The following is a 53,253-nucleotide window of genomic DNA, read 5'->3' as shown; positions in this document are numbered from 1 at the left end:
GCCCTGGAGTGGAACCAGCAGGCGGTGGCCAATCTTCACCGCTACCGCGCTCTGTTCGAGAATGCCATGGAAGGGATCTTCCAGATGTCGACCAGCTGCCGGTTCCTGGACGCCAATCCCTCCATGGCGCGGATTCTGGGCTACAGTACCGTCGAAAGCCTGATCAATGGTGTTCCGGATGCGCTGCGGGCCTGCTTCTCCCAGTCGAGTGTCCGCCACTGGGTGATCCGGCAGCTGGAGAAGGAGGGCGAAGTACACGGGGTTGAAGGCACCTTCGAGACCTGTCAGGGCGAGGAACGCTGGGCCAATATCTCCATCCGGACCATCTATACCGAGGACGGCGAGCCCAGCCACCTTGAGGGCACCTTCGTGGATGTGACCGAGCGGCGCCAGCGCCACGAGGTTGAGAAGGAGCGCGAGAACGAACGACTGGAGAAGGAGATCGCCCGCAACTCGGCCGCCGCCAAGAGCCAGTTCCTGGCGAACATGAGCCACGAGATCCGCACACCTCTGGCGGCGATCATCGGCTATGGTGAAACCCTCATGGAACCGGATCTCAGCGAGTCCGAGAAACGCGGCAGTGCCGAGACCGTGGTCCGTTCAGGGCGTCACCTTCTCGACCTGATCAACGACATTCTCGACCATTCCAAGATCGATGCGAACAAACTTGAGGTGGAGCGCCTGAACGTCAACCTCCCGGAACTGCTGGACGAGGTGCGTGCCTTCTTCACCCCCAGGGCCCGGGAGAAGGGGCTCGAGTTTTTCATCCAGTGCGAGTACCCGCTGCCGGAGATCATCCGCACGGATCCGACACGTTTCCGCCAGATCCTGATCAACCTGTGCGGTAATGCGCTCAAGTTCACCGATAAGGGCAGTATCCACATCGCGATCCGCTGCGACCGGGAGCAGGAAAAGCTGCATGCCAGGGTGGTGGATACTGGCATCGGTATGAAGCCGGAGCAGATGGAGCGCCTGTTCGACCCCTTCGCCCAGGGTGCCGCCGCCACCGCTCGCCAGTACGGGGGAACGGGGTTGGGCCTGAGCATCTCCCGGCATCTCGCCGAGTTGCTGGGCGGTGATATCAGGGTGGACAGTGTCTATGGCGAGGGCAGTGAGTTTGAGGTCACGATCGACAGCGGGCCACTGGACGGTGTCCACATGATCCGTGACGCCTCGGAGATGACCCAGCGCCGTCGCCAGCTGCCCATGCTGCATGCACCCCACCTGAGTGGCCGCATCCTGGTGGCGGAGGACAACGAGGTGAACCGCAAACTGGTGGATCTGCTCATCACCCGCACCGGGGCCGAGGTGGCCCATGTGGGCAATGGGGCCGAGGCGCTGGAGCGGGCGAGCAGCGAAGCATGGGATCTGATCCTGATGGACATCCAGATGCCGGTGATGAATGGCCGGGATGCCACCCGGGCCATCCGGGAAGCCGGTATCAACACACCGGTCGTTGCCCTGACGGCCAATGTCATGGCGGAGGATCTGCAGGACTATCAGGAAGCCGGCTGTGACGATTATCTGGCCAAGCCCATCGACAAGCGGCGTTTCTACGAGACACTGGCCCGTTACCTGCGGGTGCGCAGTGAGGCCAGGACAGAGGTGGTACAACAGTATCAGGGCACAGTGCTGGTAGCGGAAGACAACGAGGACAACCGCCGCCTGGTCGAGCGCCTTCTGGCGCGCTTCGGGGTGACGGTGCTGTCGGTGGATACGGGGTCCGCGGCGGTGTCCACCGCCATGAGCGAAACGGTCCACCTGGTGCTGATGGACAGCCACATGCCGGAGATGGACGGCCCGGAGGCGACCCGGATGTTGCGCCAGACCGGTTTCCGGCGGCCGATCATTGCCTTCACCGCGGGTGATGAGTCGGAAGTGGATGACCTCCAGAAAGCGGGCTGCGACGGCGTTCTGCACAAACCCATTGATTCCGGGCAGCTGCGGGTGCTGCTGCAGAAACACCTGGGGGGTGGGGAATCGGCGGAGGCTGAATCAGAGTCGGGAACGGATCCGGATATCCAGCACCTGGTGGATCAGTTCCTGGATGGACTGCCGGAGCGGCTCGACACCATGGAGCAGGCGATCCGGGATGAGCACTGGATGGATCTGCAGCGCCAGGTCCATCAGATCAAGGGAACGGCGGGCGCCATGGGGTACCCGCTGATTACGGAGAAGGCGGCCGAAGTGGAACGCGCCCTCAAGAACCAGGACGTGACCCATGCGGTCAACCTCTATCCGGAGCTGGCCGGCCTTATCCGGCAGGCTCTGGAGGGGCGGGACAGTCAACAGTAACAGGATGATGCCATGAACCATCTTCCGGACCATCGTACGAACCACGAAACCGTCAACATGATGTACGGGACCTACGCGGATGTGATCTTCATTCTCTTCCCGTTTGCCGTGATCGCCCTGACCCGGGCCTGGCATGGCCATCCGGAAGCCACGCTCACGGCGCCGGATCTTTCCATTGCCGCGGCCATTCTGGGAGGGCTGGCTCTGGGCAAGTTCGTGCTCGGGCTGATCACCGATCACAGTCTGAGCCATTTCCGTGAGCGCATCGTGTTCTTTCTGGCACTGACCCTGCTGCTGGTGCTCGGGCCGGCCATTCTGATGCTGCTCCTGATCACCACCAGTGAGGAGGTGCCGCGGATGGTTGTGTTTGTCCAGCCGATACTGCTGATCGTCGCCATCTCGCTCTATACCACCGCGATCAGTATCAGCAATCTCCTGACACGCCCGGACCCGGTCCTTTTCGGTAGTGAGGACCCGGATCAGGGTGACACCGAGGGAGAGCGCGAGCTGGAACTTCCCGCCAGGGACGGAGAAAGTCAGAGAATGTCACGCGATGAGGCGTGAGGGTGCACGCCTGCTATAGTTGAGAGGCTGGAGAACAATCGAGAGGATCCAATGACGAATCTCAACGTGCTTGTTGTTGAGGACGAACCCACCATGCGCCAGATGCTCACCGAGATGCTCTATGCCGTCGGTGTGAGCAGGGTGGTTGAAGCGGATGATGCGGCATCCGGGGTGGAGGCCTTCAATGGAGACAGTTTCCAGATCGTGATGCTGGACCTTGGCCTGCCGGATCGTGATGGCCATGAGGTGATGAAGGAGATCAAGGCGGCGAATCGGCAGCAGCATGTGGTGCTGGTTACGGCCGATGATTCCATCGACAGCATTCAGCGGGCGATCACCGCCGGCGCCAATGGTTATGTGGTCAAACCCTATTCCCGTGAAAAGATCCAGGATGTGGTCAACAACTACATGATGATCCACAACAGCGGCGCCTGAGCCGCTGTTGTGCGCCCTCCTTCCTCTCAGGCCACCTGTTTCTGGATCCAGGAGTTGTACCGGGCTGCAAGCGAGCGGATGTAGCGGCTTTCCGCCTCGCTCGGTGTACCCAGAACACCATGGAAGATCCAACCGCGCTCATACAGAGCCAGAACCGAGCGTTCATCCTCCAGGTTCACGCGCTGGTTGAGGCGCTTGCAGATGGCGTCCAGGAACGGCAGACGCCCGGGGCGGCGGATACGGTTGCTGTTGTGATTCGCTTTCTGGCTCATGGGACCCCTCCTGTCCGCGTTGCTCGGATTCAATACAACGAAAAAGCCCGGAGGCGGTCACCTCCGGGCTATCGGACAGGGCATCAGCCCAACCGACCGGAGGCGACCCCGCAGGGCTCCCTCCGGCCTTGCATACCGTTCAGGAGCCCGCGGTCGTCAGCGGGTGCTTTCGTGTCGTAATGGATGTCACCCCCACGGGGTTACCACCTGTTGTCATGGTATAAGTGCCTTCTGACTCCATACCCTCAGTGTATCCCTGAACCGGGCTTTTTCAAGAGCGGCTGCGGGTAGTCCCTACAGAGCCTCCGTAATCCGCTCATGGTTGATAGAATGGGCACCAGGCCAACCGCACGGGAATCCCAATGAGCCGTATTGTTGTCATCTATTCAGGAGGCATGGACTCCTACACGCTGCTGCACCGGGCGCTGGCGGAGGGCTGGCACGTGCATGCCCTGTCCTTTGACTACGGCCAGCGCCATGCCCGGGAACTCGACTGTGCCCGGGCCGTCACCCGGGAGCTCGGGATTGATCACGAAGTGGTCGACATCACCAGTATCCAGGGTCTGCTGGCCGGTTCCGCGCTGACCGATTCAGAACCCGTGCCGGAGGGGCATTACGAGGAAGCCACCATGAAGGCTACTGTGGTGCCCAACCGCAACATGATCCTGCTGTCGCTGGCCATCGGCCATGCGGTGAGTCGCGGCGCCGAGGCGGTCTGGTACGGGGCCCATGGCGGCGACCATGCCATCTACCCGGACTGTCGGCCGGAATTCATCGAGCAGATGGACCGTGTTGCCCGCGTAGCCAACTACGAAGCCGTGCGGGTCGAAGCACCCTTCATGCATCTCACCAAGGGTCAGATCCTGGGTGAGGGGCTCGCCATGGACCTGGACTACAGCCGTACCTGGACCTGTTACAACGGCCGGACCCGGGCCTGCGGCCGTTGCGGGGCCTGCACGGAACGGCTCGAGGCCTTCGCCGCCCACGGCGTCACAGATCCCCTGCCCTATGAGGATGCGCACTGATGTACCGGATCAAGGAAGCCTTCACCACCCTCCAGGGGGAGGGGCTTCAGGCAGGGCGGGTTGCCGTTTTCTGCCGCTTCAGCAAGTGCAACCTCTGGACTGGCCGGGAAAAGGACCGGGCCACGGCCGTGTGCCAGTTCTGCGATACGGATTTTGTGGGGACCGATGGGCCCAATGGGGGCGTATTCGAGACGCCTGAAGAGCTCGTGGACCATATCGCGTCTCTCTGGCCGGGCTCCGGAAGCATTGAGGAATCCCCCATGGTGGTGTGTACCGGCGGCGAACCCTTGTTGCAGCTGGATGGGGCCCTCCTGGAGGCATTCCACCAGCGCCATTTCTTCGTGGCGGTGGAGACCAACGGCACGCTGGATGCCCCGGATGGCATCGACTGGCTCTGCGTCAGCCCCAAGGCGGGTACCGGTATCCGTATCAGGCGCTGTGATGAACTGAAACTGGTGTATCCCCAGCAGGGCCAGGATCCAGCGGACTATGACGATATCGAGGCGCGGGCACGGTTGCTTTCACCCATGTCATCACCGGATGCGGGGGCGGAGCGGGATCTGGTCCGGGATGCAAGCACGCGTGAGGCCATCCGTTACTGCATGGCGCATCCGCGCTGGCGGCTGAGTGTTCAGATGCACAAGATGGTGGGTATAGAATGAGGGAAGGAAGCCGCCCTGGGGCGGCTTCCCCGTACCGGCTTACTCCTTGCCGGTAGCGCGGTCCAGCATGCGCTTGGCCCGCTCGTTGGCTTCCTCAGCCGACTGCTCGGCATTCTTGGCGCGCTCGAGCGCTTCCTGAGCCAGCTCGTAGGCTTCGTCAGCCCGCGCCTGTGCATCAGCCGCACTGCTGTCAGCACTCTCCGCCGTGCTCATGGCATCGTTTGCTGTGTCCATTGCATCGTCCGCCGTATTCATGGCGTCGTTGTTGGTGCTTGCGCAGCCGCCCAGTGCAACAGCGGTCAGGGTAATTCCTGCGAGCGTCAGCTTTTTCATGATAGTCCCCTTTTTCTTCGGGTTAATATTCGGCGGGACCCAGCGTGAGGAGTCCATGCCGCTTCAAGTGTAGCAAAGTGACGGTTTGTGAAAACCGTTTTCACGGCCTGATTTCAATCGGTGTACCAACGGTAACCCGGCGCCAGATCTCATCCATTGCCCGGTTGTTAACGGCAATGCAGCCATCCGTCCAGTCGAGCCCCTCGAAGGCGAAGTTCCACTTGTCCGCGTCATTGGGCAGTCCGTGGATCATGATGTTACCTCCGGGGTCCTGCCCCCATGCCCGGGCCTTGCGGCGATCCTCGGAGTTGGGGTAGGAGATGTGGATGGAGCGGTAGTAGTCACTCTCGGGATTGCGCCAGTCCAGGGTGTACTGGCCCTCCGGGGTACGGTTGTCGCCGGCGAAAAGTTTGTGCCCTTCCGGCTCCTGCCCCAGGGATACCCGGAAACTTTCAATGCGTTTGCCGTCACGGATCAGGTACAGCCTGCGCTCGCTCTTGATCACCAGCACCCGGTCTGCATGGGGTGTGCCGTCACTGATGGCGGTTGCCGGGAAAGACTGGATCAGAGGCAACAGGAACAGCAGAACAGTGGCGGCTGTTATGGATCGACGCATGGTTCTCCCCGTGGGTCTCAGCCTGCGCTGGAACGCTGGTGCTCGGGAATGCCGAGCAGGGCCGGGATCGGTATCAGGGTAATATCACCACCCCGGTAAAGCGTGTCAATCCAGAAACGGTTGGCCGCATGTATCGGCTGGTCGCAGGAGACATGGCCGTGCACCACGCGGGTCACGTGGCGTACCGGGGGAACCAGTGCCGGGGCACGCAGGGCCTGGTTGTAGTCGGACCGGTCCCAGACCAGTTCCTCCCACTGGCCTTCATCCATGGGGACTTCCTGCACGGTACGCCAGTCCGAGGGGGCGGTGGCGTGGATGATGCCCACGGAACCGTTCATGGTTTCCACTGTAAAGGCCAGGGACAGGTGCTGGTGCAGCAGAGTGCCCTGGTAGAGCTGTGCCCCGGAGGGCTGGCGGTGAAACCAGCGCCCCCCGTTGTGCTCGTGCAGCACCCGTGCGCCCGGGTCAGCCAGTGCATCCAGCAGCATCAGTTCGTGGTTGCCGAGTACGCTGAAGAACCAGCGTTCCTCCAGGCGCTCGACCAGGGCGGCACTGTTGTCGCCGCGATCAACAAGGTCCCCAACGGCGAACAGACGGTCGCGCCCGGGGTCGAACCCCTGCTGTTCCAGCCGGTAGTCAAGCCGATCCAGACGGCCGTGAAGATCACTGACCACGAAATCACGGCCACGCTGGTTGCGCCGGAAATAGCGATGCTGTGTCAGGTCGTGCATGATATATGGGTGTCCAGTCTGGTCCTGCAGGATACACCCCAAGCTAGCAGGGAACAGGTTTCAGGCGGAACCCGTTTCAGCCTCATCCCTGACGCGGTAGCCGGCGGCTTCCAGCTGGGTGCGTGTTTGCGCCAACTGGTGTTCCGGAACCAGGCCGTAGGCGCCAGCGCCGGAAGGCAGTGGGACAAAGCCGATGCCGCTGTTGCGCAGATTCTGCGCCACTTCCGGGAGCACCGGATCGCCGGTGCGGATATTGAGGCAGAGCCAGCCGGTGCTGGTGTCGGCGGCCGGCAGCGACAGTGACTCATCACAGATGAGTGACAGAAACCCGGCGGTACGCCCGATCCAGTAATAGGGGGTCCGGAAGACCCCGGCAGGGATCAGGTCGGTGCTTCTGAGCTGGTGGACGGCGAAACGCACGTCCAGAACCAGTACCTCATCGGTCATAGAGGGTTTCTCCGGGTTGCTGAAACAGGCAAATTGGTGCATTGACTCCGTACAGGACGCTCAAGCGCACTACCGGTTCCATTGAAACTGAAACAGCTGCGTTTTGCAGCCATCATCCTTAAAGCCGGGTAAAAAAACAGTCCGGGGAGGACCGATTGACCACCGACCTTCTTCTGTTCATTGGCCTGCTGCTCAGCCTGAGTATCCTGCTCAGTCCGCTGTCGAGCCGGATCGGCATGCCGGTGCTGCTGCTGTTTCTGGCCATCGGCATGCTTGCCGGAGAAGACGGACCGGGGGGGCTGCCGTTCAATGATTTCGGAACCGGTTTTCTGGTAGGCAACCTGGCCCTGGCTATCATACTGCTCGACGGTGGCCTGAGAACGCGGCGCGAGAGCTTCCGGGTAGGGCTGAAACCGGCGCTCAGCCTGGCCACCGTGGGGGTGGCGATCACCGCCGGACTGACAGGGTTGGCTGCATTCTGGCTGTTCGACCTGCCGCTGGCCGTGGCGCTGCTGATGGGGGCGATTGTATCCTCGACGGACGCGGCCGCCGTATTCTCCCTGCTCCAGGGGCGTGGTCTGCATCTGAATGACCGCGTCAGTGCCACCCTGGAGATCGAATCCGGCAGCAACGACCCCATGGCCATCTTCCTGACCCTGGTGCTGCTGTCGTTCATCCAGAGCAGCGGTCAGACACCGCTGCTCGAAAGCCTCTGGCTTCTCGTCCAGCAGTTCGGGCTGGGCGTGGCGGGTGGCCTGCTGGGAGGGCGGCTGCTGGCTGCTCTGATCAACCGGGTACAGCTGGTACCGGCCTTCTACCCGTTGCTGGTGGCTTCCGGTGGCCTGGTGGTGTTTGCCGGCATCAACAGTCTGGGCGGGAGCGGGTTCCTGGCGATCTATCTCAGTGGCGTGGTGCTGGGCAATCGGCGGATCCGTATGCTGCCGGCAGTGCTGCAGATGCACGACGGGCTCGCGTGGCTGGCCCAGATGGCACTGTTCCTGATTCTGGGGCTGCTGGTCACGCCGTCCGAACTGGTGGACCTGCTGATTCCAGGGCTGGTCGTTGCCGCGGTGCTGATCCTGCTGGCCAGGCCCATAGCCGTGCTGGCAACACTCTGGCCCTTCGGCTTCCATGCGCGGGAGAAAGTGTTCATCAGCTGGGTCGGGCTGCGTGGCGCGGTGCCTATTGTTCTGGCGCTGTTCCCGGTCATGGCCGGCATCGAGCATGCGCACCTGCTGTTCAACGTGGCGTTCTGCGTGGTGCTGGTGTCATTGCTGGTCCAGGGGACAACCCTGGCGCCCCTGGCCCATCGCCTGCGTCTCGAGGTGCCCTCGGGCCAGGAGCCGCGGCGCCGGCTGCCACTGGATCTGCCCGGCTCCGGCGACCATGAGCTGATGGTCTTTGAGCTGACCGGCGAGCGGTGGCGGGAACCGCTGCCGTTCAGTGAACTGAATCTGCCCCGCCATGTGATCTGCGCTGGCGTCTTCCGTGACTCAGAACTGTTTCACCCGGGCGCGGAAACGGAACTCGCGGAGGGGGATCTGGTGGCGGTTATGGCCTCACCGGGGCAGCTGGACGAAATGAGCAAACTCTTTGATACCCATCCACGGACCAGTCCACTGGAGGATCGCCAGTTCTTCGGCGAGTTCGTTCTCAACGGCGATGCCACGGTCGGGGACGTGGAACTCTTCTATGGCATCGACATCTCCGGCTATGATCCCGGCGACACACTGTCGGAGTGCTTCCGCCGGGCGCACGGGCATCCGGTGGTGGGTGACAAGCTGCGCATGGGGCCAATCAAACTGGTGGTCAAGGCGGTTTCCGGCGATGCGGTGACCCGGGTCGGCCTGAATCTGCACAGTCGCAGCACCAACGCGCAAATCACGGAGTCATGATGGACGCAGAACACTGGAAACAGGAACTGGGGCTGGCGCCCCATCCGGAAGGCGGCTGGTATCGGCGCTTCTTTGCCAGCCCGATCAATGTGCGCACCGAGCATGGCAGTCGCCCTACCATGACGGCCATCCACTACCTGCTGGAAAAAGGCCAGTACAGCGCCTGGCACCGGCTGCGCAGCCATGAGCTCTGGCACTGGCATGCGGGCGGTCCGGTGCTGGTCCACTGCGCCGATGACAGCGGCATCGCCACCCATAAACTCGGCAGCCAGTCGGAACTGACCCTGACCATTGAGCCCAATACCTGGTTCGCCGCCGAGCCCGCGCCAGAGACCAGCTATGTGCTGGTCAGCTGTACCGTGAGCCCGGGTTTTGACTTCGAGGATTTCGAGTGGGGTGAGCCGGAGACACTGATGGCAGCGTTTCCCGAGGATGAACGGCTGATACGAAGGCTGACGCGATGAGCAGTATTCCCGCACACCTGATTCTGGGGTTCCTGGGGGTGGGCAAGAGCACCGCCATCATGGATCTGATGCAGCGGCGCCCTGAAGGCGAGCGCTGGGCCGTTCTGGTCAATGAGTTCGGGGAAGTGGGTGTGGACGGCGCCCTGATGGAATCCGGAGGGGTCGCGGTGCGCGAGGTGCCTGGCGGCTGCATGTGCTGCGTGGCCGGTCTGCCCATGCAGGTGGCCCTGAACGAGCTGATCCGGCGCGAGAAACCGGACCGGCTTCTGATCGAGCCCACCGGCCTGGGGCACCCGAGCCAGGTGATCGAAACCCTGACCGGGAGCGGTTACCAGGGGGTGCTCCACCTGGCCTCCGTGCTCTGTCTTGTGGATCCGCGGCGCCTGGCCGAGGAGCGGGTGCTCAGCAATGTCCACTTCCAGGACCAGGCGGCGGTTGCCGATGTGCTGGTGGCCAACAAGACCGACCTTTGCAGCGACGCGGATCGGGCCCGTTTCCATGAATGGGCTGCCGGGTTTGAGCCGCCCAAGGCGCTGGTAACCGAGACAGACCATGGCCGCCTGGAACTGGATTGGCTCTCCCGGGCTCACAGCGACCGTAAGGCGGGGGATCCGCACGCCCACGAGCACCATCACGGCGCGGTGCCCGCCGAAGCGCCGCCGCTTTCCGCGCAGCCATGGCAGCAGTACCTTAACAGTGGCGATGATCACTACAGCTGCGGTTGGCGAATCAGCGCGGATTACTGTTTTGATCACCGGAAGCTTGCGGCCTTCTGCCACGGCGACGACTGGCGCCGCATCAAGGGTGTGATGCGCACGGATCAGGGCTGGGTGGCGCTCAACAGAGCTGGTGATGCTTTGAGCGAGGCGGGCGTTGATCCGGCTTGGGAAAACCGGCTGGAAATCATCATGGACGAGTCTCCGGACGCGGAGGACCTGAATCAGCGCCTGAGTGCGGCCCTAGTCGGCGGATGATAGCCTCAGAAGCAGCTCCACACGGCGATTGCGTGCACGGCCCTCGGCGGTCTCATTGCTGGCCCTGGGCTCGATGTGGGCCTTGCCCACGGCCGTCATGCGTTCCGGACTGATCCCCTCTTTCTGAAAGAAACGCACAACCTGCGCCGCCCGTGCCGACGACAGCTCCCAGTTGGAGGGGTAACGATCCGTTGTGATCGGTACATCGTCCGTGTGGCCCGTGACCACAATGGGATGGGAGGACTGCTCCAGTGTCGGTACCAGCTCCGCGAGTGTATCGAGCCCCTTGTGTGAGAGCTCGGCTTGGCCTGATTCAAACAGCAGACCGCTGCTGATGCGCAGGCGGAGCCCTTCGTCGCTGCGGCTGGTCTCGATGTCGTCGCCCAGGCTGCCCTCGGGCCAGTCCGCCGGATGGGGGGAGGGCCCTTGCACTTCGGGGGCTGGTTCCGTGGTATCAGCCGCGGTCTCGGGATCTCCGTCACCGGCAAAGGTAAGCATGACCACGAACATGACCACCAGCAGCGTCATGACGTCCAGATAGACCAGCAGCCAACTCTCCTCCTCCGTGCTGTCCCTGAGCGCTATGGCCTTATGGGGCGGCGTCCGGGGCGGTGTGGTGTCCTCGCTCATGCGTCCGGATCTCCGTCGTCATCATGTTTCCGGAGGCGGTCTTTCAGTTTCGAGAACAGGCCCTGGCGCGACGAACTCCCGTTTCCGTCGCGGATCTCGTTAATGTGGTCGGCCACAAAGGAGTTCAGGGTTTCGCGCATCAGGGTCGGGCGGCGCTTGCGGAACATCATGGAGACCCCCTGCATGACCATGTGCATCACGATCATGCGCTGTTCGGTGCGCCGTTCAAGCTTCACCGCAATCGGCTTGAGCACCAGGTTGGCCAGCAGGATGCCGTAGAAGGTGGTCATCAGCGCCACGGCCAGGCTCTGGCCGATCAGCTCCATATCGCCACTTCCCAGCTGGAACATCATGTTGATCAGCCCCACCAGTGTGCCGATCATCCCGAAGGCGGGGGCGAACCCCGCCATGACACGGAACAGCTGCGCTTCCGCATGCTCCTTGGCCTGGAGCCGTGCGATCCGCCACTGCATCAGGTCGAGGACGTCCTCTTCCGGGGTCAGGTCCACCGCCAGCTGGATGCCGGTCCGCAGGAAGGGGTTGTTCACGTTCTGGAGCTCCTTTTCCACGGCCGGCATCTGACCGGTCTGGAAGAGCCGCGTGATGCGCATCAGTTCCTCGATGTCGTCCTCCGTATACAGGCGCTCGTTGCGCAGAACCGTGCCGATGAGCCGGAAGATGCTCAGCACTTCGCGGATGGGGTAGCTGATGAAGGTTGCGGCCAGCGTGCCGCCAATCACGATGCCCAGCCCCGGCAGGTTGATGAACAGGGAGGGGTCGGAGACGGCATTCAGGAAAATGGTGGCGAAAAGACCGAGCCCGCCGAGAATGCCAATGAGAGTGGAGGGGTTCATGAATGGTCCCTGTTGGATTCCGTGTGCATGTCGTTAACGGCCACCTGACCCATAACCAAAGCGCCGGCTGATGATCCGGTTCCTGCCCGTGGTCTTGGCATGGTAGAGGCGTTCATCGGCACGCTGGAGCAGCGTCTGGATGGCATCGGAGGGGCGTATCTCCGCCACCCCGAAGCTGCAGGTTACCTCGAGCGGGCGCCCGTCGGCGGTCACCGGTTGCTCGACGATCTGCTGGCGGATGCGCTGGGCGGTGGTGATGGCCTCGGATTCGGCGGTGCCGGGCAGGACCACCAGGAATTCCTCGCCGCCCCAACGGATGACCGAATCCATTTTCCGGCAGCCCGAAGTGAGCCGCGTGGCGATGGTCTGGATCACCTGATCCCCGACACCGTGGCCCAGGGTGTCGTTGATGGTCTTGAAATGGTCAATGTCGGCCAGGATAACGCTGAACGGGGTGTCGTTGCGCTGGAAGCGCGCGAACTCCCGGGCCAGCCGGTCCGTGCCCTCCCGCCGGTTGGCGAGGTTGGTCAGGGCATCATGGGTGGCGGCGTGTTCGAAGATCTCGGCCATCTGGCGCAGGCGCTCGGCATGCTGGCGCCGGGCCCGGTCCAGCAGGTAGCTGAACACCATCACAAAGGCGAGCGACGTGGCGAGTACGATCCGGAAGGGCAGCGGGTACTCGGCCACACTGAAAAGAAGTTGCCCGAGGGGAGTCAGCGCCACCACCAGGGTCAGCCAGCCCGCCACGCAGCTGATTATTCCGAATCGCGGGCTGGAGATGTAGAACACCACGGGCGGGTAAACATGGAGCCACATGACGCCGCTCCCCTGCTCCACGCCGGAGAGGGCCACAAAGACCAGCACGGCCGTGATGATGACGATGAAGCCCCAGCGCAGCTGGGCCAGGTTCTGCGTTAGCAGATGCAGCAGGAGGTTGGCGATCAGAACCCCGCCGAGGGTGGCCATGACCGTACCGAACCAGCGTGGATCAGCGGTCAGGTAGGCATTGCGCCAGGAGAAGAAAAACAGGGCCAGGGCCGCCGCCAGAGACAGTATTCGTACCAGGTGCACGATGTCGGAACGGGTCTCGGTGGATTCCGAGGCGGGATCCGGTGCTGTTGGGGGCGTGGCTTCGGCCATTACGGGTATCTTTCGCGCGAGCTGCTGACTGCCATGGAAGTGTAGTGCACACGACGGCGTTTGCACTGGGTCGTGTGCGCCGTGGAGCGCGTTACGACCATGGTGGGGGTTGCACTGGCGGGCCCAGGCAAGGCTCAATGGCATCAGTAATCCATCCCGTCAGAGGAGGTGTGCATGGACATCCAAGTCAAGGACATTAACGAGGGCCAGCCCGTTCCGGAGCACTTTGCGTTCGGCGTGTATGACCCGGACAACCACATGGCCCTGGGGCGCAATCTCAACCCCGAAGTCACCTGGTCGGGGGTACCCGAGGGCACACGCAGTTTCGTGGTCATGATCAAGGACCCGGATGTGCCCAGTGAGGCCGGCGATGTGAACCAGGAAGGCAAGACCGTTTCGAAGAAGATTCCGCGCGTGGACTTCTACCACTGGCTGCTCGTGGATGTACCGCCGACGGTGGCCCGCATCGAGGAAGGCAAGGAGTCCAACGGGGTGGTGCCCAAGGGCAAATCCCCTTCGAAGGATGCCCTGGGTAAGCGTGGCATCAATGATTACACGGACTTCCTCGCTGGCGACCCGGAGCTTGCTGGTACCTATGCCGGCTATGACGGACCCTGCCCGCCCTGGAACGACGAGATCGTGCACCACTACATCTTCACCGTGTTCGCGCTTGATGTGGAGCACCTGGACCTGGGGGATGAGTTCCGCGGTCCCGATGTGGAGAAGGCGATGGAGGGGCATATTCTGGATCAGGCGTCGGTAACGGCCACCTATACCCTGAACCCGGATCTGCGCTGATGCGTGACTTCACCTTCAACACCACGCCCTCGATCGCCATGGCGAGCGGGGGCGCCGCCAGCCTTGCCGCGTACTGTCGTGAGCGTGGGGCCCGCTCGGTGTTCATCGTGACGGACCCCGGCATCATCAAGGCGGGGCTTCTGAATGAGGCGCAGGCCGGGCTTGTCGACGAAGGGCTGGCGGTGGACTGGTTCAGCGGGGTGGAAGCGGACCCGCCGGACACCACCGTGCGGGCGGCCGCTGAGCGCGCACGGGACTGCGGCGCGGACCTGGTGGTGGGCTTCGGTGGCGGCAGCTCGATGGACGTGGCCAAGGTCGTGGCCCTGCTGGCCTCGGATGGCTGTGATCAGTCGCTGGAGGAGCTCTATGGCGTGGGCATGGCAAGCGGTCGCCGACTGCCCCTGATCCAGGTGCCCACCACCGCGGGCACGGGGTCCGAAGTGACGCCCATTGCCATCATCACCACTGGTGAGACCACCAAGTCCGGCATTGTATCGCCCCTGCTGCTGCCGGACCTGGCGCTGCTGGACCCGGACCTGACGCTGGGGCTGCCGCCGCAGGTAACGGCCGCCACGGGCATCGACGCCATGGTGCACGCCATCGAGGCCTACACCAGCGCCCATCGAAGGAACCCGGTCTCGGATGCCCTGGCGCGGGAAGCGCTGGCGCAGCTTTCCAGCAACATCGTGGAAGCCGTGCACAACGGCGAAAACCGTGACGCCCGGGCAGGCATGCTGCTGGGCGCCATGCAGGCCGGCCAGGCATTCGCCAATGCGCCGGTGGCCGCTGTGCATGCACTGGCCTACCCGCTTGGGGGCCACTTCCACATTCCCCATGGTCTCAGCAACTCCCTGGTCCTGCCCCAGGTCCTGCGCTTCAACCAGCCCGTGGCGGGCGCTCTGTATGAGGAGCTGGCACCGCTGGTGCGCAATGGTGGCGATGGGGATCTGGTCAGCCGCATGACCGCGTTGATTGAGGCGGTCGAACTGCCGCGCACACTGCGGGAGATGAGCATCAGCGAGGATTTTCTGCCGACCCTGGCCGCCGATGCCATGAAGCAGCAGCGGCTGCTGGTGAACAACCCGCGTGATGTCACCGAGGCGGATGCCCTGGCGATCTACCGGGAGGCCTTCTGATGGCCGGAGACGAGCCGCTGCCACGCGGTGCCTTCGATGCCTTCCAGACGATCACCACCCGCTGGCACGACAATGACCTCTATGGGCATGTGAACAACGTGACCTACTACGCGTGGTTTGACACAGCGGTTAACCGGTTCCTCATCGAGGATGGTGGCCTGGACATCTACAACGGACCCGTGATCGCGTATGTGGTGAGTTCCGGGTGTGAGTATTACCGCTCGGTGGCCTACCCCGAGCCGGTGGAGGTGGGCCTGCGCGTGGAGCGGCTGGGCAACAGTTCCGTGACCTGGGGCATTGGTGTTTTCGGCGGCCACGATGGCCGCCCCCTGGCCCAGGGTCGGTTTGTGCATGTGTTCGTCAACCGCGCCACGGATGAACCCACGCCCATTCCGGGGCCGCTGAGGGAGGCCATCGAGCGCCTCGGTGCATGATGCGCCTCGGGGGCTTCCCTGACCCCCGGATTCCCCCCATTCCTGTGACCGGCGTGGAGCGGTATCCTTGCGGTTCAGGTTGACGCTATGACTGGCATGCTGGAGTGACCCATGTCCCCATCCGAATTGCAGCAGTACCTGCACAAGCATATCCCCATTTCCGAAGCCATGGGCGTGTCCGTAAACGCCGCCTCGCCGGAGTCGGTTAGGGTTGAAGCGCCCCTGGAGCCGAATATCAACCACCGCGCCACGGTCTTCGGGGGCAGCGCCTCGGCCGTGGCCATCCTGTCCGCCTGGTCACTGCTGCACCTGCGGGTGCGCGACGCGGGCCTGGAAGCGCAGCTGGTGATCCAGCGCAACGCCATGGACTATGAAAGGCCCATCCACGGTGCCTTCACTGCCGAGGCGCGGCTGGCGGACCCGGAGCGCTGGGAGCGTTTCCGTAAGACCCTGGAACGCCGGGGCCGGGCCCGCATCCGTGTGGAATCAATCCTGACGTTCGCCGGTGAGCCGGCGGGCCACCTCACGGGTGAGTTCGTGGCCCTGACCCAGGGTTAGCCGTTCATGCGCGCGAGCAGCTCGTTGATGGCGCGCGCGAACGGAACGGGCGAGTCCTCCTGCAGGAAGTGCCCGCCCTTTAGGGTGACGTGGGGCTGCCCCTGGGCGCCCGGAACACGCTCCTGCATGTAGCGGTCGCCACCTTTGGTAATAGGGTCACCATTGCTGAAGGTGGTAAGGAAGGGTTTGTCCCACTGGCTGAGAACCTCCCAGGCCCGGCGGTTGGCTTCCGTTGCCGGATCGTTGGGCGATGCCGGTACCAGGGCCGGGAACGCGCGGGCCCCCGCCTTGTAGTGGCGCGAGGGGAACGGCGCCTCGTAGGCCCGGCGTTCGTCGCGGCTGAGCCGTCGGAAGCTGCCCACATCCACGATGCGCGCGGGCGGGAACACCGGCGAATAGAGCGCGAAGGTCTTCCAGAGCTGGAACGCCCTGGGCATCGCCTGGTCACCGGTTGGCAGCATGCCGTTACCCACCACGATGGCGCGGAAGCGTTCCGGGTTCTCGGCCGCGTAACGCAGGCCAAGGAGCGAGCCCCAGTCCTGGCAGACCAGGGTGATTCGCTTGAGATCCAGCTGTTCGATCAGGTTACCCAGCCAATCCATGTGGGACTGGTAGCTGTAGTCCTCGATGCGGGCAGGCTTGTCGGATTTGCCGAAGCCGATCAGGTCCGGGGCGATGACCCGGTGGCCGGCAGCGGCGCAGACCGGGATCATGTGCCGGTACAGGTAGGACCAGCTCGGTTCGCCGTGGAGCATGAGCACCGGGTCCGCATCCGCCGGGCCCTCGTCGAGGTAGTGCATCCGCAGTCCGTCCACATCCCGGTAATGGGGTTCGAACGGGTAATCGAGCAGGCGCTCGAAGCGGGATTCCGGGGTGCGCAGTATGTCCTTGCTCATGAGTCCTCCTCGGCAGCGCGGTATTGGTTTTCGGAGAGAAAGTGCTCCAGGGAGAGCCCTTCGGTCCAACCTTCGATCTCCAGCATCGGACGTTCGTAGAACGCCTCGACATGCCCGAGGCAGAGGATGGCCATGGGGTGACCTTCCTCCGGAATGGACAGGAGTTCGGCCAGCGCCCGGGGATCGAACAATGATACCCAGCCCATGCCCAGGCCTTCCGCGCGGGCGGCCAGCCACAGGTTCTGGATGGCGCAGGAGGCGGACGCCAGATCCATCTCCGGCAGCGTGCGGCGACCGAAGATGTGCCTTTCGCGGCCATCCCGCAGGGTCACCACCAGCAGTTCCCCGCAGTCGCGGATGCCCTCCACCTTCAGTTTCATGAACTCGTTGCCCCGCTCACCCAGGGCCTCCGCTGTATGCTCCCGCTCGGTGTTCACCATTTCATAGATGCGCTCGCGCAACTGCGGTTCTGTTACGCGGATGAAGTGCCAGGGCTGCATAAGTCCGACGCTGGGCGCCCTATGGGCGGCCTGGAGAACCCGCATCAGCACCTCTTCCGGGACCGGATCCGGCAGGAAATGGCGCATATCGCGGCGCTCGGCGATGCATCGATAGAGCGCCCTGCGCTCCTGGTCACTGAAGGCGTGTTGCGGTTCCATGGGCATTGAACGCTGTCGGGAAAAGCCGCAGGATAACCCAGAAGGCGCTTTCTTTCAGTGAATCCTCCGGAGGTTCGCCATGGCGCGCTGGTTCATACTGGCCGGCCTCATTCTGGTGGTGATCGGGGTGGTGCTTCACACCATGCCCTGGCTGCTCAACTGGTTTGGCCGGCTGCCCGGTGACATCCGCTACGAGAGCGGCCAGACACGCGTGTTCGTCCCCTTGACCTCGATGATCCTTGTCAGCGTGATACTGACCCTCGTTCTGAACCTCTTCTCCCGCTAGCGGCCGGTGGCTCTTTACGCACCCTGCGGAGCGCTCCAATAATGAAACGACAGTGGATTGAAAGAGGTTAGACCCGATGGGATTCCAGGCGAACGGTATTGAGGTGGAGGTGGTTCAGGGCGACATCACCGATCAGTCGGATATGGATGCGATCGTGAACGCGGCCAACGCGGAACTGCGTATGGGCGGCGGTGTTGCAGGAGCCATCCATCGGGCAGCAGGCTCGGAGCTGGATGAGGAGACCCGTCCCCTGGCGCCCATCAATACGGGCGAGGCTGTGATGACGTCTGCCCCGAACCTGCCCAACCGGTACATCATCCATTGCCTGGGTCCGGTTCACGGGGTGGACGACCCCGCTTCAACCCTGCTTGCCAGCTGCTATCAGCGGGCACTTGAGCTGGCTGAGGATGCCGGGCTGGAGTCCGTTGCTTTCCCGGCGATTTCCACGGGGGCTTTCGGCTTTCCCATGGAACAGGCCGCGGAGGTGGCGTCGCGCACGATTCTGGCCCGCTCGGGGAGCCTGCAGTCCGTCCGCCGTCTGCGCTGGGTGCTGTTCAGTGAGGAGGATCGCATTCTGCACGAAGAGGTGTTCGAGTCCGTCCTCAATGCCTGAGGGAATGGGTCTCCTCGGTCCAGGCGCCTTCGAAATCCCGGATGATGCGCCGGGCGTCCTCAGTCTTCCGTGAGAAGACCAGTGTCGTGCCCCAGGAGGTGATGGGGCTGTGTGTAATCTCCGGAAACGAGAGTTTCTCCAGCGTCTGGGTGACCGGCGCCTCAAAATCCAGCAGGTAGTCTCCGCGTTCCGCCTTCAGCATACGCAGGGCTGCCCGGTGTGTTGAGGCCTGGTCGACCTGCGTTGCTTCGGCTTCCGTCGCGGGGTCAAGCTGGTTCATGTAGGTGTACCCCCGGATCTGGATCAGGTGGCTGCCCTTCAGGTCCGTAACATCGGATACTGGCCCGGTCTCCTCAAGGTGATAGGCGTGCAGGCGTATATCGCGGAACGAGAAGTCCGGCTCCAGTGTCCACTTCGAGAGCGCGGGCACACCCTGCGACCCCAGCCATAGGTCCAGCTTCCCTTCGCGCAGATAGAGGTAGATCCGGTCAATGGGAAGGCTTCGCCATTCGATCCTGTAACCGGCTTCGCGCGCGAGGCGGTTGGTTGCCTCCATGTAGGGGCCTGCTGGCTTTCCCTGCCCGTCGGTGTACGTTAGAGGCGGGAATTCGATATAGGCGCCCTTCAGAACCGTACGCCGTCCTTCCTCACCCCATGCAGGAGCGATCACGAGCATCGTCCACGCAATGATGACAGGCAGAATGCGGTTTACGCTCAACAAAGGCACATCCATCCTTTAGGTGACTGTTTCGGGGGCAGGATAGTGCCTTACTTTCAGCCGTGCGACTGGCTTTTGTGAACGGGTGTCTCCTCTGTCCGCTGGAGATCCTTCGAAACGGATGTGTAGGTGGATACCAGGTAGGGAACCAGGAAGGTTAGAAATACCTTGGGGAGGGAGAGTTGGGCTTGGCCGAGCAACGCTTCCCACTGGTTGATGGCGACCAACAGCGTGCCGACCACCGCGGCGAGCTTAAGCGCGCGCCACGGGGTACCGTCGGTGACGGCGAGCACCAGGGCTCGCCGACACTGACGGGGCAGCCGCTGTAACCCCGACTTGCCGATGTTCATTTGGGCCTGGTCCCTACCGTTTGGCGCTACGTGCTGCATCGATGCTGAACAGAGTGTCCTGGTCCCTCAGCAGGTACAGCGCAAAGCAGGCTGCCAGCATGGGCCAGGCGGCGAAGAACAGCAGGTTGTTGAACGCATCGAGGTACTGGGCCCAGGAGGAAAGCGTGGAGACCGTGTGCAGGAGGAAGATAAGCCCATAGGTCAGCCGCCGGAAGGCACCGGCCACAAATGCCAGAACCAGAACCAGCTGGGCTACACCGAGTAGCATGAAAATGCTGGGCCCGAGACCGGACAGACCATAGAAATTCGCGAACACGCCGGCCGTGTGCTCGGGTTGCACAAGCTTATCGAGGGTCCACATGACCATCACGATGAAGACACCCAGACGCAGGGCGAGCAGTGCGATGGGCAGGCGGCCGGCTGTGGATTCAGTCATAAATCGCTCCTTTTTTGAGTGTCAGTGTGATACGTGGGATTGCTGACGCGATGGAGTATCCGCTGTCGATAGATGGCGGTTCCGCCATTCCCGGGCGAGTGCCTCCTGCCATTGGTCCGGGGTGATGGCAAGCTGCCCGGTGATTTCCAGCGACCGGTCCTCCAGGACATCGGTGTCCGGCGTCTCAAGGTGGCGGCGTGCTATTACGGCATCGCGATGGCGCAGAAGTTGTTCGATATGTGGCCTGTAAAGCCGGATCAAGGCCGAAAGCCATAGATTGACGGCCCAGGAGGGCCAGGCATGGTCCACCTGGAAGCGTTCTATCTGTCGGATGACATCCTCAGCGGAAAACCAGGTCTCGTCCGTCACCCACCGATTGGTGGCAAAAAGGCCGATTGGCTTCCCCCAGACGTCCATGGAGATCGCGACCAGGTGGGCCACGACATCCTCGCCCCGCGGCCAGGGTTGTGTTTCCTGGAACCCCGTTGCCGGGATCATGTTATCCGGAAGTGCTGAACCGCGCAGGAAGGTGTGGAAGTGCCCATGCTCGTCGGCATCGTCCCGGTGGGCGTGGTAATAATACTGGGCGTGATGGTCCGCGTCGTACACATCGCCTTCTGGGTAATGGTCCATCTCGTAGAAGGTGCCCTGGCCGCGAAGGAGTTCACCAACCACGTTGATGCCCCCCTTGGTCAGCGCCCGGGTGCAGGTGTCGAGTTCCGCGCCGGCCTCCATCAGTTCCTTCAGCGTCAGGTCGTCCAGTTCGGCGGCTCGTGGTGTTGTCAGCTCAATCATAGCGGCTAGCCTTTGTCGGTCTGAATCCGGCCCGGCCAATGGCCGGGCCGCCACTCAGTGCGCAGCCACTTCGGCGGGCCGGCGCTTCGCCGCCGGGTTTACCGAGGCGCAGGGGTTGGCCGCGCATGGATTGCAGGGATTGCACTTCTTCTTCGTGGCACATGGGTTCTTCGCTGCACAGGGATTGGCCTTCTGGTACTTCGCCTGCTCCCTCTCCATGAAGGTCTCAAGAGCCGCCAGGTCCGCTCCGCCCCACTCCAGTGGTTCTGCCTGCATGGGCTGAACCATGCAGATCTGGATCATCTCATCCAGGTGCACCTGGTCCATGCCGAACTGGTTGACGCCCATGGCGACCTGGTGTGGGTAGGATGTGGCGAAGGTGGCGTTGTAACCCGCGCCATTGGAGTGGCAGGTGGCACAGGACAGCCCATTACCGCTCAGGCTGGTGTCGTTGAACAGTTTCCGGCCCCTTTCCATCAGCTTACAGGGGTTACCGTCGTATCTGGCGTAATCCTCGGGGCGCTTGACCTTTTTCTTCGCGGCACACGGATTCCCTGTAGCGCATGGGTTCTTCGTTCCGCAGGGATTGGCTGCGCATGGATTGCAGGGGTTGCACTTCTTCATGGCGCAGGGGTTCTTGGCGGCGCACGGGTTTTTAGCAGCACAGGGGTTGGTGCCGGCGCATGGGTTCGCGCGGCAGGCGCTCTTGGCTGCGCACGGGTTGCAACGGCCCTTGCAGGGCGAGCACGCGGCGAGCGCGCCGGCACTGAAGGAGGCACTCATAATGGCGATTGGCAGGGCGGCTGCGCGGGCATAGCGGTTCAATCGCCTGCGGGCGCCTGGATTGGGTAATGCGGATGTCTGAGTCATGGTGGGTCTCCGTCTTCCGTGGTGTCTCGGTTTGTCGGGCCCTTCCGGTACCTCCGTTGGAAGGCCATCAATAGTGGGACAACGGTCCGGGGCCGGCGTTACACCTCGCGTCGCAACTATTTCGGGGGCCGGGTAACAAGATGGCTGGCGATTTGTCCCTGTTGCAGGAAACCCGCTGAATATGGGAGTTACGAGGGCAATGGCGAACAAACTACCGGCTCGCACCCTGGTTGCCTGCAGACTCTGCTGGATGGTGACAGTCGCCGTATTTGCCGGGATCGTTGTTATTGAGGCGCTCATCCTGGTTCCATCCCTGTTCAACTACGAACGGGATCTTCTGGCTTCCATGGAGCAGGCAGCCTTGGGAGGCTCGCCAGGTCTTTCTTAGTATCAGTGAGCTTGGCGTGGCCATTGCGGTGGATGATTTTGGTACGGGGTACTCCTCCCTTGCCTATCTCAAACAGTTGCCGATAAACCGGCTCAAGATCGATCGCGCTTTCGTGCGGGATCTGCCCGAGGATCAGCAGGACGCGGCGCTGTGCGCTGCCATTATAAGTCTGGGTCAGCGACTTGGGTTGGGAATCGTGGCCGAGGGTGTGGAGCATTTCGGCCAGGGCCAGTGGCTGGCCCGTGAGGGCTGCCACCTTCTTCAGGGCTTCTACTATGCCCGCCCCATGAGGGCCCCAGAGATAGGTTGCTGGGCCTCAGGCTGTAACGAAGGGGACACTGCATGGTCCGAAAGGGAGCGAGGGATTGTCGATTCCAACACGTTGTCTGATCCAAGGAGCTCCATATGAAACACCAATCACCCGCCGTGCGTATCGGCGCCATGCTGTTGGTTGCGACAGCGGCCGCCAGCGTTTCCGCCAATGACGCACCCGCGGTAAAGCACGTCTTCAACGACTATCAGACACTGCTGAACAGCTATCTGCAGGAGAAGCGCACCGCCAATGGGGGGCTCGTTTCCGCGTTCGACTACGAAGCGGCACTGGCCGATGACCAGACGGAGGGGCTGCTGGATGACCAGTCAGAGCAATTGGCGGCGTTTGATGTGTCGACCCTGGATACCCGGGAGCAGGCGCTGGCGTTCTGGAACAACGCCTATAACTTCTTCATGATCCAGCAGATCCTGACCGAACGTGGTGAGGGCGAGCTGGTCAGCTCCGTATGGGATTACGGCGGCCGCTACAATCCCTTCACGGATAATGTGTTTGAGCGTCAGATGTTTGAGATTGACGGAACGGATTACAGCCTGAACGAGATCGAGAAGGGCATCCTGTTGGGGGCGGAGTTCGAGGAAAAAGGGTGGAAAGAGGCACGCGTTCATTTCACCGTGAATTGCGCCTCGGTCGGCTGCCCGCCACTGCGGGAAAGTATCTACACCAGCGACAACATCGATGAGCTGATGACCGAAAACACCCGTCTGGCGTTCAATACCGACCGCCATCTCCGGGTGGAAGGCGACACCCTTCACCTTACGGAGCTGTTCAAGTGGTACGAGCAGGATTTTGTCGATGAGGGCGGTTCAGTCCGTGGCTTTATCAGCCAGTGGGCGGATGAGGCGATCGTGGAGAAGGTTGAGCAGACGGATTCCATCGAATACATCGACTATGACTGGTCGTTGAACCGTCCCGGGAACTTCCCCGAGTTCCGGTAACCTGCGCTTTATTGGTCCTAGGATGACGTTTACCGTTCAATCATCATTCAGGTCCTGAGCGTCAGGTTTCTCGAGTGCCTCGTCCACCGTCCGCTTAAACGTTTCAATCTGCCGGGTGTCAGGTTGCGGTGGACAATGACCGCGTATAACGGTAACAACGGCGCGGAAGTTGGCCATGAAGCGTCGGCAATGGGGGCATATGACCAGGTGCGCAACCACGGCCAGCCGCTTGCGCCAGCGGAGTCGACCGTCGACGTAGTCGCTGGCGACCAGCGTGATGTCGCGACATTTCAACATAGGTTGTCCCCGCCTTTTGGCACTTGACCTCCATTTCAGGCCGCATGGTGGATGCTCGCACCCACCACTCTGGTCCGATGGGCAGGAGACACGCTGGAGGCAGTTTTGTTACAGGGGCATCGGGGCTCAGAGTTCGCTGGCCATCTCCGGTTCCAGCGGCACGTTCAGGGAGTCGAGCATGCGGTTGAAGGAGCTGTAGAGCTCCATCACGCCGATTGCTTCCATGATGGCGTAATCACTGGCACCAGCCGCCCGGGCATTGGCGATAAGGTCCGGCGGCATGCCATGGGGGTTGCGGTTCGCCTCACGGGCGAATTGCAGTAGGGCGGCGTCCATCGGCCCCAGGAAAACAGGCTCCGATGTCGCCATGAAGGTTGATAGGTCGCCTGGTTCGACACCGAGAGTCTTCAGCATTCGTTTGTGGTGGGCTACGCAGTAGTCACAGCCATTATCCTGGGAAACGATGGTAGCGATCGCATTTTTCAGCCGCGGCGACAGCTGGCCGTTATACATCAGCGACTTCACCCGGCTCCAGGCCTGTTCGAGGAGATCCGGGTTATGGGCATAGGCCCTGAAAAGGTTGGGCACGTAGCCCTCTTTCTGGCGGATTTCATCGAAAATGGCCAGGACTTCGTCGTCGGACGTTTCCTGAAGTGGGTGGAAAGTCGGGTCATTGCCGGCCGCGTCGGAAACGGCAATATTGCCATTGGGTGGTCCCTGTGATGCACCTTCCGAAAGGCGAGCGTCCAGGGCGCTGGTAGTGCGCTGGAGAAACTGGTCGGGGATCGCGGCCTCGGACTCGACCCGCTGAACCAGAATGCGTTGGGTTGTTGCGAGGCCATCCACCAGGTTTCGGCAATGCCGGCACATCATCAGGTGGAGGCGCACCTTCATCTTCTGGCCGGTAGTGAGCTCCCCGTCCAGCCAGTCACTCGCCAGTGCGGATATTTCGTGGCACTTCAGCATTCCCCCGTCTCCCGGAAGCCTTCAATCATGGTAAAGAGTTTCTGCCGCGCCCGATGCAGGCTGACCCTGAGGTTGGCGGAGCTGAGCCCCAGTATCCGGCAGACATCGTCTGCCTCCATCTGCTGGATCTCACGCATCATCAGTACTGAACGCTGGGTTTCGGGCAGGGCTTCGAAGTGCTTATCGAGGCATTCCTTGAGGGCTTCGTTGGACAGCAGCTCATCGGCGGATTCCGACCCCCAGGGCCGGGTGGGTTGGGCCCAGCTGCCACCCTCATTGAATCGCCGCTCCAGCGATGGATCGAGCGGGGACTGGAAATCCGTCAGTGTTTCCCGGTTACTCTTTCGCAGCCTGTTGCGTGCGCGGTTCGCCGTGATGGTACAGAGCCAGGTCTTGAGCGCCGAGCGCCCCTCGAAGCCATCAATGGCATCAATCACCGCCACCCAGGTTTCCTGCACGACATCCTCCGCCGTGGCCGGATCGAGCATGCTGCGCGCCGTTGCCAGCATGGAACCGGAAAAGCGCTGGACGGCCTCGTGGTAGGCACTGGCGTCGCGCTGGCGAAGACGGCCAACCAACTGCTGTTCTTCCGTCGCTGCCTGCTCCATGTCTTCGCTCATTGCGGCTTACCATGATTGTGGATCATAACGGCCCGCCGGTGCATGAGCAAAACCAGATGCTGGGCCCGATCCGGTTACGTGTGGTTGGCGTCTCTTGGCAGTTTTTCGGCAAGCTCTTCCAGGTTCTGCACCGTCAGGCTTGGCTCAATATCCCAGGGATCGAAAACGGTAGCCGGATCGCGCTGGACCCAGGCTGCACCGAGGCCGGCCGAACGCGCGCCGATGACATCCCAGGGGTTACCGGAGACCAGCCAGAGCGGGTCAGAGCCGGCAGCGGTGGCCTCGCGTGCGTGACTGTACACGGCCGGGTCAGGCTTGAACGTGCCCAGCTCGTGCACACTGACGACGCCCTCAAGGTGATCGCGAACCCCCGCGTTCCGGAGCACCCGCTCCACTGCGTCGGGCGTTCCATTGGAAAAGGCGAACAGGCGGTAGTGCGGTTTCAAAGCTGCCAGGGCGCGGACCGCGTCGCTGAACGCCGGCAGACTCTGGTAGGCCTGCAGCAGGGCATCGCCGGTCCAAGTGTCCAGCGTATGCCCTTTTGAGCGGAACGCGAATTCCAGGGCCTGTCGGGTGCAGGTCCCGAAATCCGCGTACTGTCGCATCAGGCCCCGACGGAAGGCGTACTCCACTTGCTTCTGGCGCCAGAGCGCAGAGATGGCGTCTGCATCATCACCGGTGTAGTGACGCAGGTGGTCCACCATCCCGGATGGATCAACCAGGGTACCGTATACGTCGAACGCCAGTACGGGTGCCATTCGGGGCCCTCCTTAAGTGCTGTTTACGAACGCTTCCAGGCCAACGTCTGGAACGGCTCATCCAGCGGGGTTTCCGCGATGTGATTGACGTAGTTACTGATGGTCTTCTGCGCGAGCCCGAGGATGACTTCCAGCACCTGCTGCTGGCCATAGCCGGCCTTGAAGAACGCGTCCAGATCCGTCTTTTCGACATTACCGCGTTTGGCGATGACCTGCTTTGTGAATGTCCTCAGTGCTTCCAGTTTTTCATCCGGAAGAGGCGTTTCATCACGCAGTGCCTGGGAGATGTCATCCGACACGCCCATCTGCTTGGCAATGGCGGTATGGGCCGGCACGCAATAGGTGCACTCGTGCTCAACGTTGATAGTCTGCCAGACCACGGTGATCTCATCGTTATTGAGGCTGGTGTTGGTGAACAGCTCGTGCAGCGTACCGTAGGCCTTGAGCGTCTGCGGCGCCTCGGCGAGTACTGCATGCAGGTTCGGGATCATGCCCATGGATTTCTGCGAGCCTTCGAGAATGGGTTTGGCATCCGAGGGTGCGCTCTGGGTGTCGTGAAGCTGGAATGCGGTCATGGGACCTCCTGCATTGTAATGACTGTGTGTAATCTTGAGTAATCACTCAAGAACAGGAGAACGATAACTGGTTTTGAGTAATCACTCAAGTTATAATTGAGTGAACACTCAAGAAGCCTTCCGTTATGCCACGCACTGCGCGACACGATTACGCCATATCGCTGGAGCGGGCCGCCCATCTGTTCTGGGAAAAGGGGTATCACGCCTGCTCGCTCAAGGATCTCGAAGCCACGTTGGATATGCGCCCAGGCAGCATCTATGCCGCCTTTGGGAGCAAGGAGCAGTTGTTCGAGGCGGCACTGATGACCTATTACCAGCAGCTCGTTCAGGGTATGGAGGAAGTGTTGGAGGCTCATGAACGGGTTCTGGATGGCTTGTCCGCCTACCTCCGTCGCCTTGCAGCGGAAGCGACAGGCCGCACGGGGGCGCGGTCTGCACCGGTTTCCGCCTGCATGATGGTGAAGACGCTGCTCGAGGTGACAACGGATACGCCGGGGTTAAGCCATACCGTTAACCAGCTTTTTGATCGGATCGAAAGCGATCTGACCGCCCTGCTTGAACATGCTCTGGACCAGGGTGAGCTGCCCCGGGGGAGCGACTGCGCGCGTCTGGCACGGCTCTGGCAAGCACAGATCATGGCACTGAGAACCTTCGCCCACCGTGAAGTGGATGCGGAGTCAGTTGAACAGCTTGCCGAAGACATGGTGGCGTTGCTCCGGAGCAGTTCCGGCCGCGAGGTGTAACGCGACCCTTTATCTCGGGCCGGACGCAGGGCTACCGGTATCCCGTGATGGTGAGCTGCATGTGTTGATCGAAGCCGATCTGCTCCACTTTCATCGCCCAAGCGTTCCAGTACATCCGTTATCCAATATTACCTACCGGCACTGAAGGCCAGGATGACGACCCAAACTGCAAGGGGTGTCTGCGCGAGTACTACCGAATCCGTCGTCATTCACTGTTCGTGCCGCGTGATTTTGACGCCTCCCCTTACTTCGACATCGTCAAACCATCAGTCCAGGCTGGTTTTGACCACCGTGCTATGCCCTGGATCGGCAACGCCGAATGACTGTCAGTCTTTGCTGGCATTCGTGGCAAAAAGCAGCCTGGGTGTCCAAACCGAAGCGGCCGCTGTAACGTAAGCCGTCGGGTGACGTCTCAACGGAAGCGAGCCATTCATAACCATAAGGATTCCGGAATGAGCAACAGTAAAAAGATTGTTTTAGGCGTCATCGCGTTGCTGGTGGGGGCCTTCTTCCTTTTTGACCTGGGCCGTTTCCTTGAACTGTCGGTCCTCAAGGCGCAACAGGAGCAACTTAGCGAGTTGATTGAAGCCAACCTGTTGCTCAGCCTGGCACTGCTGTTCGTTGTCTATGTGGCTGTCACGGCACTGTCCCTCCCGGGCGCCGCTGTCATGACGCTCGCCGGCGGCGCCCTTTTCGGCTTCGGCTGGGGGCTGCTGGTGATCTCCTTCGCCTCCACGGTCGGGGCCACGCTGGCCTTTCTGGTGGCACGGTTCCTGTTCCGGGACACGCTCAGGGAGCGGTATGCGAGCTACCTGAAGAAGATTGACGATGGCATCCAGCGCGACGGCGCCTTCTACCTCGCCACCCTGCGTCTGATTCCGGTCTTTCCATTCTTCGTGATCAACATTGTGTTGGGTCTGACCGGTATGAAGACCTGGACCTTCTACTGGGTCAGCCAGCTCGCCATGCTGCCGGGCACCGCGGTTTTCGTGAATGCCGGCACCCAGCTCGCGCAGATCGAGCGCATGGGAGACATCGTTTCGCCGGAGCTGCTGCTGTCCTTTGTGCTGCTGGGGGTTTTCCCACTCATCGCCAAGTTCGTGGTGGGCCGCATCCAGAAGAAGCGGCTCTATGCGCATTATGACAAGCCCGAGCGCTTTGACTACAACATGGTCGTGATCGGTGGCGGCAGCGCCGGCCTGGTCTCCGCCTACATCGGCGCCACCGTCAACGCCAGGGTGGCACTCATCGAGCGCGGCAAGATGGGGGGTGATTGCCTGAATACCGGCTGCGTGCCCTCCAAGGCGCTGATCCGCTCTGCCAAGGTTGCCCAGAACATGCGTGAGGCGGACCGCTACGGGCTGACGGCCGCGGAGCCGAACATACCCTTCGCCAATGTGATGAAGCGCATCCATAACGTCATCAAGACCATTGAGCCCCATGATTCGGTGGAGCGCTTTACCAGTCTGGGCGTGGACTGCGTCCAGGGCTCGGCGCGATTCGTCAGCCCCTGGGAAGTGGAGGTGGACGAGGATGGCGCCAAGCGCCGGATCACGGCGAAATCCGTGGTCATTGCCACCGGCGGCAAGCCGTTCGTGCCGCCGATTCCCGGTATCGAGGACGTAGCGCCGCTGACCTCTGAGAATCTCTGGGAACTGGAGGATCAGCCCGGGCGGCTTGTGGTGCTCGGAGGCGGCCCCATCGGGTCAGAATTGAGTCAGGCCTTCTCGCGTCTGGGCACCCAGGTCATCCAGATTGAAATGGGCGATCGACTTCTGCCGCGGGAAGATGCCGATGTATCGGAACTGGTGCTGAAGCGTTTCCGTGATGAAGGCGTGGATGTTCGTCTGGACCACAGGGCGAGCCGGTTTGCGGTTGAGGATGGTGAGCGGGTTGTCTACTGCGAGCATGCGGGTGACACCGTGCGCATCCCCTTCGACCGGGTTCTGGTGGCCGTGGGCCGTAAAGGTAATACCGAAGGACTGGGTCTGGAGAGCCTGGGTATTGAGCCAGGGCCCCAGGGCACCTTGCCCACCAACGATGACCTGAGCGTGGTCTTCCCCAACATCTTCGCCTGTGGCGACGTGGCCGGGCCCTACCAGTTCACCCACATGGCCGCGCACCAGGCCTGGCACGCGGCGGTGAACGCCCTGTTCGGCCAGTTCAAGCGCTTCAGCGTGGATTACTCGGTCACCCCCTGGGTGACCTTCACCTCGCCGGAAGTCGGTCGGGTTGGTCTCAATGAAACCGAGGCCCGTGAGCAGGGCATTGACTACGAGGTCACCACCTACGGTCTGGACGACCTGGACCGGGCCATCGCCGAGAGCGAGGACCACGGCTTCATCAAGGTCATCACGCGGCGCGGCAAGGACAGGATCCTAGGCGCAACCGTGGCCGGTGAACACGGGGGTGAACTGCTGACCGAGTTCATCCTGGCGATGAAACACGGGATTGGCCTGAACAAGATCCTGGGCACCATCCACCCCTATCCGACCTGGAATGAGAGCGTGAAGTTTGCGGCGGGTGAATGGAAGAAGGCCCACGCGCCACAGAAAGTCATCCAGTGGCTGGGGCGGTATCACCGTCGGCGTCTGAAAAGCTGAATCCCCCCAGCCTGGATGCATGATGGCCGCCTGGAAGGCGAGCTTCCGGGCGGCTGCGGTTAAAGGGGAAGAAGCCGCTGGGCGGCCCGTTCGATAAGCTCTAGTGCATCGTTCACGCCGTTTCCGTCCCCTTTCTCAAAATCACCTTCCTGGCCCATCTGGTTGGTCACATGCGCGAAGCAAAGGACCGAACACCCGCGCGCCTCAGCAAAGGCATACAGCGCCGCTGCCTCCATCTCCACAGCCAGCAGACCTTCCTCCCGGTGTTTTTCAATCGCAGTTTCGGTTTCACGGAAGGGGGCATCCGTGGTCCAGCTTGCGCCTGTTATCACTGGGGCCGGGAGTTCGCCCGAGCCCTGTTCGAACGCAGCTACAAGGCCGGCCGGTGCATGACTGTAATCCGATGGCGGGCAGTAATGATAACTCGTTCCCTCATCCCGAAGCGCACGGTCGATCAGGATGAAATAGGGTGGTTTCTGGACCGGCGTAAGCTGGCCTGCCGAGGTGAGGCTCAGTAGAAGCCGGCAGCCACAGGCGAAGAGTTCCTCCGCCACCAGCACCGCGAAAGCGGACCCTACGGCACATCCCACGATGCCCACTTCCCGGTCCCCCAGCGAGATCACGTCGAGTTCGGTGTGATAACAGACCCAGTCCGTGTGGCGCCGTGTCAGCCCTTCGGCGCGTTTGCTACGCACAATGTCGCCGTCCGGATCGAGAATGCATACCTCCGGCACTGGTGAGGTCGATGCCTGTTTCTGGCGGCGCGCTTCCCGCAGGAGGCTTTCCGGCGTGAAAGCGGAGGGCTCGTGCCAATGCTTATCGCGAAGAATCGGCGGCAATTGGGTGGACTCTGTCATAATCACCTTTGTTTCGGCCTGTACCCGTGACGACTTGCTGGACCTGCCGGGACAAGTATAGTCGATCGCCTGGCCCCCAGGATCCGGTCTCCGCTTTCGAGAAAAGTGGCCTCAGCGGCCTTTACATAATGGGGGTTGGTGAGCGCCGGTATGCCATCCCGGGGCGGTCCGCCACGGAATACGTCGTCGGCGGGGACGCTGGCATCGGACAGGTCGAAGCCGTTGAGGGTCCGGGCGCCAGCAGGCGGTGAGGCCACAGTGCCGCCGAGCAGTACCACAGCTGTCAGTTGCATAACCCAGGCCGGAATAGTCATATCCCACCTTCCGGTGTGGTTCATTTCGTTTCAAGGTCTTCGCCCGTGGCCTTTCGCCAGAACTGCCGGAAGCGCTGCGGGTGAAAACCGTTCATGGTCTTGCCCTCAAGAAAAAGCAGTGGCGTGCCCCGCCCGCCAAGACGCTCAAATGTGGTCCTGGCCTTGGCGGATTCATTCAGGTTGTACTCGCTGTAGACGATGCCGTGTTCGCTGAAAAAGCGCTTCGCCGCTTCGCAGCTTGGGCAGTAGTCAATGGAGAACATGACCACCTCCCGGTCTGTTCCCGCGATGCTCACCGTACTGACGGCCCCAATGATGAGGAACAAAAAGATGTAAAGCGTATTTCGGAGGATCATGAGAGACCTCCCTCTGGTATGACTCCAGTGATACCGACACAGGAAGAGTTCCAATGTTACTCCGCAAAGGCTCGCTCCCGGCCAGCCGATCGCCCGTTTGATGTCTCTTGGCCTGCGTGATTGCGTCATGTGCTTGTTGTTGGCGACATCAGAACTGATAGGTTGTGATCAACTCCCCATAACTGAAAGAGCGGTCTGCGCGGCCAGCGCGCCATGGGCGGTGACGATAAGCAAGCCCATGAAAGGTGCGATAATGGTCCGTCGGTTCATCATGCGGAATCTCCGGGTGCTTTATCGTTGGTGTAAAAAGCAATGGTGGGCTTTTATTACGAGTTATACATCGAAGACATCCGGCAGTGGATTTTGTTACGGCGGAGCCTGGCATAAGGACTCTCCGAATTAGGGAAGTCCAGCTCCCATAACCCCCTCCCCGGGAAGTTCGGTATATCACTTCCCGGGGAGGGCTGGGTTGGAGGGTCTCTTGATCAGGAACCTTTGGGCTCATCGTCCCGAACGAAATCCAGCGACACGTTGTCCGCCTCGGTGATCGAGTCCTGTTCGAACATCATGTGGATGAAGGGCTGGGTTTCGCCATTCGGTAGTTCATAGGCCGTTTCCACAGGGGCGTGTCGTGGGGCCGTCGGGCCCAGCCCCAGCAGCGGACCAAGGACCGGCATGGGCTTGTAGGGCTCAACCGGCAGCATGATCAGGTGGGTGTGATGGGGCTGTGACGAGATGGGCCGTTTTTCCGCGGGGAGCGGGAGCTCTTCGTCAATGGCCAGCGAATAGTCGTTCTTGCGGACGATTTCGGTGGTCATCAGGTGCGTCATCCAGGTGCCCTGCTTCTCACCGTTCACATAGAGGTCACCGAAGCCCCAGAAGGCACCATGGGTGTATTCCCTGGGCATCAGGGGTGTGCCGGTGTCGGTTGTGCCGTGGAGCTCAGTATCCACCACTACACCGCCGCCGGTTTCGTACCCGGGGATGGGCGGCTGGACCAGCGTCTGCATGTCGATGCGGTAGTGGTTGCCGTCAGGGTCGTGGAATTCCGTCTCCAGTGCCAGTTCATCGGCGGCACTGAAGGGGCCTCCCGGCTGGTCCACCTCAACATTGTTGACCATCGTCGCCTCAAGATACCCATTGCTGCCCTCGGCCATGGGCAGGGGCTGGGCGTTATTGCCGAAGGGGCCCGGCTGGTTGAAGGCGGTGTACCGGGTGCCGGCTTCATTGGTCTCTCGTGCTTCTTCCGGGGCTGAGACCAGCGCCGGCATATCCCGCAGCAGCTGTTTGATGGGGCCGAGATCCGTGTTTTCGACATAGGCTTCCACATCGCCACGTTTCGGGTTATCCGGTGTGCCGAAGACTTCTTCGCTGAGATTGATGCGTGGGCCGGGTTTGACCCAGTAGACCAGTTTTCCAGGGTCCTGTTTGACGGTCACGACCTCCGGTTCGTCGAGGGCGCCTGTGATGTCCGGCTGGCTCGCGCAGCCGCCGATGATGGCGGCGGACAGCGTTGTTGTAATGAGTGTCGTCCTCTTCATGATGGTCACCTTCTTCTGCGGTTTTGCTCTCTTGGCCGCCGGGGTAACCCGGCTGCCCCGCTTTGGGACACAGTAACGCCAGCCTCATTACAGTGTCGTTCATGTACCGGATGCCAGATTCCCGATCCGGTTTCATGATCAGGAGGTTTCTTAATGAGAGTACGAACGTTTGGAAAGCAATTGAGTGCCCTGCTTCTGGGCTTCCCTGTAATCGCCCTGGCTGCGGAGTCGGCAGACGTAACCATCCAGGCGAAACCCGGGTTCCAGTTCGAGCCTTCCACCATCGAGGTTCCTGCAGGAGCTGAAGTTACGGTCAATTTCGAGAACACCGGCGCCATGGGGCACAACTTCACAGTGCCTGAACTGAATGCGGGCACGGAGACGATCGGCGCGGATCAGAACGAATCCATCACGTTCACCGTGGGGGAGAGCGGCAGCTATGAGTTCATCTGTGACGTTGCCGGCCACGCGGCGGCGGGCATGACCGGCACGCTTAAAGTGAAGTAGCTGCATCGATGACGCCCGGGGCTTACCGGGCGTGTCAGACGGCCAGGTGACCCTGGCCGGACAGCGCCATGTCCACAAACCCTTTGATGTCTGCCTTGATCGACTCATGGTGCACCAGGCCCTTTCTGAGTGATCCATCAACAGGCTGTATTGCCCCCAGCAGCATGCCCAGGCTCATACCCCGGTGTACGGTATCGCCACCGATCATGGCGCTTGTGCAGAGGCTCTCGTGGAGATTTCCGCCGTGGATCCGGACAATCCAGAGTATCAGGGGGATGCCGTGCTCCGGGTAGCAGGCATGGGCAAAGGGATGCGGCAGTGACTGCCGGTCGGATTCCTCGCAGACAGCCTTTCGGATCTGGACGTCTTAGAAGTAGGTCTGTTACGCCAAGATGATGGGATTCTGGACAGTGCTGTAGCGCCCTAAAAACCGGGCTGGTTCCATTTTCACCAGCCAGCCTTTATAATGGACTACGTATTATCCCATACAGGGCTTGAAAAAAGCCTCTAAAATCAACGGCAAAGGCACTCAGCCAGAACAGCGGGCACAGCTCCGATGGTTGGGTGAACTCAGACCGAATGACCAGCGAGACCTCCAGGGCGGAGGCAATCGAGCTCCGGCAACCAACGGACACGGACGGCTACCGGTTACACCGGCTGATTGCCGAATGCCCGCCGCTCGACCCCAATTCCATCTACTGCAACCTCCTCCAGTGCTCCCACTTTGCCGAGACCGGCGTGGCCGCCGAGCTTGACGGCGAGCTGGTGGGGTTCATTTCCGCGTACATTCCACCCACGAAGCCGGACACCGTTTTCGTCTGGCAGGTGGCGGTGCATGAGAAAGCCCGTGGCACCGGGCTGGGTAAGCGCATGCTGCGCTTCATTGTGGAGCGCCCGGCCTGCCGCAACGTCTGCTTCATGGACACCACCATCACCGAGGACAACGAGGCCTCCTGGGGTCTGTTCCGTTCCTTTGCGCGGGATCTGGGCGCGGAGACACAGCACTCCATTTTCTTTGACAGTGAGGCCCATTTCGGTGGGCAGCACGATTCCGAGATCCTGTTCCGGATCGGGCCCTTCGACGTGAACGCTCACTGAAACAGCATACGGCTCCGGTGCCGGCTACACTGGTTGGCAGGAAAACCGGTCGGTTCCGGGGCGCAAAGTCAGAATCAACCTAAGAACGGTACTATGGCAGAACATACGGTAGAAAAAATCGGTGGTACGTCCATGTCGGATTATACCGCCGTTCGCGACAACATCATTCTCGCCAACCGCGAGGAAGGCGATGTCTACAATCGCATCTTCGTTGTCTCCGCCTATGGCGGCGTCACGGACCGGCTTCTGGAGCACAAGAAGAGCGGCGATGCAGGGGTCTATGCCCTGTTCTCCCAGTCCGACTCCGACTGGGCTTGGGGGGATGAGCTCACCAAACTCTCCAAATACCTGTGCGAGATCAATGAGGAGCTGTTTGGGGATGAGCTGCTGAGCCAGCAGGCCGACCAGTTCATCGCTGAGCGCATCGAGGGTGTGCGCAACTGCCTGCTCGACCTGCAGCGGCTGTGCTCCTACGGCCATTTCCAGCTGGAGGACCATCTGCTGACGGTGCGCGAGATGCTCGCCGGCATCGGTGAGGCCCACAGTGCCTTCAACACCACGCTGCTGCTGCAGAATGAGGGCTACAACGCCCGGCTGGTGGACCTGACGGGCTGGCGTGATACCGAAACCCTGCCGCTGGATGAGAAGGTCTCCCAGGCGTTCGACAAGATCGACCTGAGCCGCGAGCTGGCGATCGTGACCGGTTACGCGCAGTGCAAGGAAGGGCTGATGCGCACCTTCGACCGCGGCTACAGCGAGATGACCTTCTCCCGGATCGCGTGCATGACCGAAGCGAAGGAGGCGGTGATCCACAAGGAGTACCATCTCAGCTCCGCCGACCCCAAGATCGTGGATGCGGAAAAGGTGGTGCCGTTGGGCCGCACCAACTACGACGTGGCGGACCAGCTCGCGAACCTGGGTATGGAAGCGATTCACCCGCGCGCGGCCAAGGGCATGCGCCAGGCGGATATTCCGTTGCGGCTGAAGAATACCTTCGAACCGGAACACACCGGTACCCTGATCACCCGCGACTATGTGAGCGAAAAGCCACAGGTTGAGATCGTGGCCGGCATGCGGCACGTCTTTGGTATCGAGGTATTTGACCAGGACATGCTCGGCGAGCCCGGGGCGGACCGCAAGTTCCTGGAGATCCTGTCGCGCTTCAAGGTGCACTTCATCAGCAAGGACACCAACGCCAACACCATCACGCATTATGTGGATACCTCGCTGCGTAACGTGAAGCGGCTGGTAAAAGCGCTGGAAGAAGTCTTTCCGTCGGCGGAGATCTCCACCCGCAAGGTGGCGATGGTGTCGGCCATTGGCAGTGACATGCAGGTGCCAGGACTGCTGGCCACGGCGGTCAACGCCCTGCAGGATGCGGAGATCCCGGTGCTGGCCATGCACCAGTGCATGCGCCAGGTGGACATGCAGTTCGTGGTGGAGGAAAGTGACTACGAGCGTGCCATCGCTACCCTGCACGGTAAGCTGATTGAGCCCCATAAGCATGAATACGCCATTGTTGCGGCCTGATTGGCTGTCTCAATGGCTGTGATGAGACGCTGCTATTGCTTCAGAGCCCCTGTCTGACAGGGGCTCCCGCCCTTCCGCCCTGTAACACTCGCGGGCGCATTGAGTCATCCATAAACGACCGCATACAGTATATATAGATAGAACCATCAACCAGGGGAATACTATGGATACGCTGTTAAACCCAATGGAACAGCGTGACCGTGAGCTGGTTGACGACGTCAGGGCCGATACGACGGAAACCTGGAAGGAACCGGCGTCAGCCGAGCCGGAAGGGCTCGACGATCAGGAGCCAGCTTCCGTCGTCGGTCACTATTTCCGGGATGCCCATCGCTTTTCGCTTCTCGGCAGGGAAGCGGAACGCGACCTGGGGCAGTCACTGGAACAGACCCTTCGCGGTCTGCTCGCGGAAATCGCGGAACCCGAACTGGAAGCGCTCACCATCCGGGAAGTGCTTGCCCGGGTGGAAGCTCACAGCGGTTCGCTCAGCGAGCAGGCACGCCAGCATCTGGCGGACCTGCGAAAGTGGCGGCGTGAACTCATCCAGAGCAACCTTCGGCTGGCGGTGTACATCGCCCGGGGCCAGCAGGGCCGGGGTCTGCCCTTGCCGGACCTGATCCAGGAGGCCAACCTGGGCCTGATCAAGGCCGTGGAGCGCTTTGATCCGACCCGTGGCTTCAAGTTCTCCACCTACGCCTACTGGTGGATCTCCGAAGAGGTCAAGCGGGCCATCAAGCGCGGTCGCCGTGTGGTGCGTACGCCCGACCATGTGGTGGATGAGATCCGCCGCCTGCAGGCTGTGGAGGCCCGTCTCCAGCGCGAAACCGGTTCCCAGCCAGACCGCTATGAGTTGGCGGAGGCGGCCGGAACCACGCCGGAGCGCGTGGATGAACTGCTGGGCTTTGCCCGTCCGGAGGTCTCCACCGCCACGCCGATTTCCAGTGAAGGGGATCTGGAACTGGGCGACACCCTTGCCGATGAAAGCGGCAACAAAGGGGAATCGCCTCTGGAGGAACGGGATCAGGCGCGCCTGCTGAAGGATCTGTTCCACCTGCTGCGTGAACGCGAAGCGGATATCCTGGGTCGGCGATTCGGGATCAACCGGGACGAGCCGGAAACGCTTCAGGTGATCTCCGAGGAGCTGGGCATCAGCCGTGAGCGGGTGCGCCAGATCGAAAAGGGCGCACTCAGCAAGTTGCGTGAGCATGCCGCCCTGTTTGCGGATGTGGCCGGCAACTGAATCCCAGCCTCAGTTCACCAGGTAGAGCCAGGTGGCAGCCGCTGCCTGGCACGCCACCACCCCCGTTGTCAGCATAAGCCGGAGATTGAGGTACCAGCGCGGCCAGTAGCCGGGCAGGGTAAACCAGTCCGCAAGGCACAGAAGGATGTACAGGACCGGGAAGATCAGTGCCTGTAAGTGCCAGTCCAGCAGCAGCGTCAACCCCGCGGAAACGAAGAACACCTGACTCAGGAACATGGCGTGGATGGGGGACAGCGGATAGCTGTGCTCCCCCATCTGCATGCTTACAGGCCAGTAGACGCCGCTGAGGAACGCCAGTATCCCCGCGCTGTACAGGTAGAAGAGCTGGGTGCCCAGCGGGCCGTGATGGGTGGAAAACACCATGATGGCAAGCGTAACTACGAAGGGGATCAGCCCCGCGAGACCGAAGGTGAATGCAAGCGGGCGTATTGCAAGCATCAGCGGTATCTCCCTGTGGGGATGCGCAGAGGATCAATGCCCACCTCATCCAGACCGACCATTTCGTTGTAGGCCGAATCATGGACCAGTTCCCGGGTGGCAATGCCCGCCTCGTCAAGCAGTTCATTGGCGGCGGGGATGCTGGGAAGGAGCATGGTGGCGTTATGGTCGTCCGAAAGAACCCGCTGCTGACCGTCCAGCAGCACACGGATCATGTAGAACTGGCCTTCCAGTGAACGGATTTCGGTGTACTCGACACGTTGTGCCGCGTCGCGGAGAGCGGGTAGCTGAATACGCATAACCGGGTCCCATCATGCCCTGTGGTGTATCGAGAGATACGATGGGGTGGTGGTATCTGGTTTGCCCGTGCCCTCAGTCTGTGTGATCTGTCATGTTCCGCCGGCCTGCCGCCAGCCCCAGGGCGGAGCCGATCAGCATCAGTACGACCGTGCCCGTGATATTGGCAGTACCAGCCGCCACTGCGCCGGAACGCAGAAGGACAAGGGTTTCGTGGCTGAACACTGAGAACGTGGTGAGCCCGGCGCAGAAACCGGGCACCAGGAACGCGTGGAGGTTGGCGTGCGCGAGCCTTGATGAGGGTATGGTAGCGCGTCCGGCAATCCAGCCGATGAGAAGGGAGCCCAGGGTGTTCACGACCAGGGTGCTCCACGGAAGCAGGGCCTCCGGGAGCAGGAACCGGTCCACCCCGTAGCGCAGGACACCGCCCAGTGCCGTGCCCAGAGCCACCCAGAGGCTGGTGATCGCCTGGTTCATTGCCAGCCTCCTGTCATCGCCAGCCCCAGAATGACCGCGCCCAGCCCGGCCACCAGTGTGGCGGCCAGGTTGAATACCGCTGTTGCAGCCCGGTGCGTGCGCGCCAACGTGATGGTCTGGAGGGACCAGGAGGATACCGTGGTGAAGCTTCCGCAGAAGCCGGTCATGGCCAGGGCGGCGGTCACGGGCTGTTCCTCCGTCGCGCCCCCAAGGGTGCCGACCAGAAGCCCCAGGACAAAGGCCCCAAGGGTGTTCACCGCGAGGGTGCCGAAGGATAGTGGCGTGTGGGTGCGCCGGTCAATCCAGCCCGTCAGGTGGAAGCGGCAGAGCCCGCCCAGCGCGCTGCCGGCCGCGACGGCCACGAATTCCGTGATCACAGCGCCACCCCGCGGCTCTGGGCGACGGTTTCCTCCCGGACCGGGCACCCCAGGAGGTGGTCATTGACCATGCCGACCGCCTGCATGAAGGCATAGCAGATGGTAGGGCCGACGAAGCGGAAGCCCCGTTTTTTCAGCGCCCGGGACATGGCCCTGGACTCCGCGGTTTCATCCGGGATCTCCTGTACATTGTGAAACTCGTTGATGATCGGCTGATGGTTCACGAATGACCACAGGAAGGCACTGAAGGCCTCGCCATCCTGTTCCATGGCCAGAAGTGCCCGGGCGTTGCCGACAATGGCCTCAACCTTGCGGCGATTGCGGACAATGCCGGTGTCCGAGAGAGCCGCCTCGATCTCCGGCTCGCCCCAGCCGGCCAGACGCTCGGGCTGGAATGCCTCGAACCGCTGCCGGTAGCCTGACTGCTTGCGCAGGATCGTCAGCCAGCTCAGCCCGGCCTGCTGGCCATCCAGGCAGAGTTTTTCGAACAGCTCATTCCGGTCCGTTACAGGACGGCCCCAGACCCGGTCGTGGTACTCGATGTAATCCGGCGCATCGCCGCACCAGGGGCAGCGCCCGTCACTGCGTTCCGTCACATTCTTCATGCTGAACCCACCCTGTGTAAGTGCCAGTGCGCGTCACGGATTACCCCGTCATGTCGCCATTCGGGCATTGCATGCCCCTGCCAGGCCACGCACAGCCGGTGGTCCTGAACCGTGGTGGTGGCTATGCGCCAGGCTGGACCCGGCCGGTCAAGAACAACCCGGTTGCGCTCAGGGTCGAACACCAGTGCCTGCAGGTTGCCGGCAATGCCCCGCCCGGTGGCCTTGATCCAGGCCTCCTTCAGGGTCCAGAGCGTCAGGAAGGCGTCTTCAGGCTGGTCCTGCGCCTGAAGCCAATCCATTTCAGAGCCCGCAAACCAGCGCCGGGCGAGCGCCTGCCAGGGCGGTTGGCGATCCACCGGCTCGGCATCCACCCCGATGGGCCCCGGGCTGAATGCCGCCAGCACCAGGGTCTGGGTGTGGCAGAGGCTGCTCCTGAAGCCGGCATCAGCGGGGGTGATGGCACCGCCGGCCGGGAGCCGGCTGAAATCCGGGCAGGCCAGTCCATGGGTCCGGGTGAAGTGCCGGGCCCCCTGGCGCCATAGCAGGCGGGCCGTCGCGTAGGTGCTCCGGCGTCCGGCGTCCGCCATGGCGTCGAGTCGAGCCTTTTCCGCGGCATTCAGCGAGACTTGCTCACCATTGCCGGGCGGCCCACTGAAAAGCTGCGGTGGCGCTACGGCTGAAGACGCTGGATCCGCCATCCATCACCTTCCCGGCGATACTCGAAACGATCATGCAGCCGGCTGGGCCGGCCCTGCCAGAACTCGATGCGTTCGGGGATCACCCGGTAGCCACCCCAGAAATCCGGCAGCGGGATCCGCCCCTGGCGGAAGCGTTGCTTCATGCTCTGGAGCTTTGCCTCCAGCGCCTGGCGGGATTCGATCACCGCGCTCTGATGGGAGACCCAGGCACCCAGCTGGCTGCCCTCGGGGCGCGAGGTGAAGTATTTTAGTGACTCCTGCCGGCTCACCTTCTCCACAGCGCCCTCAATGGTCACCTGCCGGTTGAGCACCACCCAGGGGAAAAGCATGGCCGCGCGTGGATTCTCTTCCAACGCCCTGGCCTTGCGGCTGCCGTAGTTGGTGTAGAACACGAAGCCGGCGGCATCGAAGTACTTGAGCAGAACGGTGCGGGCGGTGGGCCAGCCCTGGGCATCCGCGGTAGCCAGTGTCAGGGCATTGGCGTCCTCGATGCCCGCCTCCTGTGCCTGGGCGAACCAGTGCTCGAACTGGCGGAAGGGGCAGTCGTCCAGGTGCTCATGCTCCAGCCCCTCGCTTTCAAAATCGCGGCGCATGTCGCCAATGTCCACGGTTTACCTCCTGAGTGTTGTCGCCAGAACACTAACACGTTCGCGCCGGCGTTGCCCGGTGCCAGCTTCATGGCCGTATAATGGCGCCGTGAACGACCACCGCTTGATGGAGTTACCGGATCATGGCCCGCCGCACCAGTCCCTTCTTCGCCTACCTTGGCCGCCTGCGCTGGATCCGACGCTGGGGGCTGATGCGCAACGCCATTGAGGAGGATGTGGCCACGCATTCCTGGGAGGTCTCGGTCCTGGCCCACGCTCTGGCAACCATCCGCAACACGCACTACGACGGGAACGTCAACGCCGACGCCATTGCCGCGGCCGCTCTCTATCACGATGCCTCGGAGGTGATCACCGGTGACATGCCGACACCGGTGAAGTACTACTCCAGCGTCATGCGCGAGGCCTTTGCGGACGTTGAGCACCGGGCCCAGAAGGAGCTGCTGGACCTGCTGCCGGAGACACTGCGCCCGGCGCTGGCGCCCTACCTGGAAGAAAGCAGCTGGAGTGACAGCACGGCGGAGCTGATCAAGGCGGCGGACCGGCTGGCCGCTCTGCTCAAGTGCGAGGCGGAGCTGCGGGCGGGCAACCGGGAGTTCGAGCAGGCGGCCAGGCAGATCCGCTCGCGGCTGGAAGCCGAGGCGCTGCCTGAAGTGGCGTATTTCCTGGAAGTCTTTGCCCCGGACTACGGCGCCAGCCTGGACTACCTGCTGGAGCGCCAGTAGCGCCATCCCGGCGCCTTGTCCACGACCATGCCGACCCGGACCGCAAGCCCGCTGGCCCGCTCAACGGCGTCCTCCACCCGGCCGCGGTAGATTTCAACCCTGGGCTCATTCCTCCGGATCCCTTCCAGGGCTGTTTCCGCTTGCCGCCACAGCCGGTCGCGGTCCGCCTCACTGAGGGTTTCTTTCTGCCCGTGAACCTGCAGCCATATGGTATTGCCCTGAACGGCCGCCTTCACGGGCTCGTCAACAATCCGCACGTCACTGCCCTTGGGCGTGGCCCAGACCAGTTCTTCGATGTCGTCATTGAACATCCGGATGCAGCCGTGACTCACCCGCTGGCCAACCCCGAAGCGCTTGTTGGTGCCGTGGATCAGGTAGCCGTCCTCCTCCAGCTGGAGGGCAAAGGGCCCGAGGGGGTTGGAGGGGCCTGGCGGGATCTCTGCCGGCAGTTTGCGGCCCTCCTTGGCAGCCTCCTCCCGGATGGACTCGGGTGGGTACCAGGCAGGGGATTCCAGGCGCATGCGCACACTGGTCCGGGTCAGTGGTGAGGGCGTGCTGGAGTTGCCAATGCCCACCGGGTAGGTCACCACTTGGTCGTCCCGGAAATGATAGAGCCGGAACTCGGCAAGATTGATGACAATGTCCTCGTGGGGGCCCGAGGGCAGAATCCGGCGGGAAGGGAGCCTTATGCGGGTGCCGTCCCCGGGCAGCCAGGGGTCCACGTCCGGATTGGCGCGCACCATCTCGAGAAAACCGAAACCACGGTTCTCGCCGATGCCGGCGAAAGTGTCCTCGTAGGCTGTGGTGACCCAGGTGGGTTTGCCGATGATGGTGTCGCCGGGCTGCCACTCATGAACCTGCCCGTTGGCGGGCGGCACGATCGTGAACGCCCACAGGCAGAGTGCGCCAAGGGTCCGGGGGAGACTATTTCGATTCGTCAGTGACAGCAAGATCCTGCTGATCCGTACTCGCGGCTTCGGCGTTGGCCAGGATGCGTTCAAACACATCAAGACATGTTGCCAGCTCGTCGTCACTGATGCCACTCAGCAGCTGCTCACGGAGGCCTTCGGCCCGTTCATCAAGCTTCTGGATGAAGGATTCACCGCGGTCAGTCAGGTGCAGCCGGCGGGCCCGGCGGTCCTGCTCACAGGGGCGACGCTCAATCAGCTTCTGGGATTCCAGGTTGTCGAGCAGCCGTACCAGCGTGGGGTTCTCAATGGACATCAACTCCGCCAGCTCCCGCTGGGTTACCCCTTCGCCGCCACGGTGGAGGGCGACCATGGTGCTCCAGCGTGCCTGTGTGACACCGAGATCCTTGAGACGCTCGTCGAGCAGCTTGCGCCAGCGACGGGCAATGCGGGCGACACTGAAGGGGAACTGACGGTTATTCATGTTATCGGCACTCCGCTTGGGCTGGCTGCCTGCCATCCTACCATCCATTAATTTGCCTGCTCATATTTGTGCACGCGGTATTTTAGCATCCGATCGGCATCATTGTGCCTTGGAGGACTAAAATCCTGAACGGCATCCGTGATCGACCTTCTGTTAGTCTACTGTGGGGAGCTGGGTTCACCCATAGGGGTTGTCCACAGGTTACAGCGGGAGGGAACACGTCGATGTACAGCCTCAGGTGGGTGCCGGTATGGCTGGTGTTACTGGCCATAGCGCTCTGGTTCGCTCTCAGCTATTGGTTCTGGCCATTGCCGGCGGCGGGTGAAACGGGCTGCCACGGAGCGGTTACAGCGGTGGAGCGCATCCAGGGCACGGCAGCGGTCACGCCACTGGACGGTCGCACCGTGCTGACGGAAGGCATTGTCACGGCGGATTTCAGCGCCCGTGAGGAACTGGGGGGGTACTTCATCCAGCAGGAGACGCGGGCGTCCGCTCAGGGGCCGGCGTCCCGTGGCCTGTTCATTTACGCGCCCGGAGCGGATGTGTCACCGGGAGAGCGGCTTCGGGTGCGTGGTGAAGCCGGGGAATACCACGGCATGACCCAGCTTTCCGAGGCCCGCATCGAGGCCCGTTGCGGCGACCCGGGGCTGCCCGAAGCCGCGCCGTTGCCTCTTCCCTTGGGCAGCGAGGGGAAGGAGGCGCGCGAGGGGATGAGGGTCCGCCTGGAGCACGGGGCCACCATTACCGGACTCTATGGGCTGGCGCGTTACGGCGTGATCACCCTGGCGGACGGGCGCCTGTTCCAGCCTACCCAGGTTGCGGAACCCGGTGAGGCGGTACGGCAGGTGGCCGAGCGCAACCAGGAACGCAGCCTGCTGCTGGATGACGGGAGCCGTAGCCAGTTCTCCGCCCTTCCGGAGTGGGTGCTGCGTCACTACGAAGCCGGTCGGCGGCTGCGCGTGGGGGACGCGCTGAAGGATGTGGAGGGGGTTCTCGATTACCGCTATGGCGACTGGCGGCTCCAGCCCACAACGGCACCGACGGTCCGGACGCTGAATCCCCCACCGGAGCCGCTCGAACGGCCGGCGGACGGCATCATCCGGGTGGCGGGCTTCAACCTGCAGAACTATTTCAACGGTGATGGCAGGGGCGGCGGTTTCCCCTCTGCCCGTGGCGCGGAATCCGCGGCGGCCTGGCAGGCCCAGCACCAGCGCCTGGTAACGGCACTGGATGGCCTGGCGGCGGACATCATCGGGCTGGTGGAGCTGGAGAATGATGGTACCGGGGAAGGCAGTGCCATCGCCTCCCTCACGGCCGATCTTGAGGGCAGCTGGGAGTATGCACGCCCGCAGCGCCGGCCGGGTGATGATGCCATCGCCGTGGGCCTCGCCTGGCGCAGCGAACGGGTTGGGCCTGTGGGCGAGCCGGAGGTTCTGCGCTCGCCTCCCTTCAACCAGGGCAGTCGCCCGCCCGTAGCCCAGCGCTTTCGTCATCACGCCTCCGGTGCTGTGTTTCTCGTGGTGGTCAACCACTTCAAAAGCAAGCGCTGCGGTGAAGCCAGTGGCCGCAACGCGGCGCAGGGGGATGGTGAGGGCTGCTGGAGCGCCCACCGGAATGCGGCAACCCGCCGCCTGCTCCAGTGGCTGGAGCAGCTCAGGGAACCGATGGAAGCGCCAAACGTTGTTCTGGTGGGCGATCTCAACGCCTATGCGCGGGAGACCCCCCTGTCGCTGCTGGAGCAGGCCGGATACCGCAATATTCTTCTGGATCGTCATGAAAACCCGGCCAGCAGTTACATCTACCGGGCACAGTCGGGAACACTGGACTATATTCTACTGGCAGGAGAATCAGAGGTTACCGTGGAGGCGGCCGGCATCCAGCCTATCAATGCCGATGAACCGCCGCTGCTCCACTACAGCAGGGAAGAACGCAATGGGTTGCCGGAGTCGCTGACCGTCTCCGCGCAGGAACCCTGGCGAGCCTCGGACCATGACCCCTCCTGGGTGGACCTGAGACCTGGTATCGAGTGAGCAATGACGCTGGAGAGCGTTGATGGCAAAGCGGTCCGGACCCCTTAACCGGAGTAATGACATCCGTTACCACTGGCCCCTGCTTCTGCAGCGGGGGCCGCTGTTGATCGTGGTCCTGTATGTCCTGTTTGGAACCAGCTGGATCCTGTTCAGTGACCTTTGGCTGGCCACCCTGGTAAAGGATCCTGAAACAGCCAGAAACCTGCAGACCTGGAAAGGGGTGCTCTACATTGCCCTGACAGGGGTGCTCCTTTACCTGGCCATGCGGAGTCTGTACGCGGCCATTGCTGGTATAAGCCGTGAGGCGGTGGAGCGCGAGGCGCGGTTCCAGGAGATGGCAGAACATATCCCGGAGGTATTCTGGATCTGGGATCCTGTGCATCAGCGCCTGAGCTATGTGTCTCCGGCGGCCGAATCCATCTGGGGATTGCCCGCGCAACACCTGCTTGAGGATCGACACCTGTGGCTTCGAAGCGTCCATCCCCAGGACAGCGAGCGGGTTACCAGCACGCTGGAACACATCATCCGCAGCTGCCAGAGCATCACACAGCAGTACCGTGTCCAGCATGCGGATGGCACCTGGCTGTGGCTTGAGGACCGTGCCTACCCGATCTGTGACGAACAGGGTGAACTGGTCCGGATGGTCGGGGTAGCTGAGAACATCACGGAGCAGCACCATCAGCAGGAAGCCCTTTACGAAGCCGCTTACTACGACCGTCTCACCGGACTGCCCAACCGTTATCTTTTCCATGAACGGCTGGAGCAGCAGTGTCAGGACGCCACCTGCAACAACCTGACGTTTTCCCTGTTGTTTCTGGATCTGGACCGCTTCAAGTACATCAATGACTCACTGGGTCACAGCGCGGGTGACGAACTGCTGCGCCAGGTGGCCCGGCGGCTCCAGAGCGTCGTCGAGGGGCGGGGTTTTCTGGCCCGGCTGGGTGGGGATGAGTTCGCGGTCCTGCTTTCCCGCCGTCAGGATACCGAACAGCGCGAAACCATCGTGCGCGCGATCATCAATGATCTCTCGCGGCCCTACCGGCTCCAGGGGGAGGACTCCTTCCTGACCCTCAGTGTTGGCGTGGCGCTGTTCCCGCGGGATGGCGGCGATGCGGAGAGCCTTACCCGCAGTGCGGATGTGGCCATGTACAGTGCCAAGCGCCAGGGTCGCAACAACTGGTCCTACTTCGACGAGAGTGACAATCCTGCCACCACCGAACGCCTTCGACTCGAGGCGGACATCCACAGGGCAGTGGAGAACCAGGAGTTTGAGCTGCACTATCAGCCCCAGTTCAATGTCCAGGGTACCCGCATGGACGGTGCCGAGTGCCTTCTGCGCTGGCAGCATCCCGAGCACGGCATGATCTCACCAGGGGAGTTCATTCCCCTTCTCGAGGAGACCGGCCTGATCGTGGATGTGGGGGTGCGGGTGATCGAACAGGCCTGCCGTTGCATCCACGACTGGCGCGGGCGCGGGCTGCCGGATCATTTCGTGCTGGCGGTCAATGTGTCGGCGCGGCAGCTGCAGGATGAACACCTGCTGACGGAAACGCGGCGGCTGATGGAGGCCTGGAATGTACCGGAAGGCATGCTGGAGCTTGAGCTGACGGAGAGTTCGCTGATGGAGGAGCCGGCCTATTCCCGCCGGCTGTTCGCGGGGTTGCGCAGCATCGGCGCGAAGATCGCCATCGATGATTTCGGCGTGCGTTACTCCAGCCTGAACTACCTGCGTGAATTCGCTCCGGATATTCTCAAGATCGATAAGAGTTTTGTGGACCCGATTGCGGATAACGAGCGGGATCGCCACCTTCTGGAGGGCATCATCCAGCTGTCCCATACCCTTGGCATTGGCGTGATCGCTGAGGGTGTGGAGACGGAGGCACAGCGGGCGATCCTGGAGAACGCCAGCTGTGACTGGATCCAGGGGTTCCTGCTGGCCCGCCCCGTGGCCCTGAGTGGCGTCGAGGACCTGATGGAGCGGCTGGGGGCGATCAGGGCTGAGGCGGATACTGTTCGAACATGGCCTCAATAACCTGGTCAATCAGCTTGGTACGCTCTTCCCGATCCTGGTTTTCACTCAGGTAACGCCGGCCCCTTCCTTCCCAGACCACCTGATCAATGGTGGGATCCACCATCTCCACCACCAGCTGGCCTTCGCGTATTTCGCGGGTCTGAACCGGGCTGTGGGCCACGCCAAAGGTGAAGGGGCTGCGCCCGAATCCAAAGCCAAGGCCCAGGCTGGGCCCCCGTGATTCAGTCCTTACCTCGTCCTCAATCCGGTAACGCACGAGCACGTCCGGCTCCACATCCGCCCGGGTGAAGCCTTCTCCGGTCAGTGCCTGTTCCAGGGCCCGTTCGATGCGCGCGGCGTCCAGGCCCTGAATGGCGTTCTCATCACGCTCGGCAAAGCGGTAGCTGCTGTAGCGGTCGAAACCGGCGTTGCTGTCGTAATCCGTAACGGCATAACGGGCGCAGCCTGTGACCATCGCCAGCAGTACCGCCAGTGTGACCACTCTGAATACAGTTGTCATCGGTTGAGCCTCCCATCAGACGATTCCATTATGGGCGCTTCCCGCGCCTGTGGGAACCGATGCCGGGGGCCTACCTGCTCCTGTCCTGACCCGATCGGAAGCGGTCCACCAGTACGTGCAGATCCTCGGCCAGCCCTTCCACGTCGGAGCTGACCTCCGCGGTCTGGTCCGCCTGCCCGGTGGTCTGGTCCGCCAGCTCGGCGATGCGTGTGATCTGTTGATTGATCTGGTCCGCCACCTGGCTCTGCTCTTCAACCGCGGAGGCCATCTGCATGGTCTGGGAAGCGATGGTGTCGATGTAACCCGCCACCTCCTGGACTTTGGTCTCGGTATCCTGAACCGCATCAAGCCCCTGCTGGGCCATGCTGCGGCTGTTCTCCGTGGCTTCCAGGGAGGCCTGGACCTGTTGCTTGAAGTTGTCGATGATCTGGTGGATGCGGTCCGTGGATTCGCGGGTGCGGCTGGCCAGGTTGCGCACTTCATCCGCGACCACGGCAAAGCCGCGTCCGGCCTCGCCCGCACGGGCGGCTTCAATGGCCGCGTTCAGCGCCAGCAGGTTGGTCTGGTCCGCGATGTCGGTGATCAGCTGGGCGGCGGAGCCGATCTCATCCGTGGCCTCGCCCAGCTGGTTCACGGTCTGGGCGACGTTATCGACACTGCCGGTCAGCTCTCCGATAACGCGGGAGTTCTCGCCCGCGATGCGCGTGATCTCGCCGGTGGCGGTGTTGGCCTCATCCGCCTGCTGCGCCGCCTGGCCGACACTCTGGGAGACCTCACTGATGGAGGCGGTCATCTCGTTGATGGCCGAGGCGGTCTGGTCCGTCTCACCACGCTGGTTGCGGATCTGGTCGCGACTGGTCTGCATCAGCTGATGCCCCTGGGCCGCCTTGGCGGACAACTGGCTGGCAAAGTTTTCCATCCGCTCGAGGACGGTGATCAGCCTGGCCTTTTCGCTGATCATCAGCATATCCAGCTCGCGCAGGCCGCTGCCCCGGGGCGAATAGGTGGTGGCTACGAGCGGATCGGCAAAGGCGTCAGGTCGCAGTGCCAGGGTCTGCTTCAGGCGCTCCTGCAGGCGCTGACGATTCCAGGCCGCACCAGCGGCAAGTCCTGCCAGGGTGGCACCGGCAACAGCCCCGGCACCGAGCCCAAGCCCCAGCGGTACCAGTGAAGCGCCTGCCACAAGGGCCAGCGGCAGGTTCTGCATGCAGACCGCCCTGAGCTCCAGTGTGAGTGGTACAGCCCGTTTGCCCGCATTGAGCCGGGCATAGACCCGGCTTGCCCGCTCCACCCACTCGCGTTCCGGTTTGGCACGCACCGATTCGTATCCGACGATCCGGCCATCACGGCGGATGGGGGTCACATAGGCACTGACCCAGTAGAAGTCGCCGTTCTTGCAGCGGTTCTTGACCAGCCCCATCCAGGGCTTGCCCGCCTTGAGGTGGCCCCACATGTGCTCGAAGACCATTGGCGGCATGTCCGGATGCCGGATGAGGTTGTGGGGCTGGCCGAGCAGTTCATCTTCCGGGAAGCCGCTGACCTCAATGAAGGCCTCATTGACGTACTCGATCACGCCCCGGTCATTGGTCGCGGAAATCAGGGGCCGGTCTTCCTGTACCGGTACTTCTCTGTCGGTAACTGGAAGATTCTGCCGCATGCCTGATACCTCTGAGGGAAAATTGATACCGCTCAAGATAGCACGGGAACCGGAATTTGCTCATGCGAATTACCCGTGACAGGGCTTTACCAGGGCGCTGGCTCAGGCATCATTGGTGCTGGTCCAACGGGGTGTAATGCAACAGGAGGTCCCATGTGGCGCAGAGGCACTGACTCATCCTTCCGGCTGAGCGAGCACGTTGTGGTTCTGACCGGCGCGGGCATCAGCGCCGAGAGCGGCCTGTCCACCTTCCGGGACGCGGGCGGGCTCTGGGAACAGGTGGATCTTGAGGATGTGGCCACTCCCGAGGCCTGGGCGCGCAATCCGGAACTGGTGCGGGATTTCTACAACCAGCGTCGCCATCAGGTCCTGGCGGCCCGCCCCAACGCGGCCCACGAGGCGCTGGTGAATCTTGAGAACCGCTGCCGGGTCAGTGTGGTGACCCAGAACGTGGACAACCTCCATGAGCGCGCCGGCTCCTCCCATGTGCTGCATCTCCATGGCAGCATCATGGAGGCCCGCAGTGCCGTGGATCCGGAGGAGGTGCTCGAACTGGGGGAGCAGGACCTGAGCCCGGACCTCACCTGCAGTCGGGGCCACCCCATGCGCCCGAACGTGGTCTGGTTCGGCGAGGCGGTACCGGCCATGGAAACAGCAGCGCAACTGGTCAGTCGCGCCGATCACCTGCTGGTGGTGGGGTCATCACTGAACGTTTACCCGGCCGCCTCGCTGGTCCAGTTCGTGGAGCCCGGGGTGCCGGTCAGCGTGGTGGACCCGGATGCCCGTCTGCATCTGCCCGGCGCCAGGGTGATCCGTAAACCCGCCACCGAGGGTGTACCCGAATGGGTCAGCGGGTTCCGGGCCGCCTTCAGTATCTGACGGAACTTCTCTTCCCCAGTGCCCCTGTGGCTGATGGCCGGAACGTGATCCCTGTCCCATAATGCAAAAGTCTGTTAGCCACGCTGGCCATACCGTTTTAGGGTCTGGAATTAAGGCCCGTTAATAACAACAACAGACAGAGAGAACGGTATGGGGCGATGGCTTGTGGCCAGTGGTGTGGCACTGGCGGTTCTGTTGGCCGTGATTGCGGGGCTGTACGCCGTTACCACGGCCATGCCGGAATCCGCTCCGGAGCCGGTCGCGGTCACGCAACCTCCGGAGCCCAGCCCTTCGTCCGTGCCGGAGCCGGGCGGTTCAGCCGAACCGGAATCCGGTTCGCCCGTCGCCCGGCGTCTGGAAGGCGAGTTTGCCCGCATTGCCGACCAGTACGAGGCGGGTTCCCGATACCCTCCCTATTCCTTCCCCATCGATGAACAGGCCGTTTCGGACTACCGCTACAACGGCTACAGCCCGGTTCGCGTGCCGGTTGCCACCGACGACGGTGAGCGCGCCACCATCAGCCTGAGCCTGGATCGGCTCCATTTCGAACATGGCGAGCCCATTACCGGACAGGTGAGTGTTGGCGGTAACGGCGCCTCCGGGATTTCCCTGGATGAGGTCACTCTGCGGAATGAGGCGGGCGATATTCTCCACCGCGAGTCCCTGGAAGCCGGTTCCGGGGCTCAACGTCTGAGCGTGTCCCCAGGCACCTCGAGCGTGGAAGAGTGGCCCATGGAGCTGATGCTGATGGTCTCCGGCGACTTCCGGGGTGAGCCGGTGGATGCGGTGGCGCCGCTGCGCTACCACGCGCCCGTGGGGGATATTATTGGCGTGGGCGCAAGCCGGGTGGAAGGCGCCCACTTGGTGATCCCGGTTGAAGTGGCCGTTGAAACCAGTGGCGATTACGCCATCGCGGGCAACCTCTATACAGAATCCGGCAAGCCCCTGGTGCACGTGGAGCACGAAACCCGGCTCTCTTCACTGGAGGGCACGGCGGAGCTTCGCATTCACCGCCAGGCTCTGGAAGCGAAAGGCGATGAAGGCCCCTACCAGCTGGGCGATCTGAGTCTGCGCCAGCTGCCGGCGAGGCCGGGGGACCGCACACGTTTCGGCCCCACCGGGGAAGAGCGTCACGACGTTGAGGGCGCTCCGTTTGAGCGTTACAGCCAGGAGGACTACCAGGATCCCATGCGCGAGGCCCGACTCGAGTTCCTGCGCAATGCCGCTGAGGAAATCGAGCCATAGGCTCGCCGGGTACAGGGAAGGCACAACAACAAAAGGGTTATGCAGTACAACAACAAGACGAAAGATCCGGAAAGGAGAAACATCATGAAAGGCCTGAAGATTACGGCACTGGGCATGGCGCTGGCGTTTGCCGGCGGCGCGCAGGCCCAGCTTGCCGGCAAGAACGTGATCCTGATCCATGGGCTCCAGGGTGATGACATTGCGGAGAACCCGACGAGCCAGCAGGAGATTGAGCAGAATGGCGATGCCTACTGGCAGGCGTTCTGGGCATCACGTGCGGAGGCGCGGATTGACTGGGGCAGTCACGAGCGCGTTGAGGGTCGTACGGCTGAACGTGCGTTCAACCAGCTGGTGGAGATTTCCCAGCAGGGGCTGTGCAGTGAGGGCTGCATTGTCGTGACCCATTCCACCGGGGATCTGGTAGGGCGCTATGTGCTGGACAACCAGGCGCGCTGGTTGAGCAATGCGGGTCTTGAGCCGCTCAACGTGATCGCGGCGCTGGACTTTGCCGGCGCCGGGGGTGGCTCCGAACTGGCGGACCTGGCAGTGAATGCGGCCTATGCGGACAGTTTCGGGGATGAGTTGGCCAAGCTGGCCGTGACCGCCTACCTGGGCACCACGCCAACCCCGGAAAACCTTGGTGTCCTGAGGGACCTGCAGCCCGCAGTGGCACGCAATATTGCGACCTCACCCAACAGCGTGCCGCGGCTGCGATTCGTGGGCGGAGGCAGCAATTACGGGGGGCTGACCGGGCCCTTCCTGCCGGGCATCGACGATGGTGTTGTGGCGCTGCATTCCACCTGCGGCGGTACCCAGGTGGGCAGCTACAAAAGCTGCGTGAGCAATGTGGCACTGGACGGCAAGCGCACCAGCGTCAGTGCGCCCTCCGGGCTCTACTACAACCACTATCCGGTACTGATGGGAGAGAAGGTGGATCACAGCCAGGTGATCAACACCGAGTCCGGCAATACGCTGACCTACGCCAACAATGGGTTCAGTGTGTCCGGGGTGTCCGTCAACTTCCAGACCGAGACCTACGAGGAACGCCCCTGGTGGAAGTTCTGGGGCAGCGGTGACACCTACCAGGTGGTCGCCGACTCCGAACAGTCCAGTGTCTCCGGCCTGGTGTACCAGACGCTCAACTGAGTGAGCCCTGCCAGGAGCGGCTTCGGCCGCTCCTGGTTCACCGCATCTGGAAACGGATCGGGAGCTGCAGCCGGAAGGTGTCGCCCTCGATCTTATCGGGAACCCGTGGCAGGGGTTCCGCCCGTTGCAGCATCTCCACCGCGGCTTCATCCAGGATGCCGTACCCGCTTTTGTCCACCAGTTCCGTGCGGTTGAGTGAGCCATCACGGTTGAACCCGATGGTCAGGCTGACGGTGCCCTCCTGACCCAGGCGCCGGGCGCGCCGAGGGTATTCATAGTGCTGTGCCAGGTGGCGCTGGAGTTCCGCCAGGTAGGCGTCCTCCTCGGCCTGGTCGCCACCGCCGATGGTGACATTCTGGGTCTCATTGCTGGCTTCCGGCGTGCTGCCGTTCTTTGAGCTGGATTCCTGCTCCACGGGGTTGTCGGGCGGCTCGACCGGCTCAACACTCTTTTCAGGCTCAGGCTCAGGCTCAGGCTCAGGCTCAGGCTCAGGCTCAGGCTCAGGCTCAGGCTCAGGCTCAGGCTCAGGCTCAGGCTCAGGCTCAGGCTCAGGCTCAGGCTCAGGCTCAGGCTCAGGCTCAGGCT

At 62.3% G+C, this 53,253-nt stretch carries 65 protein-coding genes (1 of these 65 only partly in view); 29 read left to right on the top strand and 36 right to left on the bottom strand.

The genetic code is table 11. The features are described 5' to 3' along the window. The 3 genes in view from GLW01_RS03575 to GLW01_RS03565 are tightly spaced (at most 51 nt apart) and all read left to right on the top strand, a layout consistent with a single transcriptional unit that may run on beyond the window. Positions 1-2,295: the 3' portion of a response regulator gene (locus GLW01_RS03575; RefSeq protein WP_160898164.1), read on the top strand. Its footprint begins 1,242 nt before the window's first position; 2,295 of the gene's 3,537 nt are visible here — the last part of the coding sequence; its start codon lies beyond the left edge, outside the window; its stop codon occupies positions 2,293-2,295. 12 nt (positions 2,296-2,307) lie between these two features. Next, entirely contained in the window at positions 2,308-2,859 is a 552-nt protein-coding gene (locus tag GLW01_RS03570) for a hypothetical protein (protein ID WP_160898163.1), read from the top strand. A gap of 51 nt (positions 2,860-2,910) precedes the next feature. Continuing rightward, complete coding sequence (locus tag GLW01_RS03565) at positions 2,911-3,294, top strand: response regulator (RefSeq protein WP_151440206.1); 384 nt, start codon at positions 2,911-2,913, stop codon at positions 3,292-3,294. Between the two features lie 26 nt (positions 3,295-3,320). Here GLW01_RS03565 and GLW01_RS03560 read toward each other — a convergent pair whose 3' ends face one another. After that, positions 3,321-3,566: a hypothetical protein gene (locus tag GLW01_RS03560; protein WP_077529884.1), complete on the bottom strand. Its 246-nt coding sequence runs from the start codon at positions 3,564-3,566 to the stop codon at positions 3,321-3,323. A gap of 362 nt (positions 3,567-3,928) precedes the next feature. On the opposite strand from GLW01_RS03560, the gene queC reads away from it, so the two are divergent. After that, positions 3,929-4,591, top strand: a complete 663-nt coding sequence (gene queC, locus GLW01_RS03555; RefSeq protein WP_160898162.1) for a 7-cyano-7-deazaguanine synthase QueC — start codon at positions 3,929-3,931, stop codon at positions 4,589-4,591. Further along, complete coding sequence (gene queE / locus GLW01_RS03550) at positions 4,591-5,253, top strand: 7-carboxy-7-deazaguanine synthase (protein WP_160898161.1); 663 nt, start codon at positions 4,591-4,593, stop codon at positions 5,251-5,253. The genes queC and queE overlap by 1 nt, the downstream gene beginning before the upstream one ends. A gap of 39 nt (positions 5,254-5,292) precedes the next feature. Here queE and GLW01_RS03545 read toward each other — a convergent pair whose 3' ends face one another. The 4 genes from GLW01_RS03545 to GLW01_RS03530 form a co-directional block, all read right to left on the bottom strand. Next, a complete protein-coding gene (locus tag GLW01_RS03545; RefSeq protein ID WP_151440209.1) occupies positions 5,293-5,586 on the bottom strand; it encodes an Lpp/OprI family alanine-zipper lipoprotein in 294 nt (97 codons plus the stop codon). 100 nt (positions 5,587-5,686) lie between these two features. Next, the gene (locus tag GLW01_RS03540; protein WP_160898160.1) at positions 5,687-6,202 is read right to left on the bottom strand and encodes a L,D-transpeptidase family protein; all 516 of its coding nucleotides are present in this window, start codon (positions 6,200-6,202) and stop codon (positions 5,687-5,689) included. A 17-nt stretch (positions 6,203-6,219) separates the two neighbouring features. After that, a complete protein-coding gene (locus tag GLW01_RS03535) occupies positions 6,220-6,933 on the bottom strand; it encodes a metallophosphoesterase (protein WP_151440211.1) in 714 nt (237 codons plus the stop codon). Between the two features lie 60 nt (positions 6,934-6,993). Further along, entirely contained in the window at positions 6,994-7,380 is a 387-nt protein-coding gene (locus GLW01_RS03530; protein ID WP_151440212.1) for a hypothetical protein, read from the bottom strand. A 155-nt stretch (positions 7,381-7,535) separates the two neighbouring features. On the opposite strand from GLW01_RS03530, the gene GLW01_RS03525 reads away from it, so the two are divergent. Genes GLW01_RS03525 through GLW01_RS03515 form a run of 3 tightly spaced genes read left to right on the top strand, consistent with a single transcriptional unit; the run spans position 7,536 to position 10,713 of the window. Continuing rightward, positions 7,536-9,275, top strand: a complete 1,740-nt coding sequence (locus tag GLW01_RS03525; RefSeq protein WP_160898159.1) for a potassium/proton antiporter — start codon at positions 7,536-7,538, stop codon at positions 9,273-9,275. Then, positions 9,275-9,739 (top strand): cupin domain-containing protein, encoded by a 465-nt coding sequence (locus GLW01_RS03520; protein WP_160898158.1) that lies wholly within the window; start codon positions 9,275-9,277, stop codon positions 9,737-9,739. The genes GLW01_RS03525 and GLW01_RS03520 overlap by 1 nt, the downstream gene beginning before the upstream one ends. Further along, complete coding sequence (locus GLW01_RS03515; RefSeq protein ID WP_160898157.1) at positions 9,736-10,713, top strand: CobW family GTP-binding protein; 978 nt, start codon at positions 9,736-9,738, stop codon at positions 10,711-10,713. Before GLW01_RS03520 ends, GLW01_RS03515 begins: the two co-directional genes overlap by 4 nt. Here the strand turns inward: GLW01_RS03515 and GLW01_RS03510 are convergent. From GLW01_RS03510 to GLW01_RS03500, 3 genes are read right to left on the bottom strand one after another with little or no spacing between them, the layout of a single operon-like run. Next, positions 10,699-11,343, bottom strand: a complete 645-nt coding sequence (locus GLW01_RS03510; RefSeq protein ID WP_160898156.1) for an OmpA/MotB family protein — start codon at positions 11,341-11,343, stop codon at positions 10,699-10,701. The genes GLW01_RS03515 and GLW01_RS03510 overlap by 15 nt on opposite strands. Further along, positions 11,340-12,197 carry a motility protein A gene (locus tag GLW01_RS03505; RefSeq protein ID WP_160898155.1) on the bottom strand — a complete coding sequence of 286 codons (858 nt, stop codon included), beginning with the start codon at positions 12,195-12,197 and terminating at the stop codon, positions 11,340-11,342. Before GLW01_RS03505 ends, GLW01_RS03510 begins: the two co-directional genes overlap by 4 nt. Positions 12,198-12,230: 33 nt before the next feature. Further along, on the bottom strand, positions 12,231-13,337 hold the full coding sequence (locus tag GLW01_RS03500) for a GGDEF domain-containing protein (RefSeq protein ID WP_160898154.1): 1,107 nt from the start codon (positions 13,335-13,337) through the stop codon (positions 12,231-12,233). Positions 13,338-13,511: 174 nt separating this feature from the next. Between GLW01_RS03500 and GLW01_RS03495 the strand changes: the two genes are divergently transcribed. The 4 genes from GLW01_RS03495 (at position 13,512) to GLW01_RS03480 (ending at position 16,263) form a co-directional block, all read left to right on the top strand. Then, positions 13,512-14,135 (top strand): YbhB/YbcL family Raf kinase inhibitor-like protein, encoded by a 624-nt coding sequence (locus GLW01_RS03495; RefSeq protein ID WP_151440219.1) that lies wholly within the window; start codon positions 13,512-13,514, stop codon positions 14,133-14,135. After that, a complete protein-coding gene (locus GLW01_RS03490; RefSeq protein WP_160898153.1) occupies positions 14,135-15,271 on the top strand; it encodes an iron-containing alcohol dehydrogenase in 1,137 nt (378 codons plus the stop codon). The genes GLW01_RS03495 and GLW01_RS03490 overlap by 1 nt, the downstream gene beginning before the upstream one ends. Beyond that, positions 15,271-15,705, top strand: a complete 435-nt coding sequence (locus tag GLW01_RS03485; RefSeq protein WP_095616063.1) for an acyl-CoA thioesterase — start codon at positions 15,271-15,273, stop codon at positions 15,703-15,705. Before GLW01_RS03490 ends, GLW01_RS03485 begins: the two co-directional genes overlap by 1 nt. Before the next feature lie 111 nt (positions 15,706-15,816). Beyond that, the gene (locus GLW01_RS03480; RefSeq protein ID WP_095616062.1) at positions 15,817-16,263 is read left to right on the top strand and encodes a thioesterase domain-containing protein; all 447 of its coding nucleotides are present in this window, start codon (positions 15,817-15,819) and stop codon (positions 16,261-16,263) included. On the opposite strand, the gene GLW01_RS03475 is transcribed toward GLW01_RS03480, so the two are convergent. Next, the gene (locus GLW01_RS03475) at positions 16,260-17,159 is read right to left on the bottom strand and encodes a haloalkane dehalogenase (RefSeq protein WP_151440222.1); all 900 of its coding nucleotides are present in this window, start codon (positions 17,157-17,159) and stop codon (positions 16,260-16,262) included. The two genes, GLW01_RS03480 and GLW01_RS03475, sit on opposite strands and share 4 nt — an antisense overlap. After that, positions 17,156-17,818, bottom strand: coding sequence for a 5,6-dimethylbenzimidazole synthase (bluB, locus tag GLW01_RS03470; protein ID WP_160898152.1), 663 nt, complete (start codon positions 17,816-17,818; stop codon positions 17,156-17,158). The genes GLW01_RS03475 and bluB overlap by 4 nt, the downstream gene beginning before the upstream one ends. 79 nt (positions 17,819-17,897) lie before the next feature. Between bluB and GLW01_RS03465 the strand changes: the two genes are divergently transcribed. Continuing rightward, positions 17,898-18,104 (top strand): DUF2905 domain-containing protein, encoded by a 207-nt coding sequence (locus GLW01_RS03465; RefSeq protein WP_151440224.1) that lies wholly within the window; start codon positions 17,898-17,900, stop codon positions 18,102-18,104. A gap of 76 nt (positions 18,105-18,180) precedes the next feature. Beyond that, entirely contained in the window at positions 18,181-18,717 is a 537-nt protein-coding gene (locus GLW01_RS03460) for a macro domain-containing protein (RefSeq protein ID WP_151440225.1), read from the top strand. Here GLW01_RS03460 and GLW01_RS03455 read toward each other — a convergent pair. From GLW01_RS03455 to GLW01_RS15475, 5 genes are all read right to left on the bottom strand, one after another. Beyond that, positions 18,707-19,393, bottom strand: a complete 687-nt coding sequence (locus GLW01_RS03455; RefSeq protein ID WP_340162433.1) for a substrate-binding periplasmic protein — start codon at positions 19,391-19,393, stop codon at positions 18,707-18,709. The two genes, GLW01_RS03460 and GLW01_RS03455, sit on opposite strands and share 11 nt — an antisense overlap. 98 nt (positions 19,394-19,491) lie before the next feature. Continuing rightward, the gene (gene nrtS / locus GLW01_RS03450) at positions 19,492-19,785 is read right to left on the bottom strand and encodes a nitrate/nitrite transporter NrtS (protein WP_160898150.1); all 294 of its coding nucleotides are present in this window, start codon (positions 19,783-19,785) and stop codon (positions 19,492-19,494) included. Between the two features lie 13 nt (positions 19,786-19,798). Beyond that, positions 19,799-20,221 (bottom strand): hypothetical protein, encoded by a 423-nt coding sequence (locus GLW01_RS03445; RefSeq protein WP_160898149.1) that lies wholly within the window; start codon positions 20,219-20,221, stop codon positions 19,799-19,801. Between the two features lie 21 nt (positions 20,222-20,242). Next, positions 20,243-21,016, bottom strand: a complete 774-nt coding sequence (locus GLW01_RS03440; protein ID WP_160898148.1) for a DUF6969 family protein — start codon at positions 21,014-21,016, stop codon at positions 20,243-20,245. Between the two features lie 54 nt (positions 21,017-21,070). Continuing rightward, positions 21,071-21,493, bottom strand: coding sequence for a cytochrome c peroxidase (locus tag GLW01_RS15475; protein ID WP_202405553.1), 423 nt, complete (start codon positions 21,491-21,493; stop codon positions 21,071-21,073). 592 nt (positions 21,494-22,085) lie between these two features. On the opposite strand from GLW01_RS15475, the gene GLW01_RS15830 reads away from it, so the two are divergent. The 3 genes from GLW01_RS15830 to GLW01_RS03425 are packed head-to-tail and all read left to right on the top strand — an operon-like array spanning position 22,086 to position 23,543. After that, positions 22,086-22,274, top strand: a complete 189-nt coding sequence (locus GLW01_RS15830) for a hypothetical protein (protein ID WP_202405552.1) — start codon at positions 22,086-22,088, stop codon at positions 22,272-22,274. Between the two features lie 16 nt (positions 22,275-22,290). Continuing rightward, positions 22,291-22,683, top strand: coding sequence for an EAL domain-containing protein (locus GLW01_RS15825; RefSeq protein WP_202405551.1), 393 nt, complete (start codon positions 22,291-22,293; stop codon positions 22,681-22,683). Next, a complete protein-coding gene (locus GLW01_RS03425; RefSeq protein ID WP_202405550.1) occupies positions 22,680-23,543 on the top strand; it encodes a DUF547 domain-containing protein in 864 nt (287 codons plus the stop codon). The genes GLW01_RS15825 and GLW01_RS03425 overlap by 4 nt, the downstream gene beginning before the upstream one ends. Before the next feature lie 36 nt (positions 23,544-23,579). Here GLW01_RS03425 and GLW01_RS03420 read toward each other — a convergent pair whose 3' ends face one another. The 5 genes from GLW01_RS03420 to GLW01_RS03400 all read right to left on the bottom strand — a co-directional run bounded on the left by GLW01_RS03420 (position 23,580) and on the right by GLW01_RS03400 (position 26,759). After that, on the bottom strand, positions 23,580-23,840 hold the full coding sequence (locus tag GLW01_RS03420) for a zf-HC2 domain-containing protein (RefSeq protein WP_160898146.1): 261 nt from the start codon (positions 23,838-23,840) through the stop codon (positions 23,580-23,582). Between the two features lie 126 nt (positions 23,841-23,966). Then, positions 23,967-24,806: a peroxidase-related enzyme gene (locus tag GLW01_RS03415; protein WP_160898432.1), complete on the bottom strand. Its 840-nt coding sequence runs from the start codon at positions 24,804-24,806 to the stop codon at positions 23,967-23,969. Then, positions 24,800-25,426 (bottom strand): RNA polymerase sigma factor, encoded by a 627-nt coding sequence (locus GLW01_RS03410; protein WP_225741708.1) that lies wholly within the window; start codon positions 25,424-25,426, stop codon positions 24,800-24,802. Before GLW01_RS03410 ends, GLW01_RS03415 begins: the two co-directional genes overlap by 7 nt. A 74-nt stretch (positions 25,427-25,500) precedes the next feature. After that, a complete protein-coding gene (locus GLW01_RS03405; protein ID WP_160898145.1) occupies positions 25,501-26,184 on the bottom strand; it encodes a haloacid dehalogenase type II in 684 nt (227 codons plus the stop codon). Between the two features lie 23 nt (positions 26,185-26,207). After that, complete coding sequence (locus tag GLW01_RS03400; RefSeq protein ID WP_151440234.1) at positions 26,208-26,759, bottom strand: carboxymuconolactone decarboxylase family protein; 552 nt, start codon at positions 26,757-26,759, stop codon at positions 26,208-26,210. A 125-nt stretch (positions 26,760-26,884) separates the two neighbouring features. On the opposite strand from GLW01_RS03400, the gene GLW01_RS03395 reads away from it, so the two are divergent. Both GLW01_RS03395 and GLW01_RS03390 read left to right on the top strand, forming a co-directional pair. Then, positions 26,885-27,502 carry a TetR/AcrR family transcriptional regulator gene (locus GLW01_RS03395; RefSeq protein WP_160898144.1) on the top strand — a complete coding sequence of 206 codons (618 nt, stop codon included), beginning with the start codon at positions 26,885-26,887 and terminating at the stop codon, positions 27,500-27,502. A gap of 452 nt (positions 27,503-27,954) precedes the next feature. Beyond that, the gene (locus tag GLW01_RS03390; protein ID WP_160898143.1) at positions 27,955-30,105 is read left to right on the top strand and encodes an FAD-dependent oxidoreductase; all 2,151 of its coding nucleotides are present in this window, start codon (positions 27,955-27,957) and stop codon (positions 30,103-30,105) included. A 59-nt stretch (positions 30,106-30,164) separates the two neighbouring features. Here the strand turns inward: GLW01_RS03390 and GLW01_RS03385 are convergent, their stop codons facing one another. The 3 genes from GLW01_RS03385 to GLW01_RS03375 all read right to left on the bottom strand — a co-directional run bounded on the left by GLW01_RS03385 (position 30,165) and on the right by GLW01_RS03375 (position 33,173). Beyond that, the gene (locus GLW01_RS03385) at positions 30,165-30,962 is read right to left on the bottom strand and encodes a nucleoside phosphorylase (protein WP_160898142.1); all 798 of its coding nucleotides are present in this window, start codon (positions 30,960-30,962) and stop codon (positions 30,165-30,167) included. 334 nt (positions 30,963-31,296) lie between these two features. Then, positions 31,297-31,632: a glutaredoxin family protein gene (locus GLW01_RS03380; protein ID WP_160898141.1), complete on the bottom strand. Its 336-nt coding sequence runs from the start codon at positions 31,630-31,632 to the stop codon at positions 31,297-31,299. A gap of 485 nt (positions 31,633-32,117) precedes the next feature. Further along, complete coding sequence (locus GLW01_RS03375; protein ID WP_160898140.1) at positions 32,118-33,173, bottom strand: hypothetical protein; 1,056 nt, start codon at positions 33,171-33,173, stop codon at positions 32,118-32,120. Positions 33,174-33,326: 153 nt separating this feature from the next. Here GLW01_RS03375 and GLW01_RS03370 point away from each other — a divergent pair, with 153 nt between their 5' ends. Further along, positions 33,327-33,680 (top strand): cupredoxin domain-containing protein, encoded by a 354-nt coding sequence (locus GLW01_RS03370; protein WP_160898139.1) that lies wholly within the window; start codon positions 33,327-33,329, stop codon positions 33,678-33,680. A gap of 34 nt (positions 33,681-33,714) precedes the next feature. Here GLW01_RS03370 and GLW01_RS15725 read toward each other — a convergent pair whose 3' ends face one another. Next, positions 33,715-33,999 carry an ADP-ribosylglycohydrolase family protein gene (locus tag GLW01_RS15725; RefSeq protein WP_202405579.1) on the bottom strand — a complete coding sequence of 95 codons (285 nt, stop codon included), beginning with the start codon at positions 33,997-33,999 and terminating at the stop codon, positions 33,715-33,717. Positions 34,000-34,259: 260 nt separating this feature from the next. On the opposite strand from GLW01_RS15725, the gene ectA reads away from it, so the two are divergent. The 3 genes from ectA (at position 34,260) to GLW01_RS03350 (ending at position 37,545) form a co-directional block, all read left to right on the top strand. Next, on the top strand, positions 34,260-34,778 hold the full coding sequence (gene ectA, locus GLW01_RS03360) for a diaminobutyrate acetyltransferase (protein ID WP_151440249.1): 519 nt from the start codon (positions 34,260-34,262) through the stop codon (positions 34,776-34,778). A gap of 93 nt (positions 34,779-34,871) precedes the next feature. Beyond that, positions 34,872-36,308, top strand: coding sequence for an aspartate kinase (locus tag GLW01_RS03355; protein ID WP_095616044.1), 1,437 nt, complete (start codon positions 34,872-34,874; stop codon positions 36,306-36,308). 163 nt (positions 36,309-36,471) lie between these two features. Continuing rightward, positions 36,472-37,545, top strand: a complete 1,074-nt coding sequence (locus GLW01_RS03350; RefSeq protein ID WP_202405549.1) for a sigma-70 family RNA polymerase sigma factor — start codon at positions 36,472-36,474, stop codon at positions 37,543-37,545. Positions 37,546-37,554: 9 nt separating this feature from the next. On the opposite strand, the gene GLW01_RS03345 is transcribed toward GLW01_RS03350, so the two are convergent. The 7 genes from GLW01_RS03345 to pdxH form a co-directional block, all read right to left on the bottom strand. Next, positions 37,555-38,004: a DUF3429 domain-containing protein gene (locus tag GLW01_RS03345; RefSeq protein WP_160898138.1), complete on the bottom strand. Its 450-nt coding sequence runs from the start codon at positions 38,002-38,004 to the stop codon at positions 37,555-37,557. After that, positions 38,004-38,303 carry a DUF6482 family protein gene (locus GLW01_RS03340; RefSeq protein WP_095616042.1) on the bottom strand — a complete coding sequence of 100 codons (300 nt, stop codon included), beginning with the start codon at positions 38,301-38,303 and terminating at the stop codon, positions 38,004-38,006. Before GLW01_RS03340 ends, GLW01_RS03345 begins: the two co-directional genes overlap by 1 nt. Before the next feature lie 73 nt (positions 38,304-38,376). Further along, a complete protein-coding gene (locus GLW01_RS03335; RefSeq protein ID WP_202405548.1) occupies positions 38,377-38,778 on the bottom strand; it encodes a fluoride efflux transporter FluC in 402 nt (133 codons plus the stop codon). After that, positions 38,775-39,155, bottom strand: coding sequence for a fluoride efflux transporter FluC (locus tag GLW01_RS03330; RefSeq protein ID WP_160898137.1), 381 nt, complete (start codon positions 39,153-39,155; stop codon positions 38,775-38,777). Before GLW01_RS03330 ends, GLW01_RS03335 begins: the two co-directional genes overlap by 4 nt. Continuing rightward, positions 39,152-39,760 carry a DNA-3-methyladenine glycosylase I gene (locus GLW01_RS03325; protein ID WP_160898136.1) on the bottom strand — a complete coding sequence of 203 codons (609 nt, stop codon included), beginning with the start codon at positions 39,758-39,760 and terminating at the stop codon, positions 39,152-39,154. Before GLW01_RS03325 ends, GLW01_RS03330 begins: the two co-directional genes overlap by 4 nt. Next, entirely contained in the window at positions 39,757-40,458 is a 702-nt protein-coding gene (locus GLW01_RS03320) for a 4'-phosphopantetheinyl transferase family protein (protein WP_202405547.1), read from the bottom strand. The genes GLW01_RS03325 and GLW01_RS03320 overlap by 4 nt, the downstream gene beginning before the upstream one ends. Further along, entirely contained in the window at positions 40,431-41,066 is a 636-nt protein-coding gene (pdxH, locus tag GLW01_RS03315; protein ID WP_160898135.1) for a pyridoxamine 5'-phosphate oxidase, read from the bottom strand. Before pdxH ends, GLW01_RS03320 begins: the two co-directional genes overlap by 28 nt. 122 nt (positions 41,067-41,188) lie before the next feature. On the opposite strand from pdxH, the gene yfbR reads away from it, so the two are divergent. After that, positions 41,189-41,788 (top strand): 5'-deoxynucleotidase, encoded by a 600-nt coding sequence (gene yfbR / locus GLW01_RS03310; protein ID WP_095616038.1) that lies wholly within the window; start codon positions 41,189-41,191, stop codon positions 41,786-41,788. Here the strand turns inward: yfbR and GLW01_RS03305 are convergent. Then, positions 41,767-42,666 carry a L,D-transpeptidase family protein gene (locus GLW01_RS03305; protein ID WP_160898134.1) on the bottom strand — a complete coding sequence of 300 codons (900 nt, stop codon included), beginning with the start codon at positions 42,664-42,666 and terminating at the stop codon, positions 41,767-41,769. The genes yfbR and GLW01_RS03305 overlap by 22 nt on opposite strands. 46 nt (positions 42,667-42,712) lie before the next feature. Beyond that, a complete protein-coding gene (locus GLW01_RS03300; RefSeq protein WP_151440265.1) occupies positions 42,713-43,180 on the bottom strand; it encodes a MarR family transcriptional regulator in 468 nt (155 codons plus the stop codon). Positions 43,181-43,404: 224 nt separating this feature from the next. Here GLW01_RS03300 and GLW01_RS03295 point away from each other — a divergent pair, with 224 nt between their 5' ends. Further along, a complete protein-coding gene (locus tag GLW01_RS03295; RefSeq protein WP_160898133.1) occupies positions 43,405-45,210 on the top strand; it encodes an ExeM/NucH family extracellular endonuclease in 1,806 nt (601 codons plus the stop codon). Positions 45,211-45,232: 22 nt separating this feature from the next. After that, the gene (locus GLW01_RS03290) at positions 45,233-47,242 is read left to right on the top strand and encodes a putative bifunctional diguanylate cyclase/phosphodiesterase (protein WP_160898132.1); all 2,010 of its coding nucleotides are present in this window, start codon (positions 45,233-45,235) and stop codon (positions 47,240-47,242) included. Here GLW01_RS03290 and GLW01_RS03285 read toward each other — a convergent pair. After that, the gene (locus GLW01_RS03285; protein WP_151440271.1) at positions 47,202-47,741 is read right to left on the bottom strand and encodes a DUF4136 domain-containing protein; all 540 of its coding nucleotides are present in this window, start codon (positions 47,739-47,741) and stop codon (positions 47,202-47,204) included. The two genes, GLW01_RS03290 and GLW01_RS03285, sit on opposite strands and share 41 nt — an antisense overlap. 70 nt (positions 47,742-47,811) lie before the next feature. Then, the gene (locus GLW01_RS03280) at positions 47,812-49,398 is read right to left on the bottom strand and encodes a methyl-accepting chemotaxis protein (RefSeq protein WP_160898131.1); all 1,587 of its coding nucleotides are present in this window, start codon (positions 49,396-49,398) and stop codon (positions 47,812-47,814) included. Positions 49,399-49,551: 153 nt separating this feature from the next. On the opposite strand from GLW01_RS03280, the gene GLW01_RS03275 reads away from it, so the two are divergent. From GLW01_RS03275 to GLW01_RS03265, 3 genes are all read left to right on the top strand, one after another. Then, on the top strand, positions 49,552-50,277 hold the full coding sequence (locus GLW01_RS03275; protein WP_202405546.1) for an SIR2 family NAD-dependent protein deacylase: 726 nt from the start codon (positions 49,552-49,554) through the stop codon (positions 50,275-50,277). 150 nt (positions 50,278-50,427) lie between these two features. Continuing rightward, positions 50,428-51,522 (top strand): hypothetical protein, encoded by a 1,095-nt coding sequence (locus tag GLW01_RS03270; protein ID WP_160898130.1) that lies wholly within the window; start codon positions 50,428-50,430, stop codon positions 51,520-51,522. Between the two features lie 84 nt (positions 51,523-51,606). Then, positions 51,607-52,668: a hypothetical protein gene (locus GLW01_RS03265; RefSeq protein WP_160898129.1), complete on the top strand. Its 1,062-nt coding sequence runs from the start codon at positions 51,607-51,609 to the stop codon at positions 52,666-52,668. 37 nt (positions 52,669-52,705) lie between these two features. Here the strand turns inward: GLW01_RS03265 and GLW01_RS03260 are convergent. Continuing rightward, a partial coding sequence (locus tag GLW01_RS03260) for an energy transducer TonB (protein WP_160898128.1) occupies positions 52,706-53,253 on the bottom strand: 548 nt, incomplete at its 5' end.

Source organism: Vreelandella halophila, from assembly GCF_009856365.1.
GTDB lineage: Bacteria > Pseudomonadota > Gammaproteobacteria > Pseudomonadales > Oleiphilaceae > Halospina > Halospina utahensis_B.
The sequence above is the reverse complement of the archived record's forward strand: the minus strand, read 5'-3'. Positions and strand labels throughout refer to the sequence as shown.

Bases quoted from the DNA above. Each gene is read 5' to 3' on its own strand.
- GLW01_RS03570 (WP_160898163.1), top strand. From the start codon at position 2,308: ATGAACCATCTTCCGGACCATCGTACGAACCACGAAACCGTCAACATG.
- GLW01_RS03565 (WP_151440206.1), top strand. From the start codon at position 2,911: ATGACGAATCTCAACGTGCTTGTTGTTGAGGACGAACCCACCATGCGC.
- GLW01_RS03560 (WP_077529884.1), bottom strand. From the start codon at position 3,566: ATGAGCCAGAAAGCGAATCACAACAGCAACCGTATCCGCCGCCCCGGG.
- queC (WP_160898162.1), top strand. From the start codon at position 3,929: ATGAGCCGTATTGTTGTCATCTATTCAGGAGGCATGGACTCCTACACG.
- queE (WP_160898161.1), top strand. From the start codon at position 4,591: ATGTACCGGATCAAGGAAGCCTTCACCACCCTCCAGGGGGAGGGGCTT.
- GLW01_RS03545 (WP_151440209.1), bottom strand. From the start codon at position 5,586: ATGAAAAAGCTGACGCTCGCAGGAATTACCCTGACCGCTGTTGCACTG.
- GLW01_RS03540 (WP_160898160.1), bottom strand. From the start codon at position 6,202: ATGCGTCGATCCATAACAGCCGCCACTGTTCTGCTGTTCCTGTTGCCT.
- GLW01_RS03535 (WP_151440211.1), bottom strand. From the start codon at position 6,933: ATGCACGACCTGACACAGCATCGCTATTTCCGGCGCAACCAGCGTGGC.
- GLW01_RS03530 (WP_151440212.1), bottom strand. From the start codon at position 7,380: ATGACCGATGAGGTACTGGTTCTGGACGTGCGTTTCGCCGTCCACCAG.
- GLW01_RS03520 (WP_160898158.1), top strand. From the start codon at position 9,275: ATGGACGCAGAACACTGGAAACAGGAACTGGGGCTGGCGCCCCATCCG.
- GLW01_RS03515 (WP_160898157.1), top strand. From the start codon at position 9,736: ATGAGCAGTATTCCCGCACACCTGATTCTGGGGTTCCTGGGGGTGGGC.
- GLW01_RS03510 (WP_160898156.1), bottom strand. From the start codon at position 11,343: ATGAGCGAGGACACCACACCGCCCCGGACGCCGCCCCATAAGGCCATA.
- GLW01_RS03505 (WP_160898155.1), bottom strand. From the start codon at position 12,197: ATGAACCCCTCCACTCTCATTGGCATTCTCGGCGGGCTCGGTCTTTTC.
- GLW01_RS03500 (WP_160898154.1), bottom strand. From the start codon at position 13,337: ATGGCCGAAGCCACGCCCCCAACAGCACCGGATCCCGCCTCGGAATCC.
- GLW01_RS03495 (WP_151440219.1), top strand. From the start codon at position 13,512: ATGGACATCCAAGTCAAGGACATTAACGAGGGCCAGCCCGTTCCGGAG.
- GLW01_RS03490 (WP_160898153.1), top strand. From the start codon at position 14,135: ATGCGTGACTTCACCTTCAACACCACGCCCTCGATCGCCATGGCGAGC.
- GLW01_RS03485 (WP_095616063.1), top strand. From the start codon at position 15,271: ATGGCCGGAGACGAGCCGCTGCCACGCGGTGCCTTCGATGCCTTCCAG.
- GLW01_RS03480 (WP_095616062.1), top strand. From the start codon at position 15,817: ATGTCCCCATCCGAATTGCAGCAGTACCTGCACAAGCATATCCCCATT.
- GLW01_RS03475 (WP_151440222.1), bottom strand. From the start codon at position 17,159: ATGAGCAAGGACATACTGCGCACCCCGGAATCCCGCTTCGAGCGCCTG.
- bluB (WP_160898152.1), bottom strand. From the start codon at position 17,818: ATGGAACCGCAACACGCCTTCAGTGACCAGGAGCGCAGGGCGCTCTAT.
- GLW01_RS03465 (WP_151440224.1), top strand. From the start codon at position 17,898: ATGGCGCGCTGGTTCATACTGGCCGGCCTCATTCTGGTGGTGATCGGG.
- GLW01_RS03460 (WP_151440225.1), top strand. From the start codon at position 18,181: ATGGGATTCCAGGCGAACGGTATTGAGGTGGAGGTGGTTCAGGGCGAC.
- GLW01_RS03455 (WP_340162433.1), bottom strand. From the start codon at position 19,393: ATGCTCGTGATCGCTCCTGCATGGGGTGAGGAAGGACGGCGTACGGTT.
- nrtS (WP_160898150.1), bottom strand. From the start codon at position 19,785: ATGAACATCGGCAAGTCGGGGTTACAGCGGCTGCCCCGTCAGTGTCGG.
- GLW01_RS03445 (WP_160898149.1), bottom strand. From the start codon at position 20,221: ATGACTGAATCCACAGCCGGCCGCCTGCCCATCGCACTGCTCGCCCTG.
- GLW01_RS03440 (WP_160898148.1), bottom strand. From the start codon at position 21,016: ATGATTGAGCTGACAACACCACGAGCCGCCGAACTGGACGACCTGACG.
- GLW01_RS15475 (WP_202405553.1), bottom strand. From the start codon at position 21,493: ATGGAAAGGGGCCGGAAACTGTTCAACGACACCAGCCTGAGCGGTAAT.
- GLW01_RS15830 (WP_202405552.1), top strand. From the start codon at position 22,086: ATGGCGAACAAACTACCGGCTCGCACCCTGGTTGCCTGCAGACTCTGC.
- GLW01_RS03425 (WP_202405550.1), top strand. From the start codon at position 22,680: ATGAAACACCAATCACCCGCCGTGCGTATCGGCGCCATGCTGTTGGTT.
- GLW01_RS03420 (WP_160898146.1), bottom strand. From the start codon at position 23,840: ATGTTGAAATGTCGCGACATCACGCTGGTCGCCAGCGACTACGTCGAC.
- GLW01_RS03415 (WP_160898432.1), bottom strand. From the start codon at position 24,806: ATGCTGAAGTGCCACGAAATATCCGCACTGGCGAGTGACTGGCTGGAC.
- GLW01_RS03410 (WP_225741708.1), bottom strand. From the start codon at position 25,426: ATGAGCGAAGACATGGAGCAGGCAGCGACGGAAGAACAGCAGTTGGTT.
- GLW01_RS03405 (WP_160898145.1), bottom strand. From the start codon at position 26,184: ATGGCACCCGTACTGGCGTTCGACGTATACGGTACCCTGGTTGATCCA.
- GLW01_RS03400 (WP_151440234.1), bottom strand. From the start codon at position 26,759: ATGACCGCATTCCAGCTTCACGACACCCAGAGCGCACCCTCGGATGCC.
- GLW01_RS03395 (WP_160898144.1), top strand. From the start codon at position 26,885: ATGCCACGCACTGCGCGACACGATTACGCCATATCGCTGGAGCGGGCC.
- GLW01_RS03390 (WP_160898143.1), top strand. From the start codon at position 27,955: ATGAGCAACAGTAAAAAGATTGTTTTAGGCGTCATCGCGTTGCTGGTG.
- GLW01_RS03385 (WP_160898142.1), bottom strand. From the start codon at position 30,962: ATGACAGAGTCCACCCAATTGCCGCCGATTCTTCGCGATAAGCATTGG.
- GLW01_RS03380 (WP_160898141.1), bottom strand. From the start codon at position 31,632: ATGATCCTCCGAAATACGCTTTACATCTTTTTGTTCCTCATCATTGGG.
- GLW01_RS03375 (WP_160898140.1), bottom strand. From the start codon at position 33,173: ATGAAGAGGACGACACTCATTACAACAACGCTGTCCGCCGCCATCATC.
- GLW01_RS03370 (WP_160898139.1), top strand. From the start codon at position 33,327: ATGAGAGTACGAACGTTTGGAAAGCAATTGAGTGCCCTGCTTCTGGGC.
- ectA (WP_151440249.1), top strand. From the start codon at position 34,260: ATGACCAGCGAGACCTCCAGGGCGGAGGCAATCGAGCTCCGGCAACCA.
- GLW01_RS03355 (WP_095616044.1), top strand. From the start codon at position 34,872: ATGGCAGAACATACGGTAGAAAAAATCGGTGGTACGTCCATGTCGGAT.
- GLW01_RS03350 (WP_202405549.1), top strand. From the start codon at position 36,472: ATGGATACGCTGTTAAACCCAATGGAACAGCGTGACCGTGAGCTGGTT.
- GLW01_RS03345 (WP_160898138.1), bottom strand. From the start codon at position 38,004: ATGCTTGCAATACGCCCGCTTGCATTCACCTTCGGTCTCGCGGGGCTG.
- GLW01_RS03340 (WP_095616042.1), bottom strand. From the start codon at position 38,303: ATGCGTATTCAGCTACCCGCTCTCCGCGACGCGGCACAACGTGTCGAG.
- GLW01_RS03335 (WP_202405548.1), bottom strand. From the start codon at position 38,778: ATGAACCAGGCGATCACCAGCCTCTGGGTGGCTCTGGGCACGGCACTG.
- GLW01_RS03325 (WP_160898136.1), bottom strand. From the start codon at position 39,760: ATGAAGAATGTGACGGAACGCAGTGACGGGCGCTGCCCCTGGTGCGGC.
- GLW01_RS03320 (WP_202405547.1), bottom strand. From the start codon at position 40,458: ATGGCGGATCCAGCGTCTTCAGCCGTAGCGCCACCGCAGCTTTTCAGT.
- yfbR (WP_095616038.1), top strand. From the start codon at position 41,189: ATGGCCCGCCGCACCAGTCCCTTCTTCGCCTACCTTGGCCGCCTGCGC.
- GLW01_RS03300 (WP_151440265.1), bottom strand. From the start codon at position 43,180: ATGAATAACCGTCAGTTCCCCTTCAGTGTCGCCCGCATTGCCCGTCGC.
- GLW01_RS03295 (WP_160898133.1), top strand. From the start codon at position 43,405: ATGTACAGCCTCAGGTGGGTGCCGGTATGGCTGGTGTTACTGGCCATA.
- GLW01_RS03290 (WP_160898132.1), top strand. From the start codon at position 45,233: ATGGCAAAGCGGTCCGGACCCCTTAACCGGAGTAATGACATCCGTTAC.
- GLW01_RS03285 (WP_151440271.1), bottom strand. From the start codon at position 47,741: ATGACAACTGTATTCAGAGTGGTCACACTGGCGGTACTGCTGGCGATG.
- GLW01_RS03280 (WP_160898131.1), bottom strand. From the start codon at position 49,398: ATGCGGCAGAATCTTCCAGTTACCGACAGAGAAGTACCGGTACAGGAA.
- GLW01_RS03275 (WP_202405546.1), top strand. From the start codon at position 49,552: ATGTGGCGCAGAGGCACTGACTCATCCTTCCGGCTGAGCGAGCACGTT.
- GLW01_RS03270 (WP_160898130.1), top strand. From the start codon at position 50,428: ATGGGGCGATGGCTTGTGGCCAGTGGTGTGGCACTGGCGGTTCTGTTG.
- GLW01_RS03265 (WP_160898129.1), top strand. From the start codon at position 51,607: ATGAAAGGCCTGAAGATTACGGCACTGGGCATGGCGCTGGCGTTTGCC.